The organism is Halobium salinum (assembly GCF_026586625.1).
Taxonomy (GTDB): domain Archaea; phylum Halobacteriota; class Halobacteria; order Halobacteriales; family Haloferacaceae; genus Halobium; species Halobium salinum.
The window spans coordinates 506,927-561,570 of record NZ_JAODIW010000006.1 but is presented as its reverse complement, the minus strand read 5'-3'; the positions used below and the strand labels follow the sequence as shown (position 1 = coordinate 561,570).

Below are 54,644 nucleotides of genomic sequence, written 5' to 3'. Positions count from 1 at the left end.
CGTGCCGCGAGCGACCGAAGGGAGCGAGCGGACGCGGCGAGCGGGGCGAAGCCCCCGAGCCGCGGTTTTGATCGACCTTTTGCCAGCGAGCGAGGCCGAAGGCCGAGCGAGTGCAGCAAAAGGTCGAGAGGAAGCCTTTACGGGCTCCGTCTCGTACCCTCGCCAAATGGTACTCGACGACCTCGGCTCCTCGCTCCGCGGCACGATGGACAAGCTGCGGGGGAAGTCCCGGCTGTCGAAAGAGGACGTCCAGGAGATCGTCCGCGAGATTCAGCGCTCGCTCCTCCAGGCCGACGTGGAAGTCGCGCTGGTGATGGAGCTCTCGGAGAACATCAAGGAGCGTGCACTGGAGGAGGAGCCGCCGGGGGGCACCACGGCCCGCGACCACATCCTCAAAATCGTCTACGAGGAGATGGTCGAGATCGTCGGGGAGTCGACGGAGATTCCGCTCGAACCCCAGACCATCATGCTCGCCGGCCTGCAGGGGTCGGGGAAGACGACGACCGCCGCGAAGATGGCGTGGTGGTTCTCGAAGAAGGGCCTCCGTCCGGCGGTCATCCAGACCGACACCTTCCGGCCCGGCGCGTACGACCAGGCGAAGCAGATGTGTGAGCGTGCCGAGGTCGACTTCTACGGCGACCCCGACGGCGGCGACCCGGTGCAGATCGCCCGCGAGGGGATGGAGGCCACCGAGGACGCCGACGTGCACATCGTCGACACCGCCGGTCGCCACGCCCTCGAGGCGGACCTCATCGACGAAATCGAGGAGATCGAAGCCGAAGTGAACCCGGACCTGAACCTCCTCGTGCTCGACGCGGCAATCGGACAGGGGGCGAAGGAGCAGGCCCGCGAGTTCGACTCGTCCATCGGCATCGGCGGCGTCGTCATCACGAAACTCGACGGGACCGCGAAGGGTGGCGGCGCCCTCACTGCGGTCAACGAGACCGACTCCTCCATCGCCTTCCTCGGCACCGGCGAGACCGTCCAAGACATCGAGCGCTTCGAGCCCAACGGGTTCATCTCCCGGCTGCTGGGCATGGGCGACCTCAAACAGCTCTCCGAGCGCGTCGAGCGCGCCATGATGGAGCAACAGGAGGCCGGCGAGGACGACTGGGAGCCCGAGGACATCATGAAGGGCCAGTTCACCCTGAAGGACATGAAGCGTCAGATGGACGCCATGAACCGGATGGGGCCGCTGGACCAGATTATGGACATGATTCCGGGCCTCGGCGGCGGACTGATGGACCAACTGCCGGACGACGCGATGGACGTGACCCAGGACCGGATGCGGAAGTTCGAGATTATCATGGACTCCATGACCGACATGGAGATGGAGGAGCCCCGCGCCATCGGCGCCTCGCAGATTCGGCGCATCGCCCGCGGCTCCGGCACCGACGAGGAGACGGTCAAGGAACTGCTCCAGCAGCACAAGATGATGGAGCGCACCCTGAAGCAGTTCAAGGGGATGGGCGACGGCGACATGAAGCGGATGATGAAGAAACTCGAGGGCGAGGGCGGCGGCGGGATGGGCGGGATGGGGCCGTTCGGCGACTGACCCCGCGCCCAGACACGTCCTCGTGTATCCCGGCACGTTTCGCCGCGAGCCGTACCGCTTAATCAGCCGTCGCACGTCGCTGTGGGTACGCCGTGAGCACCCGCCTCAACCCCGACTCGCTTCGCGCCCGGGTCGTGGGCCTCGACGCCCTCCTCCTCACCTCCCTCCTGTGGTTGCTCGCGAAGTTTCTCCGGTACCTGTTCCCGCCGTTGTTCGCGACGCTCCAGGAGAGCTACGGCGTCTCGAACGCGACGGTCGGCGCGGCGTTCACGGGGCTGATGCTCGCCTACGCGGCGATGCAGTTCCCCTCGGGCGCGCTGGCGGACCGGGTCGGCTCGGTCCGCGTCGTCGTCGCCGGGGCGCTCGTCGCCGCCGCCGGGGCCGCCGTCGTCGCCGTCGCCGGCCCGTTCCCGGTGCTGGTCGGCGGGATGTTGCTCGTCGGGCTCGGAACCGGCGCGCACAAGACCGTCGCCATCGGCCTGCTGTCGAAGGTGTATCCGGCCCGCACCGGTCGGGCGCTGGGCGTGCTCGACACGCTCGGCGCCTTCGGTGGGGTGGTCGCTCCGGCGGCGGTGGTCGTCGTCGGAGTCGGGGCAGGAACCGGACTCGTCGCCGCGGCCGGTCTCGGGAGCGTCCTCGGCGGGGTCGCCGCGGGCTACGACTGGCGGTCGGTGTTCCTCGTCGGCGCCGGCGCCGGCGTCCTCCTCGCCGGCCTGTTCGCGTGGCGCGTTCCGGGCCGGGTGGAGGGCGAGGACGAACGCGGTGGCACCGGAACCCTCGCCCTCGGGACGTACGCGCCGTTGTTCCGCGAGCGCCGGTTCCTCCTGTTCGTCCTCGTCACCGTGCTGTTCTCCATCGCGTACAACGGCGCGGTCGCCTTTCTCCCGCTGTACCTCACCCGGGCGGTCGGACTGTCGCCCTCGGTCGCCAACCTCGTCTACGCCGCGCTCTTTCTCGTCAGCCTCGTCCAGACCGTCACCGGCGACCTGAGCGACCGGGTGGGGAAGCTCCCGATGATCGTCGCGACGCTCTCGCTCTCGGCGGCCGGCCTCGGCGCGTCGCTCGTCGTGCGTGACCCCCTCGTCGTCGCCGCCGTCGTGGTCCTCTTCGGGGTGGGGAGCCACGGCTTCCGGCCGGTCCGTGGAGCGTACCTGACGGACGTCATCCCCGACGACGTGGCGGGCGGGACGCTCGGCATCGTCCGGACGCTTCTGATGGGTGCGGGCGCCCTCGCGCCGGCGGTCGTCGGTGTCGTCTCCGACGCGGTCGACTTCGGTGCCGCGTTCTCGCTGCTGTTCGTCGCCATCGCCGGGGCGGCCGCCGTCGCGGCGCTGCTGCTCGTTCGGCCGCGGGAACGGTCGCGACGCGGACCGTCGTCGTAACCCTCGCGCCGTCGCCCGGCTTTTTATCGTCGGCGCGCGACGGAGCCGACGATGGGAGTCAGGGAGGTGCTCGTGGACGCGTATCGGGAGGCGCTGCCCGCCCTCGGTGCGAGCCTGGTCGGGGGGCTCCTGGCCGGCGTCGTCCTCGGCGGGATGCGCGCCGAGTTGCGTGCCCTTCCGGGCCTCCTCGTGCTCGTCCCCGCCCTCCTCGCCACCCGCGGCAACGTGTACAGTAGCCTCGGCGCTCGCATCGCCACGGGGTTGCACCAGGGGCTCGTCGAACCGCGGGTCCGCGGCGGCGACGAGCGGCTCCGCGGGGCGGTTGTCGCGGCCCTGGCGAACGGCGTGCTCGCCAGCCTGTTCGCGTCGGTCGTCGCCTTCGCCGCCCTCTCGGTGCTCGGCGAGCCAGTCGCGCCGCTCCGAGCGCTCGTCGGCGTCGCGCTCGTCGCCGGCCTCCTCTCCGGAACCGCGCTGACGGTGGTCGTCGTCACCGTCGTCTTCGCCGGCTACCGCCGGGGGCGCAACCCGGACACGCTCGTCGGCCCGCTCGTCACCACCACGGGGGACGTGTTCGGAACGCTGTTTCTCCTCGTGGCGGTCCGTACCGTCCTCGCACTCGGCCTCGGCGGGGGTGGGTGAGCGGTGCCGACGGAGTGGACCGTCCGGGCCATCACCAGGGCGATGCTCCCGATTCTGCTCGCGCTGACGATGGTCGAAATCGCGAGCGGCCTCGTGCTCGGCACCTTCGAGGACGTGCTCCTGCAGTACCCCTCCCTGCTCGTGCTGGTCCCGGTGACCATCGGGACGGCGGGCAACCTCGGCAGCATCCTCGCCTCGCGGCTGTCGACGGCGTTTCACCTCGGGACGCTCTCGTTCGACCCCGGGGACGAGGAACTCGTCGGCAACGCGCTCGCGACGGTGGCGCTCGCGATGACGGTGTTCCCCGCCGTCGGCGTCGGTGCGTGGGTCCTGACGGCGGGGCTCGGCGGGACGCAGTTACCCCTCCTGACGGTGTTTCTCGTCGCGCTCGCGAGCGGCGTCTCGCTCGCCGTCCTCGCCGTCGCCGTCGCCCTCGCGGCCACCTACGGCGCCTACCGGTTCGGACTCGACCCCGACGACGTGGTCATCCCCGTCGTGACGAACCTCTGTGACGTACTCGGCGTGCTGGTACTGTTCGCGTCGGTGCGGGTGTTCGTATAGCGTCGGCACCGCTCCCGGCACGGCGTGCGGACCCGACCGCGACCGCCTCGGTTATGCCCCCGGTGGTCGAAGCGGGCGCTATGCACGACACGCTCGCCGAGGAGTTCCGCGAGCAGGGCCGAGGTGTCACCGGCGCCCTACTCGTCCTCGGCGTCTCCGCGGTGTACACCCAGGAGGTGTGGGAGTTCGCCGCTACGCTGCCGACCCGCTATCTCCTCGGGTACGCGGTCGGCGGCCTCGCGCTCGTCTACGTCGTCTCCCGCCACATCGGCTTCCGAGAGGAGCACGAGGACCACCCCCGTCCGTTCGGGCTGGGCCAGCTAACCGACTTCGTCGAAATCGTCGTCCAGAGTCTCGTCGCCAGCTACCTCGTCCTGCTCGTGTTCGGGACGCTCCGACTGTCGGACCCGCCGGTCACGATGGCCCGCATGGGGCTGTTCTACGTGGTGCCCTTCGCCTTCGGCGCCGCGCTCGCGAACACCGTCCTCAGTGAGGAGGGCGGCGGTGACGGGAGCGACAGGAGAGGGACGCACGACGGCAACGGGGACGACGAGACCGAAAGCGGTAGTGCCGAAGACGGCCGCGAGGACGCCGGTGTGAGCGGTTCGGAGACCGATTTCGGTGTCGGCGACGGCGTCGCCCTCGAAGGGGAGTCCGTCGTGCGCCAACTCGGCGTCTACGCCTTCGGAGCGTTCTTCTTCGCGTACCCCATCGCGCCGACCGAGGAGGTCGAGGTTATCGCGACCTCGATGGGGTGGAGTCGGCTGTTGCTCGTGCTCGCGATGAGCCTGCTGACCACGTATCTGGTCCTCTACCTGCTGGAGTTCCGGGGTCAGGGGAAGCGCGAGAAGGGCCACAGCCGCCGCTGGCGGGTCGGAGCGACCTGCGTCGTCTACGTCGTCTGTCTCGTCGTCTCCGCGCTCCTGCTCGCCGGGTTCGGGGCGTTCACCGAACTGCCGGTCTCCGTGCGCGTGAGTCAGACGGTGGTTCTCAGCTTCGCGGCGACGCTCGGCGCCAGCGGCGCCGAGGTGGTGCTCGGATGAGCGGCGAGCGACGGGAGGAGCGCGAGGAGGCCGGGGAGGTCGACGACGGACCCGGTGCCGCACCCACCGTCGAGACCGTCGTCCTCGTGGTCGGGGTCGCCGTCACGCTCCTGCTGTTCGGCTACGTCGGCGCACACGCGCTGGCGACGCCGGACGGCGCGAACCCGACGGCGAGTGTCGTCTCGACGGACGCGAGCGCGGACGGCGTCCGAACGACGGTCGCCCTGTCGAACCCTGGCGACATCGGGCTCTCGTCGGTGACGGTAGACGTCGACTGCGGCGAGACGACGAGACAGTTACAGTTCAGGCACGTTCCGGCGGACGGAACCCGACAGGGGACCGTGGCCTGTCCCGCCGGAAGCGACCCGTCGGTGTCGGTGAGTTCGTGGATAGCGGTGTAGGGGGTTAGAGTCGCGAGGGGCCGACCTGTGCTCGGCGGTCCGGGTTCAACGGCGGTCGTCGCGCGAAGGGTCGACGGGCTTCCCGTCTTTCGTCGGCGGGGCGACGTGGTCGACGAACTCGTCGACCGACGGGTTCCGGACGGTGACGACGACGTCGAGGTCGCCGAGTTCGTCGGGGTTGCCGACGGCGAAGTTGACGACCCCCTTGAACGCCGCCTGTTTCTTCAGGGAGAAGGAGAACGACTCCCCGTCGCTCGAACGCTCGAACTCGCGGCGGGCGGTGTCGAGAATCTCCTGTCGGTGGAGCAGGTCGGAGAAGTGGTCGAGCGAGTGGGTCTCGGCGACGAGGCGGCCGGCCTCGTGGGAGACCTCGGCGTTCGGGAAGAGGTTGCGGACGGCATCGGCGACGCGGTCGGTGACCTCGGTGTCCCGGACCGGAACGACGACCTCCACGTCGATGCTGTAGATCATCGCTCCGCCTCCGGCCGTTCTTCGGCGTCGACGCGCAGTTCGACGGAGTCCTCGCCGTCGAGCGCCTCGGGACCCTCCCGGAGGAGCCTCCGGACCCGGCGGCGGAACGCCTCCAGCGTGTCGACGTTGTCGACGACCACGTCGGCGCGCTCCATCGCGTCGCCCATCCCGAAGCCGAGTTCGCGCTCGTCGCGCGCGTCGAGGCTCTCGCCGCCCTCGTCGGCGCCCTTGTCGCGGCCGCGGCTCTCGACGCGGTCGCGTCGGACCGACGCGGGCGCCTCGATGCTGAGCAGGACGAACTCGTCGCCGAAGGCCGCCTCGAAGCGGTCGAGTTCGACTCCGGAGCGGAGGCCGTCGACGAGCACCGTGTCGTGGTCCGCCAGTCGCTCCCGGACGAGCGGGAGCGAGCGCTCGGCGATGGCGGCGGGGCCGTTCTCCTCGCGCAGCGCCGTCGCGACCTCGCCGTGGGCCTCGGCGGGGTCGAGCCCTCGGTCCCGGCACTCCTGTCGAATCACGTCGCCCATCGTGACGACCGGAATCCCCTCCTCCTCGGCGACGGCCGCGGCTTCGCCCTTCCCACTGCCGGGCAGTCCGACGGTTCCGATGACGGTCATCACGCGTCCTACTCGGGAGCCCCGGTTAAACGCTGTGACTGCCGCCGTCGGGGGCGGAGACGGCGAAGGCAACAGAGGCGTCGACGGTGGCGAAAGGTGGCCGAGCGGCCGAACTGACGGCCCCCACTCGGCGGCATCGCTATCCGCGACGCTCGCCTCTCTCCGGTATGGGAGACCGTTCGCTTCTCGTTCGTGCCCTCTGGTTCGTCCTCGTCGGGTGGTGGGCCACGCCGGCCGTCGTCAACGTCGCGTGGTTGCTCGTCGTGACGGTCGTCTTCGCGCCGGTCGGCATCAAGCTGACCAATCTCGTGCCGACCGTGCTCTCGCTGAAGGAGCCTCGTTCCCGAGCGGCGCCGGAGGCGGCTCGTGGACAGCACTCCCTGCTCGTTAGAGCCGCCTACCTCGTGCTCGTCGGCTGGTGGCTGTCGTGGCTCTGGGCGAACGTCGCCGCCTTCCTCGCGGTGACGGTCGTCGGACTACCGGTCGCCTACTGGATGTTCAACCGGCTCCCGTACGTCACGTCGCTGTACCGTTTCGACGGGTGAACACCGGGTAAGTGGGCGAGTGGCGAGCAGGCGGCGACGGCGGTCGTGAGACGGGGTGCCGCACGCTTCGGACCGGAACTGCCGGTCGACGACCGCCGGAGGCGGCCACGAACCGTCCCACGTCGTGTTCAGTACACGTCCGGTCGTGGTCGCGCCATCCGGGATGAACCCTCGGACGCGACCCGTACGGCTTTTTACCACCCCGCCGTTTGTCGTGACCGAGGGCACGTAGCTCAGTCCGGACAGAGCGTCGGACTTCTAATCCGGTGGTCGTGGGTTCGAATCCCATCGTGCCCGCTCCCTTCAGGAGTCTCACGTGTCAAGCCGATTCGCCCAATTCACGCCATCTGCCTCCCGAGTAAACTTCTATTGAGAGACACATCGAGTAGAACCGAGATAGAGTCCACCCCACCGTAGCGCTGACTCCGCCCCATCTGCCGGTTATCCTACGTCACACCACACAACTCGATAGAGATAGCTACCGCTATCCGGCATTTCGTGCACGAAAGAAGGTGCTACAACCTAACAGCGTCGGCTGGGATGTGGCTGAGGCGGGCGTTCCTCCCAAACATCGCATGCACTTACGGGAAATCAGGCAGTATCGATTACCACAACCAACTACAACAGATTCTGCAGTCAACTCATGTACGGTCTTGCATCTCCCTAAATTCCTCGTGCAGTATATTCCTGTTCCCCCTCCGGAGCAACTGCGAGAAAGCACTATCGGAGATGCCGAATTCTTCTGCGAGTTCGTTGAGAGTTACACGTCTGGGAACGTCGTAATAACCGCGTTCGAGCGCCGCTTGTAGGGCCTCTTGTTGAGGTGTTGTCGCATCTGAGCCACCACCTCGCATCAGGGGCTGCGACAAGCGGGTAACGTCGATACGAATTTCCTCCTCGCGACAACGCTTGTGGAACGCCGAGATAGCGGGTTCGGACGGAAATCGGACGTGAAAGTCCCAATTCTCAGCGTTCCCTTGGAGTGAGGTGATTGCTCCGTCCTCGGCGCGAATCGCCTCGAAGAGCCGGTCACTAACATCTCGCCAAGTAAGCTGGAAGAGTTGGGCATTTCCCTCCGTCAGTAACTCTGTTAGCTCTCCAAGCGGCGTTGAGTCTCCCACGAGCTCGTCCGCGCTTAATTCGGCCTCCGCCTCCACCCAGAGATACGGAACGAACCGACCGTTCGCCGGGACGATGGTCTCAGCCGACGCTTGGGCGTCGGGCGGCAGAGCGAGTGCGCGGCCGAGGAGAGTGGCCTCCGATGCGACTCGAAACGAAAGCATCGTTGATTTCACACATTTACCTCCCATGCAGTATCTTCCATCGAGTCGATATAAATCCGATGGCGAGTATGATGGTCTATAGTAAGATAATGTATGATTCAATGGTTCAGTGGAAGCGTTGTGCTTAAGCTGGTTAGTGGACGGATTTGGTAATAAACGGAGCTCTAGCAAAAGTCAATCTCCGGAGATATCGAAATTTTGTACTGAAAATATTGAACGCAACTCCGATAGTGTATTGAGATTGTGATATCAGCTGATTCAATAGAAGAGGCCAATCCCGAGGACAGCGGTATGTGATATCAGTCCATTAGGTAAGGGTTGAACGGGGAATTACGTCGCAATCAACCATCATACTCCATGATAAGACATTTCGGTGGTGGAGAGGAACTGGCTTAAGTGCCTTCGTAGGGCAGCCGAGACAGCTAATGATAGTGGCAAGAAAGTCTGGGTTGCCCATCGGGAGGAAGAGGGAACTGAGGTCCGCGCCCACCCGGCCCCAATCACCCCATCGCCTCTGACAAGCCTTGTTCCCGGTGAGTCTTCATAGGCAACGTGGAATCCGGGGTTTCCACTCCCCGATGTCCACGTCAGGAGAGAAGTGGTGTGTCAGCTGAGTCGCTCTCCAATCGGTCCGCGCTACGCTTCTCGGTTATCTGGAGGGAAACGCCGACACAGTTCAGCCACAGCCAGGAGCGATTCTCGGAGGAGTTAGCAGGAGCAGAAGCGACCGCTCTGAAGTGCCAGTAACTCGGGGGTGGCCTTGTCTGGCCCTCTGTGGATGGCGTTCCTCCGGATTCTTGGAGAATCACCGAAATCACTCGTCTGACAGCTGGCGTCTGTGCCGTCTAACGTGGATGGTTTCCAGGTCAATTCTAAGACCTCTCTCAGCCTCGCTGGTTCGTTGGAGTATCTCCCGCTGGGGGAAGTATCGGACCTCGAGCCGGTCGAGGGTGTTGATGCCCTGTTCGTCGCAGAAGCGGACGAAGGGGGAGAGTCTGTACTTGTAGGCTTGTACGGTGCTGTCGGTGAGTTCAGTTTTTCTGGAGTTGATGAACCAGTCTTTGGCTTCTTGCGGACTGATGGGTTCGAGCTTGGCATAGTGTTGCCCGGCGGGGGACGATGGTGGGACGATGTGGGTGGTGAGGGCGCGGTGGCGCCGTGAGGCGCTGTTCGAATCCCATCGTGCCCGCTGTCTGCAAACGACAATGAGCAGCAGCGGTGCTCGGGATTCGAAGCAGGGAACAAAGCGGCGACGGCGAGCGGAGTGACTGAGGTTCGAATCCCACCGCGCCCGTCGCACGCTTCGTCCGACAGCCGGGAGTCACCGCCGGACGCTTCATGTCCGAGGCCGGCGTACCGTCGGCCATGACCGACGAACCGGCGGGACCGTGGGTGCTCGCACTGAGCGCGCTGGCCATCGGAAGCGTCGCCCTCGCCGTCGAGCTTCGCCGACAGCTCCGGCGCGAGACGGGTGACGGCGGGCGGGCGGCGGACGGTGAGGAGACCACCGAGTAGAACGGCAACGGGTTGGCCGCGAGTGTCGGTGTGGCGGCGAACCGAGGCGCCGTCGACGGGCCAACGGACTTTTATGTTTCTGACCCGGACTAGCTGCAAGATACATGACTGGGGAGAGACATCCGGAGGCGGCGGTGCCAGTTCGGTGACCGACGTGCACGTCGTTTCGGTCCTTCCCGACGCCCTCCACGCGCGGCTGGTCGACACCCTCCCGTCGGACCGAGGGGTGGCCCTCTCGCGGGCCGACGAGACGGCGGACGTGGCCGAACTGCTCCGAGAGGACCACGCGGGAGACGGAGTGGCCCTCGTCGTCGGCGACGGCGGGGTCGGGCTCGTCGAGACGGTCGGGCGAGCGGCGCCGACGGTCCCGGTGCTCCTCTTCGGGAAGTCCGCGGACGACTCGGCGGTCGTCGCCGCTATCGAGGCGGGGGCGCTCGACTACGTCGACGCGACGACCGAGGGTGCGAATCGGCGACTCGCCGCCCGAGTCCGGCGTGTCCTCGACGGTCGGACTCCGGGGAACGACGGGAGCACGAGCGACGACGGAGCAGTGGGCGCCGGCGACGATAGCGAGCGGGCGGCACAACTCGAGGCCATCGCGGCGGCGGCCTCGGACGTCGTCGTCGGCGTCGACCGGGCAGGGGTCGTCCAGTTCGTCAACCCGGCGGTCGAAGACGTGCTCGGCTACCGACCGGCCGACCTCGTCGGCGAACCGCTGACGCGGCTGATGAGCGACGAGGTCGCCCGACGCCACGAGGCGGGGATGGCCCGCTACCTCGAGACCGGCGAGCGCCGGGTCGACTGGGAGTACGTCGAACTGCCGGGTCGCCACAGCGACGGCCACGAGGTCCCACTGGGCGTCTCCTTCGCCGAGTACGGACACCGCGGGGAGCGTTACTTCGCCGGCGTCGTCCGCGACGTGACGGCACAGCGTCGGCGAACGGACCGGTTGGCGGCGCTCAACCGGGCGATGGAGTCGATGACCGGGGCGGAGACGGCGGCGGAGGTGTGTGAACTCCTCCGAGCGGCCGCGACGGACCCGCTCGGGTGTCGGACGGCGCTCGTAGCGCTGTACGACGCCGAGATCGGCCACCTGCGTCCGGTCGGTGGGAGCCGCGAGGAATCGACGCTCGAGGACGTCCTCTCGGACGGCGGCGCCGACCACGCGTGGACGGCGTTCTCGACGGGCGAGACGCGGCGGTTCGAGAGCGCGCTCGATGGGTCACGACGACGGGTCGCGGGCGGGGAGTCCGGCGACGAGCCGGATACGCTCTCCGTGCTTCCGCTGGGGCGCCACGGGGTCCTGGTCCTCGGCGCCCACACGACGGCGGCGGTCGGTGACGAGGAGACGCATCTGACCGACATCCTCCGGGCGGCGGCGGTGTCCTCGCTCGACCGGGCGGAACGAGAGCGCTCCTTGCGCGAGCAGCGTGACGCGCTCCGTAGCCGGAACGAGCGCCTCGAACGGCTCGAACGGATCAATCGCGTCGTCCGGGCGGTCGTTCGGGGGCTCACCGAGGCGACGTCGCGCGAGGAGGTCGAACGAACCGTCTGCACCCGTCTCGTCGGAGCCGACCTGTATCGGTTCGCGTGGTTCGGCAGGGTAGACGAGGTGACCCAGCGGGTCGAACCGGTCGCCGCGGCGGGCGTCGGCCAGGACTACCTCGACGCGCTCACCGTCAGCGTCGACCCCGACGACGAGCACGGACAGGGACCGACGGGTGTGGCCGCCAGAACCCGCCGCGTCCAGGTACAGGACGACATCCGGGCCGACCCACCGTTCGAGCCGTGGCGGGAGCCCGCCCTCCGACGCGGGTATCGGTCGAGCGCCGCGGTGCCGGTCGTCTACCACGACCGGCTCTACGGCGTGTTGAACCTCTACGCGAGCGAGTCGGAGGCGTTCGACCGCACGGAACGGCAGGTGCTCGCCGAGTTGGGCGAGACCATCGGCTACGCCGTCGGAGCGCTCGAACGTAAGCAGGCGTTCGTCGGGAGGCAGTCGGTCGAACTGGAGTACGAAATCGAGGGGCGCGACGGCCCGCTCCGGACGCTCGTCGACTCCGGGGAGTTCGAGTTCGAGGCGCTCGTCCAGCGGACGGACGGACGCCTCCACCTCTACTTCACGGCCCGGGACGTGGACGTGTCGACCGTCGAGGCGGCCGCCGGGGACTCCCCCGAGGTGACGGCGCTCCGGCACATCACCACGGTCGACGACGGACGGGAACAGCTGTTCGAGTGTACGCTCGGCTACGGCTCGTTCTTCGAGTCGCTGCTCGACCGCGGCGTGGTGGTCCGCGACCTGGTCTCGACGCCCGGACACGCGCGGCTCACCCTCCGAGCCCCCGTCGACGCCGACGTGCGCGGGCTGTCCCGGTCGGTGGCGGGCGCCTACGACGGCGCGGAGCTGGTCGCCCGTCGCGAGCGCGACGACCCGGTGATGACCCGCACCGAGTTCGAGTCGGCGTTCACCGAGCGACTCACCGAGCGTCAGGCCGAGGTGCTTCGGACGGCGTACTTCAGCGGCTTCTTCGAGTGGCCGCGGCGGACGACCGGACAGGAGCTGGCCGACGCTCTCGGCGTGTCACAGCCGACCGTGAACCGCCACATCCGCGCCGGCGAACGCAAGCTCTTCGGCCTCCTGTTCGGCGACGAGGGTGGCGGGGAGTAGCCGTATCGAACGCTCTGACACGGCTGCGAGGGATGATGAGGTTCGTCGACGGCACATCGACCCGAACGCTTACCCGCCGCCGTCGTCGATTCGGAGGTATGTCAGAGACAGACGACACGGGGAGCATCCACGACGAGGAGCGGTCACAGGAGGCCCTCGCGGCGCTGTTCATCGTCGTCGGGGCGGCACTGTTCGTCTTCCCAGAACCGGTGACCTCGGCGGTCGGGGCCGCGCTCGTGCTCGTCGGCGCCGTCGTGTTCCTCGCCGATCGGTTCCTCTGAGCGGCTCTCTTCGTCGAGAGCGGCTCGACCCGGTCGTGTTTAGTTGCGCGACCCACCGAGCAGAGACGGGTAACAACCGGCCGAACAGCCGGTGTTGGGAGGGACTTCGGGAGGGGCCGCGCTCGCGGCCCCTTCCGTGAACTACCGACACAACACGTCTACCGACTCAACCCCTCTCAACTAAACATCGCCGCTCGACCCATCCCGAACGTTTAGGCGTCGCCTGCCGTACGGTCGGGGTATGGACACCCCACGCGGCGACACCGACGACCCCTTCGACACCGGTGTCGACGAGACGACGGCGGACGAGAGCGCGACCGGCGAGGACGGGAGTACGACCGACGACGGCCCCGGCGTCGCGGCGCTGCTGATTCTGGTCGGCGCCGGACTGTTCGTGTTCCCCGAACCGGTCACGTCGTGGGTCGGCGCGACGCTCGTCGTCGTCGGGGCGCTGGCGTGGCTGACGCGGTTCGCGCTCGGCTGAGCGGTCGACGCCGCTGTCGTGTCGACACCGAGTCCGACGACGGCCGGAACCGATTAGTGCCGAACTTCCGAAGCGCGGCGTATGGCACGAGAAATCGGCGGAACGACGATATCGGCGACGACGCTGTTCGTCATCGGACTGGTGCTGTTTCTCTTCCCGGAGCCGGCGACGTCGACGCTCGGGGTGTTCCTGATGGCGCTGGGCGTGTTGCTGTACTTCATGAGCTGGTAGCGGTCAGATGACCCCTCGATGGGGTTTCGGACCGTTTTGTAACGGTCAGAGAATCCACGGAAGGGACCTCACCCATCGCCGGCTGTTCGGCCGGTCGAGGCCCCTTCTGCTCGATGAGACGCTCTGTCGAGAGAGGTCCATCTCCGGAGTGCTCACGTCGAGAGCAGCGCCGCCGCTCCCCGCCGTGAGCGCGAAAGAAGTGAAACCGTGTCGAGTGTGGTCGGTGAGCGGTGCGGTGGTCGGTCGGAGCGGGTGTGAAGGTGGCCTACGGGGCCGACTTCACATTGCGCCGCCCATACCGCCCATGCCGCCCATGCCACCCATGCCGCCGCCCATGCCGCCGCCGGGGGGCATCTCGTCGTCGCCGTCGTCGTCGCCGACCTTGCCGCCCTTCAGGTCGCCCGCGGCGATGACGTCGTCGATGCGGAGGATCATGACGGCCGCCTCGGTGGCGGACTCGATGGCCTGTGTCTTGACGCGGAGGGGCTCCACGACGCCCTCCCCTTCCATGTCGATGACGTCGCCGGTGTAGGCGTCGAGACCGGCGCCGAACTCGCCGCCGTCGTGACGGGAGCGGAGGTCGACGAGGGAGTCGATGGGGTCGAGACCCGCGTTCTCGGCGAGGGTGCGCGGGATGACCTCGAGTGCGTCCGCGAACGCCTCGATGGCGAGCTGCTCGCGGCCGCCGACGGAGTCGGCAAAGTCACGCAGTTCGAGGGCGAGCTCCGTCTCGGGGGCGCCGCCGCCGGGCAGCACCTTCCCGTCGTTGAGCGTCGTGCGCACGACGCCGAGGGAGTCCTCGATGGCGCGCTCGACCTCGTCGACGACGTGCTCGGTGCCGCCGCGGAGGATGAGCGTGACGGACTTGGCCTCCTCGACGTCCTCGACGAAGATGCGCTCGTCGCCGCCGATGTCTTTCTGGGCGACGCTGCCGGCGAAGCCGAGGTCGTCGTCCTCGAGGTCGTCGAGGTTGGAGACGACGCGGGCGCCCGTCGAGCGGGCCAGCCGCTTGAGGTCGCCGCTCTTCGTGCGGCGCACGGCGAGGATACCCTCCTTCGCGAGGTAGTGCTGGGCCATGTCGTCGATGCCGTCGCCGACGAAGACGACGTCGGTGCCGACCGCCTTCAGCTGGTCGACCATCTCCTTGAGCTGCTCCTCCTCCTGGTCGAGGAACTGCTGGAGCTGGTCGGGGTCGGTGACGTTGACCTCGGCGTCGATTTCGGTCTCCTTCACCTCGAGGGCGCCGTCGAACACGGCGACGTTGGCGTCCTCGACCATGTAGGGCATGTTCTCGTCGACGCGCTCCTTGTCGACGATGACGCCCTCGACGAGCTCCGAGTTGTCAATGGAGCCGCCGACGACCTTCTCGACGCTGACGTTGTCGGTGTCGACGCCGTCGTCGTCGCGCACGGCGAGCACGGCGTCGACGACGAGCTCAGCGAGCTTGTCCTTCGCGTTCTCCGCGCCCTTGCCGGTCATCGCCGTGGCGGCGATTTTGACGAGCGTCTCGCGGTCCTCGGCGGAGACGTCGATGGCCTTCTCCTCGAGGAGCTCCTTGGCCTTCTCCGAGGCCTGTCGGTACCCCTGCGCGATGGTCGTCGCGTGGACGTCCGAGTCGATGAGCTCCTCGGCCTGGTCGAGGAGTTCGCCGGCGATGACGACGGCGGTCGTGGTGCCGTCGCCGACCTCGTCCTCCTGGGTCTCGCTGACCTCGACGATCATGTTGGCCGCCGGGTGGTCGATGTCCATCTCCTTCAGGATGGTCACGCCGTCGTTCGTGACGACGACGCCGCCCGAGGAGTCGACGAGCATCTTGTCCATCCCTTTCGGACCGAGTGTGGTCCGAACGGACTCCGCGACGGCCTTGCCGGCCGTGATGTTCATCGACTGCGCGTCACGTCCGGACGTGCGCTGGCTGTCCTCCGAGAGTACGATCATGGGCTGGTTGCCCATACGCTGTCGCTGAGCCATGAGACACGCCAGGATTGTCTGTGGTTCTATAAAAAGCCTTCGGAACGCGTTGAAGAGAATCGCCGCACGGGATGGGGGCGCCGGTCGTGAGACTGTCTCACATCGTCCGCATTCAAGTGTGGTCTCTGGGAGCGGGTCGGGGTCGGGACTACCGGACGAGGCCGAGGACGACGATTCCGAGTGCGAAGGCGAGCACCCCCGCGAGCAGTCCGACGAACCCGCCGCCACCGTAGAGCAGCGTGAGCACCCCCGCGGCTCCGAGGCCGAACGGGAGCGACCCGGCGAGGAGCGCCGCGCCGAACCGCGACGCGTCGCCGTCGCGCCAGAGGGCGATTCCGAGGGGGAGCGACCCCGCGAGCGCGGCGACGATTCCGACCCCGACGGCGAGCACGGGGAACACGAACATCCCCTGTGGCGGCGACGCGGAGACGAGGGCGACGACGGTGACACCGAGGGCGCCACAGGCGACGCCGAGAGTGGTCACCGCCGCGCCGACGGCACCCACGAAGCCGTCGCCGCGCAGGTGCGTCCGCCAGAGCGCGACGACCCCGGCGGCGAGCGTCCAGAGGCTCGACGCGCCGAGGGCGAGGAGCGCGACCCGGACGGTCGCCGACGGGTCGGGGACGAGCGCGAACGTCGCCCACACCGCGGCGAACAGTCCGACGCTCCCCGCCGTGAGGAGCGTCAGGAGGGTTCCCGGCCGGCTACCCGTCGCCGAGGACGGGTCGTCGGCGGTCGGCTGGCGGGTGAGGGGCGAAGCGTCGGTGGCGGTCACGGTGAACACGATTCTCGCGAATCCCGGGTCGATACGTTCGCTCAGGGCATAAGGAGGCGCTCCGAAGTCGGTGGGGCCGTGGTCCGCTCAGGCCTGGTTCACGTCGAACCCCTGCGTGAGTTCGTTGTGCTTCCGTTCGAGGAAGGAGTAGACGGCGCCGTGGGGCGCCCCGTCGAGGAGCATCCCGACGGCGCGGCGGACGACCTCGACCTCCTCGGGGGAGCCGATGATGCCCAGCGTCGTGCCGTAGATGACGACCTCGGCGCCCGACAGCTCCTCCATCAGCTCGCGAGTGCGCCCGTTCTCGCCGATGAGGCGGCCCTTGTGTCGCTGCAGGTCGTTCTTGTTGCGCGATGCCTCGTCGATGTCGATGAGCTCGAACATCCGCATCTCGCCGTCGAGCAGCGAGAGGGCCGACTCGGGCGAGAACCCCCGCCCGATGGCCTGGACGATGTCCGGTGCGACCATCCCGGAGACGGGGTCGCCGACGGCGTCGATGGCGACCGACCCCGTCTCGGAGTCGATGTCGAGGCGGACATCGGCCCGGTCCTCGATGGCACGCATGGTCTCGCCACCGTCACCGATGAGGACACCGATGCGGTCCTGCGGAACCTTCACGTGTTGCATTATAGGTCCGAATACCCGTCCGAGCGGTTTAAGCGATTCCCCTGTGTGCCGGTTCGGGGGGCGTGAGCGTGTCTCAGAGGTGGTTCGGTTTCGTGTCGTGGCCGGGGAAATCGGGTCTGTCGAGGCGCGTAGAGGCGTCTCGTGAGGGGACAGCGTCGCGAGAGGACGGCAATGTAAAAGGACAGCACCGACCCGCGATAGCCGGGACGCTTCGAGCCTCCAACCGTCTCCGTCGCTCCCGCACTTCGTTCACTCGCTCAGTCGCCCCTCACACGCACGGCGGCCGAGGGAGGGCCGCCTGCGTGCGCCGCCACACCGTAGATTCGCCGTCTCGGCGCGCCGGCGCCGGCCCTCGCGTCCGACGGAACCCCGCTCCTCGCAACCCCGCTCCTCGCCGAGGCGGTCGGCTAAGTACCTGTGTCAGCGAGGAGTCGACCGCGCACGACCGCTACACGTTGAATCCGACACCTCACGTTCTCCCATCCACGATGAAACGGCGTCAGATACTGGCGGGGGTCGGAGCGGTGACGGGACTGGGGGTCGCCGGAGTGGTCGGCTGGGAACTGTTCGCCCCCGAGCGGTCGACGATGGTCGCGGAGGCGGCAGGTCCGACCGGGATGGCCCTGAAACGGGGGGTGTTCGTCGGGAAGGCGAATCACCGGGTCTCGGGAACCGTGACCCTCTACGAGGACGGCGAGGGGGTCGCCCTCCGGTTCGAGGAGTACGAACAGACGCAGGGGCCGGACGTGTTCGTCTACCTGACGCCGGCGCCCGACCCGGACACGACGAGCGAGGTCGACGCCGGGGTGAAGATACTCGTCGACGGCGGGGCCGACGGGGGCGAGAGTACCAAGGAGGGGACGTTCACCCAGCGGCTTCCCGCCGGCGTCGACCCGTCCGAGTACATGGGCGTGAGTATCTGGTGCGACCGGTTCGCCGTCCCCTTCGGCGCGGCGACGCTGACTCCGGTCTGAGCCGGTGTGTCCGGTCTGAACCGGTGTGTCGCCGGCCGACGACGGAGTCGCGGCGCTACTCCGCCTCGCCGCCGTCCGCTTCCGCCCCCGTCGCCGCCTCGCCGACGCTGTCGACGTGGACGGACTCCCACTCGTGGTCCGCGTGGGCGCCCTCGCGTTCCTTCGCGCTCGGGGCGACCCGGATGAACTCGGCCTTCTCGCGGGCCTCGGCGATGGTGTGGCCCCCACAGTACGAGAGGCCGGACTGGATGCCGGCGGCGAACTCGGCGACCACGTCGGCGACGGGACCCTTGTACGGCGTCATCCCCTCGACGCCCTCGTCGGCGCGGACGTTCTCGGCCTTATCCGAGCGTTCCCGTGCGGCGGCGGTCGTCGCCATCCCGCGGGAGGCCTTGTAGCGGACGCCCTCGACCTCGAGTATCTCGCCCGGGGCCTCCTCACAGCCGGCGAACAGTCGGCCCATCATCACGGCGTCCGCGCCCGCGACGAGCGCCTTCACCGCGTCGCCGGAGGTGCGGATGCCGCCGTCCGCGACCGTCGTCACACCGTGCTCGTGGGCGGCCTCGGCACAGTCGTCGACGGCGGTGAGCTGTGGCACGCCCGCGCCGGCGACCTTCCGGGTCGTGCAGTGCGAGCCGGGGCCGATGCCGACCTTCACGCAGTCGGCGCCGGCCGCGGCGAGGTCGGCGACGCCCGCCTTCGTGGCGACGTTGCCGGCGACGAGGTCGGTGTCGGGGAAGGCGTCGCGGATGGCCGCGACGGCGTCGAGCGTGCGCTCCATGTGGCCGTGGGCGACGTCGACGACGAGGACGTCGACGCCGGCGTCGACGACGGCTTCGGCCCGGTCGAGATAATCCTCGTTGATGCCGACCGCGGCGGCGACCTGCTCGCCCGCTCCGACGACCTCGCGGACGGCCGCCGCCTGCTCCTCGACGGTCAGAAAGCGATGGAGCGTCCCGAGCCCGCCCGCCGCCGAGAGCGCCGTCGCCATCTCCGCCTCGGTGACGGTGTCCATCGCGGCGCTCAACAGTGGCGTCTCCAACTCGACGGACGGCGTCAGCCGCGTCGAGAGGTCCACGTCGCTCCGGCTGTCGACCGGCGAGCGCTGTGGCACCAGCAGCACGTCCCCGTAGGACAGGCCGGTTCTGAGGTTCTCCATACCGCCACAACGGTAGTGGATGGCGGGTGATGAACGCACCGGTTTCTACGCTCCGACCGCCCTCAGGAGAGCGGGTCGTGTCGCAGACGCCGGCGTTCGTCCTCGCGCAGTCGGTACGACGCGACCGCCTCGCGAAGCTCGTCGCGGCCGTCCGCTGGTCGGCGCTCCCGGTGGGCTTCGAGGAAGTCCGAAATCCGGTCGGCCGCGTAGGTCTTCAACTCCCCCGAGAGGAGGTCGCCGGCGCGGTACTCGCGGGCGAGGCGCTCCAGCACCGCGTCGTCCGTCTCGAAGAAGGCGTACAGAAGCTGGTAGGCCACGTCGACCTCGGGGTTCCCGCCCAGTTCCCGGTGGGCCTCCAAGTCGTCCTGTCCGCCGGAGAAGGCGTGTCGCTGTACCTTCTCGTGGACCGTCTCGCGGTCGTCGGAGAGGAGAATCCCCGGGACGTCCTCGCTCGAACTCATCTTCCCGCCACCGCCGCCGAGCCGGGGGAGGAACTTCGAGAGCAGCGCGCCGGGCTTCTCCACGTCGAAGCGCGCCTTCGCGGCGAGGTCTCGACACACCCGAACGTGCGGGTCCTGGTCGACCGCCACGGGCACCGCCGTCGGGTGGGCGCCGTGGACCAACTGGGGCAGGAGAAGGTGCGTCGCCTGCATCGCCGGGTAGAAGCCGACGCCGACGTTCGCCGGGTCGCCGTAGACCGCCTCGACCGTCGCGGGCGTCAACCCCTTCGCCAACCTGACTGCGGTCGGGTACAGCGCGTCGGCGTCGGCAGTGTCGACGACGATACGGGTCAACTCGGGGTCGAAGCCGACCGCGAGCAGGTCCCGCAGGTTGTCGCGGAGGTGCGTCGCCGTCTCGTCGAGCGTGAGGTCCTTCAGCAGGTGTTTCTCGTCGTCCGAGAGCGGGATGTAGACGCGCGCGCCGAACTCGTCCTGCAGGTGCTTCGCGAAGTAGAACTGCGAGAGGTGGCCGACGTGCATCGGTCCGGAGGGGCCGATACCGGTGACCACCGACACCTCCTCGCCGGCCGCGGCGGCGTCGAGAAAGCGGTCCACGTCGCGCCCGGCGAAGATTCGCTCCCGGCGCAGGAGCCGGTGTGGCGGGGCGGAGAACCGGGCGACCTGCTCGGGCGTGAGTCGGTCGGCGCCGAATCGGTCGAGGAGGCGGTTGTAGTCCACCTCGCCCTCGATATCGTAGGGGGTGACGGTGAAGTCGTCCGTGGGGTCCGTAGCTGCGTTCTCGGTGTGCTCGGGTGGTGCTGTCGTCGTGTCGTCGTGATTCTGCATCAGTGTCGAGTTAGCTGCGTCGCTGGCGCTCGTCGGTCGGTTCGAGGAACGGAGCGAGTGAGCGCCCGGCGCGTCGGCGTCGGGTTAGGCCGCGGCGACGACGGCGACGGGACTGTCCGCTCCGGAGGCGTGCGAGCGCCAGCGCCAGGGAGCGGACTGCATCTCTATCCTTCTGATTTTCCGGACGGCGTATGAGGGTTTCGGCGAGGGTTCGAGGGTTTCGGATGTTCGGACCGCTCGGTTCCGAGAGGTGGTTACGTCCCTCGGAAGGGGCCCCACCCATGCCGGGTGGTCGGGTATCGCCGTTCCCGTGCGAGCCCGATGCGTCAGCCACCGGCTCACGCCGGCTGTTCCGCGCCGGTCGGGTACCGGGACTCGGCGATGGCGAACGTCAGCGTGCTCAGGACGCCGAGCAGTGTGCCGACGACGAGCGCCACGGCGAGGTCGGTGAGCGAGAACGGCCAGACGCCGGCGACCGCGGCAAGGTCCAGTCCGGGGTAGAGGAAACTGGAGAGGAAGAACCCCGAGACGGCGAACAGGACGACCGCGATGGCGGCCACGTAGAACGGCGCGTTGAGGTAGCGCCACTTGAAGCGGTCCGCGAGGTACTCGTCGGTCACCTGCCCCAGACTCGACGTGACGCCGGCGGCGGCGAACCACTGGACGGCGCCGTGGACGACCGCCGCGAGGACCGCCGCAGGCGGGAGCGCCCCGTCGACCGCGTCGCCGACGGCGTCGAGCGTCTCCACGCCCTGTACGCCGCCGACCACGAGCAGCGCGGCGGCGACGATGTAGGTGATGAGCGTCACCCGGCCGGCGTAGAGGACGTTCCGCAGGTGGGTGACGGCGTCGTCGACGACGCGCTCCAGGCCCAGCCCGCGAAAGAGGGTGTACAGGCCGAGCAGGGCCGAGGTGAGTCCGAGCACCGTCGCACCGCCGACGCCGAAGATACCGGCGATGACGACGAACGGGTACACCAGGAGCAGGATGCCGAGCGGGACGAGGATGGTGCCTCTCGTCTCCGGGTCGGCGAGCACCTGCTTGATGGTGTAGTACATCGACTCCAGGTCCTGTGCCTGCCGGACGACCACCCGACGGACGCCGTCGATGGGCACCCGCGAGCGGATGACCGGGAGGACGGACTCGTCCTGTGCGCCGTCGGTGATGACGATGGCGCGGACGTTCTCGCCCGTCGACAGCGAGGCGAGCACGGTGTCGACCTCCTCGCCGACGGCGCGGTTGGCCTTCACGTCGCTGCCGTTAGTGCCGGTGACGGCCGCGACCTCGACCTCCTCGCCGCCCTCGCTGGACAGTTCGTCGTACGCGTGAACCCCCTGAAAGAGCACGTTCACGTCCGAGTCCTCGGGGTCGACGGTCGCGAGAGCGACGGCGGCCGACTCGACCTCGTCCCGACCGACGACGGGGGTGCGCCGCCCCGTCTTGCGGCCGAGGTCGTCGTCGAGGTCGACACAGAGGACCAGCAGCATCTGGCGGTGCTTGGACGGCGGGCTATATTTGCTTTCGGGAGCGGACCGGGGATGCGACCGAGGGACGGGAGCGTGGTCGGGCGGCTACGCCCCGTGTTCGAGCGCTTCGGCGAGGGCGAGCATCGCCCCGCTGCCGTCGAGTACTCTGGGATGGGCACCGACGGCGACGACGAAGTCCTCGCCGGCCCGAGCCACGTCGGTGACGTAGAGGTAGATTTCGACGGCGACCTGCCCGTCGACGAGCACCGCCTCCGCGGTGTAGCGTGTCACGGTCCGCTCCTCGCCGAGTATCGGCACCTGATACGTCCGGTCTCGACTCACGTTCCGGACGCTCTCGTAGCGGTCGTCGACCCTCGCGGCGACCTCGTCGGTCGACATCTCGCCGAGCGGGTTGAACGTCTCCCAGAGGAAGCGGACCTGCGGCGAGGAGACGACGGTGAACACGCCCGCCCGGTATCGGCCGAGGGCGCCGAGGTCGAGCGCCCGGTCGTAGGACGTGACGACGTTCGTGACCCGGACCTCGCGGGTGACCCCGGCGACGGTGTACTCGCGGGTGACGACCTCCTCGGCGCGGTCGTAGCGCTCGTAGCCGGTGTTGTCGAGGGTCGCGCTCGCGACGCCCGCCGGCGCGGCCTCGAAGGCGACGTCGCCGCCGGTGACGACCCGGCCGGAACAGCCGGCGAGGCCGGTCGCGAGCGCGAGGCCGCAGGCACCGAGGAGCGTCCGCCTGGTCGTGGGACGGGACGCGGCACGGTCGTGTGATGACATGGGTGAGAGAAGGTGGCGGAACCGGAAATACCAGTCGCCGTGGGGGTCGCGGGTCGACGCCCGGCGCAGGTGACCGGCCGTCGGCACCGACGGAACGCACGCTTTTTCCCGCTCGACGGGCAATCCGGGTGTAACGAATGATTTCGAAGGGCTGTGAACAGTGCGCCAAGGGGGGCAAGATGGTGCTGTTCGTCTACGGCTACTGCGACGAGCGGGACTGTTTCTACTGCCCGCTCGGGGAGAACCGCAAGAACGTCACCGACGTGTACGCCAACGAGCGCCTCGTCGAGGAGGACGAGGACATCATCCGCGAGGCCAAGCGCATGGACGCACTCGGCACCTCCATCACCGGGGGAGAGCCACAGGAGGCGATGGACAAGACGTGTCGGTACCTTTCGCTGCTCAAAGAGGAGTTCGGCGAGGACCACCACACCCACCTCTACACCGGCATCACCGGCGGCCGCGAGAACATGCGCCGCCTCTCGGAGGCCGGCCTCGACGAGATTCGGTTCCACCCGCCGCTCGAACTCTGGGGCGACATGCACGGCACCGAGTGGGAGGAGATTCTCTACATCGCTCGCGAGGAGGGGCTGACTCCCGCCTTCGAGATTCCGGGCATCCGGCCCGAACCCGAGTTCCTCGACTTTCTCGACGAGGGTGCCGCCGACTTCTGTAACATCAACGAGTTCGAGATGAGCGACGGCAACTACCGCCGGATGCAGGAGGAGGGGTTCGAACTCAAAGAGGGCCACATGAGCGCCGTCGAGGGCTCCCGCGACGCCATCCTCGAGACGATGGGCGACCACGACCGTGTCTACTTCTGTACGAGCGTGTTCAAGGACGCCGCCCAGCACCGCCGCCGCCTCAAACGCATGGCCCGCAACATCCGCCGGGAGTTCGACGAGATAACCGACGACGGCACCATCGTCTACGGGAAGACCTGGGTGACCGAACAGCGCCTGGACGACCTCGGCGTTCCCGAGGAGTTCTACACCGTCAAGTCGGAGCACGTCGAAATCGCCTGGTGGCTGCTGGAGGAGATGGTCGGCGACGGCGACGTGGAGGAGGGCGAAATCGTCGAGCAGTACCCGACCGTCGACGGGACCGTGGTCGAGCGCACGCCGCTGGCCTGATTTTTCGGGCTCTTTTGGGGTGTTCGAGGTTCGCTGATACCGAGCAACTGCTCTGGCGCGTGCCGCCGCGGCTCTGTCCGCGGCGCGGTCACGCGAGGGATGAGCGAGTGACCGGAGGGAACGAGCGAATCGGCTGGGGAGGGTGTGGCGCGGTGCTGTGGGTGGGACTTCGAAAGGGGCCGTGGGCTGAACGAAGCACGGCGACGCAAGCACTACAGCGACCGAACAAAGTGAGGGAGCAAAGCGCGCAGCGAGCCGCGCGAGTCAGCCTGCGGGGGCTTCCGTGAGTAGTCGCTACGGGCTTACGGCAATAGCGACTCACGAAAGCCCCACTCATGCCGGTTCCTCGGCCGAGCGCCGTCCCCTCCGCGCGACAAGAAACGAACCGCCGAAGCACGAAACCCACACCAGTTAACCACACACCCACCGACACTCCCACCCAGAGCCCATGCCCGTCGAACTCACCGAACACGACCCCAGAAACGAAAACCTCCTCGACTTCCGAAGCGACACCGTCACCACCCCGAGCGACGCGATGCGCGAGGCCGCCGCGAACGCCGAAGTCGGCGACGACGTGAAGCGCGAGGACCCGACGGTCAACGAACTCGAAGCGCGCGCGGCCGACCTCATGGGGAAGGAGGCCGGCCTCTACGTCCCCAGCGGGACGATGGGCAACCAGATCGCCGCCCGCGTCCACACCGAGCGCGGCGAGGAGGCCATCGTCGACACCGAGGGCCACGTCTACAAGTGGGAAGTCGGCGGCCTCGCACAGCTCTCCGAACTGCAGGTTCGCCCCCTCGACTACGGCCCCGAGGCGGTGCCGACGCCCGAACAGGTCCGCGAGACCGTCACCGAATCCGCGCTCCACGTCGCCGGCACCGGCCTGCTCTGTCTGGAGAACAGCCACAACAGCCGCGGCGGCGTCGCCGTCGCGCCAGAAGCAGTCGACGCCGCGGCGGAGGTCGCCCACGACCACGACGTGCCGGTCCACCTCGACGGCGCCCGCGTCTGCAACGCGGCGGTCGCACAGGACGTCGACCCGGCCCGATTGGTCGACTCCGTCGACACCGTGATGTTCTGTCTCTCGAAGGGGCTCGGCGCGCCGGTCGGGTCGATGCTCGTCGGCCCCGAGGAGTTCGTCGAGGAAGCCCGCCGCACGCGCAAACTGCTGGGTGGCGGGATGCGTCAGGCCGGGATGATTGCGGCGCCGGGGCTACTCGCCCTGGAGAACGTCGACCGCCTCGCCGAGGACCACGCGAACGCCGGGCGACTCGCCGAAGGGCTCGACGCACTGACCGGGCTCTCGGTCCCCGAACCGGACACGAACATCGTCCTCGTCGACACGGCCGGCGTCGACGTGCCAGCCGACGAGTTCGTCGCGGCCTGCGCCGAGCGCGACGTGGGCGCGTCGACGTTCGGCGCCTACACCGTCCGGTTCTGCACCCACCTCGACGTGGACGAGGCGGACGTGGAGACGGCAATCGACCGGGTCGGGCCGGTCGTCTCCGAGATGGCGTAGACCGGCCGAGGTCGGCACTCCGAGCGAGACGAAGCGAACAGCCGGCATCGGTTTCTCCCCGCCACCGCCCGCACGACGACGTGCCGGACGGCCGCTCCCGTCGCGCGGTTCGGACTACGTGACGGGACGAGGTGGTTCCGGTCTCGTACTTGAACCTCCGGGGCCGCCGCCGACTCAGCCGTTCAGCACGAGGAATCGGTAGTTCAGCAGGGCGGCGAAACAGACCCAGGCGAGGTACGGGACGAGCAACAACGCGGCCCGACGGTCGACCCTGGCGAACGCGACGATGGTGAGCGCGAGGACGACCGCGAGGGCGACGATGACGGCCAGGCCGGCGAGCAACTGCTGGGCGGCGAAGAACGTCGGCGTCCACGCGAGATTGAGCGCGAACTGGGCGACGAAGGCGACGAGCGCGGTCCGTCGTGCCGACGACGCCGGCGCCGACCAGACGAGCCACAGCGCGACCCCCGAGAGCGTGAACAGCGTCGTCCAGACGATTCCGAACGTCGCGGGCGGCGGGTAGAGCGCCGGTTTCTCCAGGCTGGCGAACCACGCCGAGTCGGGACCGGCCAGCAGGGCCGGCGCGGCGCCGACGAGGTTGACGAGGACGACGAAGCCGAGCGCCGTCAGCAGGTCGCGGACGGGCGGAGTCCGTCGGGACAGTGAGAGGTCCATGCGCGATAGACGACCGGCGAAACCGTGAGGGTTTCCCGTCGAGTCACGGGGGCCCGTCGCCCGCTCAAACCCCGGAAACCCGCCGGTCGGAGGCTTGCGGAACTGTTTTACCCCGCCGTCGGCGACAGTAGAAGCAATGAGCGACCTCGAATCGGAGTACCGTCTCGAGTACTTCGAGACGAACGACTTCGTCCGACGGGAGTGTACGTCGTGTGGGGCGCACTTCTGGACGCGCGACCACGACCGGGAGCTCTGCGGGGAGCCCCCCTGCGAGGACTACAGCTTCATCGACGACCCCGGCTTCGACGAGCCGTATACGATGGAGGAGATGCGCGAGGCGTTCCTCTCCTTCTTCGAGGAACACGGCCACGAACGCATCGACCCCTACCCCGTCGCCGCCAACCGCTGGCGCGACGACGTACTGCTGACGCAGGCGTCCATCTACGACTTCCAGCCGCTGGTCACCTCCGGCGAGACGCCGCCGCCGGCGAACCCCCTCTGTATCTCCCAGCCCTGCATCCGGATGCAGGACATCGACAACGTCGGGAAGACCGGCCGGCACACGATGGCCTTCGAGATGATGGCCCACCACGCGTTCAACGCCCGCGAGGAGGTCGGCGACGAGTACGCCTACTCCGGCGAGGTGTACTGGAAGGACGAGACCGTCGAACTCTGTGACACCCTGTTCGAGTCGATGGGCGCCGACATCTCCGAGATTACGTACATCGAGGACCCGTGGGTGGGCGGCGGCAACGCCGGCCCCGCCATCGAGGTCATCTACAAGGGCGCCGAACTCGCGACGCTCGTCTTCATGTCGATGGAACAGGACGACGACGGCGAGTACGAACTCAAAGACGGCAACCGCTACTCGCCGATGGACACGTACATCGTCGACACCGGCTACGGCCTGGAGCGGTGGACGTGGATGAGTCAGGGGACGCCGACGGTGTACGAGGCCGTCTACCCCGAGATGATCGATTTCCTCAAGGAGAACGCCGGCATCGACCTCACGGCGGACGAGGAGGAACTCGTCCACCGCGCCGCCAAACTGGCCGGCCACATGGACATCGACGAGGCCGAGGACATGCTCACGGCGAGAGGGGAGATAGCCGAGCGCCTCGACGTCGACCGCGACGAACTCGAAGCCCTCGTGACGCCGCTCGAGGACATCTACGCCATCGCCGACCACTGCCGCGCGCTGGCGTACATGTTCGGCGACGGCATCGTCCCCTCGAACGTCGGCACCGGCTACCTCGCCCGGATGGTGCTGCGCCGGACGAAACGCCTCGTCGACGGCGTCGGCGTCGACGCCCCGCTCGACGAGCTCGTCGACATGCAAGCTCGAAGACTGGGCTACGAGAACCGCGACGGCATCCGCGACATCGTCCGCACCGAGGAGGCGAAGTACCGCGAGACGCTCGAACGGGGTTCCCGCCGCGTCAGTCAGCTCGCCGAGGAGTACGCCGAGCGCGGCGATTCCATCCCGGTCTCCGAACTCCTCGAGCTGTACGACTCCCACGGCATCCAGCCGGACATGGTCCGGGAGATCGCCGCGGACGCCGGCGCGTCGGTGGAGATTCCCGACGACTTCTACGGGCAGGTCGCCGCCCGCCACGACACCGACACCGCAGCGCGGAAGGCCCAGGAGGAGCGCCACGACGAGCGCCTCGCGGACCTCCCCGCCACGGAGCGCCTCTACTACGAGGACCAGGAGCGCACGGAGTTCGAGGCGGTCGTCCTCGACGTGTTCGAGCGCGAGGACGGCTACGACGTCGTGCTCGACCAGACGATGTTCTACCCCGAGGGCGGCGGCCAGCCCGCCGACCACGGCGTCATCATCGCCGACGACGTGACCGCCGAGGTGACCGACGTCCAACTCCACGACGACGTCATCCTCCATCGAACCGACGAGGACCCCGGGAAGGGCGAGTTCGTCCGCGGCCAGCTGGACGCCGAGCGCCGCCGTTCCCTGATGCGTCACCACACCGCCACCCACCTCGTCGGCTTCGCCGCCCGCGAGGTGCTCGGCGACCACGTCCGGCAGGCCGGCGCCCAGAAGGGCGTCGACAGCTCCCGCTTCGACGTGACCCACTACGAGCGCATCACGCGCGAGGAGGTCAAGGAGATAGAGCGCGTCGCCAACGAACTCGTGATGGACAACATCGCGGTCAAGCAGGAGTGGCCAGACCGCCACGAGGCCGAGGAGAAACACGGCTTCGACCTCTACCAGGGAGGGATTCCGCCGGGCGAGAAGATACGGCTCATCCAGGTCGCCGAGGACGTGCAGGCCTGCGGTGGCACGCACGTCCGCCGGACGGGGGACATCGGCGCGGTCAAGATACTCACCACCGAACCGGTGCAGGACGGCGTCGAGCGCATCGTGTTCGCCGCCGGCGACGCCGCGGTTCGCGCCACCCAGCGCACGGAGGACGCCCTCTACGAGGCCGCCGAGACGCTCGACGTGAGCCCGCAGGAGGTGCCCGACACGGCCGCCCGCTTCTTCCGCGAGTGGAAGGAGCGCGGCAAGACCGTCGACCGCCTGAAGAGCGAACTCGCCGAGGTGCGCGCCAAAGCCGGCGCCGACGAGATAGAGGTCGAGGGAACCGCCGTCGTCGTCCAGCGCCTCGACGCCGACTCCGACGAACTCCGCGCCACCGCAAACGCCCTCGTCACGGAGGGAAAGGTCGCCGTCCTCGGCTCCACGGCCGGCGGGAGCGCCCAGTTCGTCGTCGGCGTCCCCGACGACGTGCCCATCAACGCCGGCGAGGTCGTCAGCGAACTCGCCGCGAAGGTCGGCGGCGGCGGCGGCGGTCCGCCGGACTTCGCACAGGGCGGCGGTCCCGACACGGACGCGCTCGACGAGGCGCTGGAGGAGGCGCCGGACGTGCTGCGAGAAGTGTTGAAGGCCTGAAGCGCCAGCACACGGCGGACCGACGGGCGGTCCGCCTCGTGCCGGCGCGGAAGTGTTGAAGGCCTGAGTCGGTCGCGTCGCGAGCGCCTCTGGCGCGAGTACACGCCACCGCGGAAGTGAAGACCTGAAACGGCCAGCCACGACGGGTCGTCGTGGTGATTCGTCGACACCATCGACCGTTCCGGTCCTGTCACCGCCCCGTAAACGCTCGTTTTGTGTCAGCACCGCCTACCTGGACTGGGTGAGAGAGATGGTACACCTACTCGTTCGACACCGTGTGGAGGACTTCGAGGCGTGGAAGGCCGTGTTCGACGACCACATGGGGATGCGAAAGCGGTTCACCGAGCAGAGCCACCGACTGTTCCGGTCGGTCGGCGACCCGAACGAACTCACGCTCCTGTTCGAGTTCGACGACGCCGACCGCGCCCGGGAGTTCGTCGAGTCCGAGGACCTCCGGCTGAAGATGAAGGAGGCCGGCGTCGAGGGGCGTCCGGAGTTCAGTTTCCTCGACCACGAGGAGACGCTAGAGACGAGGCGGTCGCCCGAGGCCGTCTGAACCACTTCGGGCCGTCTATCGACCACCGCCGGCCGGAATCCACCGCAGAGCCCGTTTTCCACCAGCCGAGAACCGTTCTCAGTTCCGGAGAACCACACCCCCTTTATATGCTCGTGTCGGCCGAAGGATAGGATGTAAGGTGAACTACGATGACCACGAACACCACCACCCGTCAGGCGACCTGGTTCGGACGCACCGTCGACTTCGACTACGCTGACTCGGTCGCGGCCTACACCGTCGTGCTCCTCCGACTCGTCACCGGCTACTGGTTCCTCCACGCCGGCTACACGAAGTTCGGAAGCTTCGACGCGTCGGGCTGGCTCGTGAACGCCACGGCCGCCTCGCCCATCCACGGCTTCCTCGCCTGGGCGGGTCAGACCCCCTGGATGCTGGAGTTCACGAACTTCGCCATCCCGACCGGCGAGTTCCTCATCGGTCTGGGACTCATCGTCGGCGCCCTGGTCCGCCTCGCGGCGTTCTTCGGCGGCGTCCTGATGGTGTTCTTCTACCTGGGGAACGCCGACTGGGCGCACGGCTACGTCAACGGCGACCTCTTCGGTCTGCTCATGTTCGTGGTCGTCGGGGTGTTCGCCGCGGGCCGTATCTTCGGCCTCGACGCGATGCTCGAAGCGACCGAGTTCGTCCGGCAGCGCCCCGCGCTCCGGTACCTCCTCGGCTGAGCCGGTCCGACCCGGCTCGCTCTCACGTATCGCCCCCTTTTGTGACGTTTCTCGAACTCCGACACCGACGGCGACGCCCGGACGAACGGCGACGACCGAGCGACTGCCACCGGACGAGGCCATCGCGACGCGCCGGGAGCGTCGAAGAGCGCGCCTCACGATACCGCCCTCGAAGCCGGGGAAGTCGGAACGCTGAATCGGCTCGCCCCGAGACGTCGAGGTATGCCCACCGCGCGACACGGCGACGTATCGCTCTTCTACGACCGCGAGGGCGACGGCGACCCGGTCGTCTTCGTCGGGGACACCGGCTACGGGGCCTGGCAGTGGGGGTGGCAACACGGTGCCGTCGCCGGCCCCTACGAGAGCCTCGTGACCGAGTTACGGGGAACCGGCCGCTCCGACGCCCCGCCCGGCCCCTACTCGGTTCCGGACCTCGCCGGCGACCTCGACGCGATTCTCGCCGACGCCGGCGTCGGTGGCGCTCACGTCGTCGGCGCCGGACTGGGTGGGATGGTCGCACTGGAGGCGGCCCGGTCGTCCTCGCCCTCCGCCTCGCGAATCCGAAGCCTCGTCCTCGTCGGGAGCGCCGCCACCGGCGACGGCATCGACCTCGGGAGCCTCTACGCCGACCCGAGCGACGAGGACGGCCTTCGGGGGTCGCTCGACCCCGCGCTGTCGGCGACGTTCTTCCGAGAGCAAGCCGGCGCGGTGGAACGGATTCTCGCGTGGCGCGCCGCGGAGGACGCAGAGCGGGCCGCGTGGGAGGCTCAGGCCGCCGCCGTCGACGCCTTCGACGCCTCGGACTGGCTGGTCGAGGTGACCCAGCCGACCCTGGTCCTCCACGGCACCGCCGACGCCGTCTGGCCGGCCGAGCGCGGCCGGGAACTGGCGGAAGACCTGCCCCGCGGGGAGTTCGTCGGCGTCGAGGGCGCCGGCCACCTCGCGCACGTCGAGCACTCCCGGGTCGTCAACGACCACCTGCTCGGCTTCCTGGACCGAGTCACGGACGACGACGGGTAGTCTCCGAGCCCGCACCGCCACGGTCCTGTCGGCCCGCGGGCGCGAAGCCAAGTAGGTCGGGCGCGTCTCTATGGCATGAGTCGCGAGTCGCATCGCCGGGTCGCCGTGCGTCGGGCGCTCCCGGCGCTCTCGCTCGCCGTCCTCCTCGTCCTCGCCGGCTGTCTGAGCACCGTCGACCCCGACGACGTACTGTCGGGTCGCGACAAGGTGGTCGCACCGTGTCTCCTGCAGTTCCCGGTTCCGAGCCTCGGACCGGAGGGCCGAGCCAACCCGGCGGGCGAGGCGGACCCGCTCGGCTGGGAGGCCGGGGTTTGGCACGACGACGAAATCGCCCTCGACACGACGGACGGACTCACCTGCACCGAGTTGGAGCGGCTCGTCGCCCGCACGATGGCCCGCGTCGAACTCGTCCGCGAACTGGAGTTCACGGAGACGCCGCGCGTCGAGGTCGTCTCCCGGGAGGCGTTCGTCGCCGACCTCCCGAGTGGCTCCCCACACCGCGACTACGTCGCGCTCCAGAACGTGAAGTACGAGGCCCTCTTCCTGGTCGACGAGGCGACCGACGCCACGCAGGTCCAGCGGGAGAACCGCGGGACGAGCGTGGCGGCGTACTACTCCGCCGCGACCGAGACGGTCGTGATGGTCGTCCCCGAGGTGCCCCACCCCGTGTTCAGCGAGGGGGTGCTCGCCCACGAGTTCGTCCACGCCCTGCAGGACCAGCGCTTCGACGCGCTCGACTACGACCCCCGCGGCGAGGACGCGGGTAACGCATACCGGGGGTTAGTCGAGGGCGACGCCAACTACGTCGAGTACCTGTACGAGCGGCGGTGTGCCGCGGAGTGGGGTGACTGCCTGCTCCCCGACCGCGAGGAGCGGTCGAGCGGGAACCGGACGCTGGCGAACCGCGGCGTCTTCACCATCACGTACCAGCCCTACAGCGACGGCCCGGTGTTCGTCCGCGAGGCGCGCGAGGCGGGCGACTGGGCGGCCGTGAACGACCTCTACCGGGCGCCGCCGGAGAGCACCGAGCAGATAATCCACCCGGAGAAGTACCCCGAGGACCGGCCCATCCCGGTACGCGTGGACGACGAGAGCACGGACGCCTGGAGCCCGATTCGACTCCTCGGCGAGCCCAACACGGAGACCCTGGGCGAACTCGGGCTGTTTGCGATGTTCCTCTGGCCCGCCTACGAGACGGACGGCGAAGTCGAGTTCGTCCCGCTCGAAGCCTACCGGAACCTCACCGAGTCGGGCGACCTGACCGAGTGGGACCCGTTCGACCACACCAGTCCGTACTCGGACGGCTGGGGCGGCGACCGGCTGGTCGCCTATCGGAACGGGGACGGAGAGACGGGCTACGTCTGGGCGCTCGCGTTCGACACCGACGAGGACGCCGCCGCGTTCGTCGACGGGTACGAGCGCCTACTCGTCCACCACGGGGCGACGGAGGGCGACCGCCCCGGAACGTGGGTCGTCCCCGAGGACCGACCGTTCGCCGACGCCTTCGCCGTCGAGCGCGACGGGTCGCGGGTGACGGTCGTCAACGCCCCCGACGTGGCCGCGCTCGGGGAGATTCGACCGGGCGTCGGAGGGTGACCGAGCGGTACGAACTGTGTTCAGACGCTCCCGCGGAACTCGCCGTGTTTGACCCCCAGCCCGAACGCGAGCAGGCCGAAGACGAGCATCGACGGGGCGACCATCATCAGCGTGACGGCGAGCGGCATCACGCCGCTCACGACGAGGCCGACGACGCCGACGACCACGACCGCCAGCAGCGCGCCGAGCGCGACGGGAAGCGTGAATTCCATACGGTCGGGAGGTAGGGCTCCGACGACATAACGGCCACGTCTACGGCGAGGAACGAGCCACGGTCGGACTACCGTCGGGCGCCGCCCCGACGCCGGAACTGGTCCTCCGTCAGCGTCAGCGCCACCAGCGCGAACAGTTTCACCGGAATCAGGACGGGAAGCGGGCTGCCGACGAGCGCAATCACACCGATACCGACGACGACCGGCCAGAACCGGCCGAGGTAGCCGAGGACGCCGCCGGCGGCCTGCAGGAGCCCGACGCCGAGGATGGGGAGCGCCGCGACCGCGACGGTCGCCGGCGGGACGCCCGCGAACCCGCCGAGCAGGGAGAAGCCGAGCAGGCCCGCCCCGAGCAGGACGTTCGCGAGGCCGGTGAGGACGAACAGGGCGCCGCCAACCTTCCGGACGCGTGGAGAGAACCGCCACGTCGTGCCGGTCGTCCCGGTCGGCGCGGTCCCCGTCGCCTCCGCAGTCGTCGACGGTTCGGTGACTCTCGGCAGTTCGCCGGTTCCCGGCGGTTCGTCGGGTTTCGACGACTCGGTGGTTCCCGACGGTTCGTCGGCCGTGCGTTCGGCGTCGTCCGTCGACGTGTTCGTCCCGTCGTGAGTGGTCGACTGCACGTTCGGCGGCGACCCGTCGGCCGGTGGCGTCACCTCCCGCGTCGTCTCGGTTGCGGTCGGTTCCTCGCGTTCACCGTCCGCCCGCGGTTCGGACGGTCCTCCCTTTGTTTCGGACACGGAAACACCCGTGATACGTTGGTCGGCTGTGACGATAAGCGCTCGCGCGGCGGGGCGGTCGTCGGCGTCGCCGGCGGCTCGGACGCCGCGCCGAGACTCCGTCCGTACGCAAGCCACTTCAGCCCGGGCGGAGAACCAACGCCCAATGAGTCGACCGCGACTTGCGCTACTCGACGCCTCACACGGGGACTCGAACACTCGCCGGAACTTCCGGCGGGAGCTCGACGCCGACCTCGTGGAGTTCGCCGCGAGCGAGGGGGAGCTCCCGCCGACGGGCGGGTACGACGAGTACGACGGCGTCGTCGTCACCGGCTCCCGGGCGTCGGTGTACTGGGACGAGCCGTGGATTCGGCCGCTGGTCGAGTGGGTCGACGGCGCCGCCGAGTCGGGCCTCCCCGTGCTCGGCGTCTGTTTCGGCCACCAGGTCGTCGCGGAGGCGCTCGGCGGGCACGTCGAGGCGATGGAGGAGTTCGAAATCGGCTACCGCGAGGTTCGCCGCGTCGGCGGCGCCGTGGAAGGGAGCGACGCAGACGGGGGCGTCCAACCCGACGACGACGGCGCCCGACCCGGCGACGGCGACGACCCCCTGTTCGCCGGCATCGACGACCGCTTCACGGTGTTCACCACGCACGGCGACAGCGTCGTCGACCTCCCGCCGGGTGCGCAGGTTCTCGCGGAAAACGAGTACGGCGTCCACGGGTTCCGGGTGGGCCACGCCTTCGGCGTTCAGTTCCACCCCGAGTACGACCCCGAGACCGCTCGTGCGGTGACCCGCGGGAAGGAAGAGCGCCTCGGCACCGAGCGCGTCGAGTCGGTACTCGCGGGCGTCACCGACGAGAACTACGCGGCGGCCTGCGAGGCGAAGCGGCTGTTCGAGAACTTCGTCGACTACGTGGAGCGGGTCCGGACCGACGCGGGCCCCGACACCGACGCCGGCGTGACCGCCTGAACGGCGAGGCCGGACGGTCGGGGACGGTCATGTGGCAGTCGCTCCGGATGTGAGGACGCGACGAGACGGACCGTGTGGCCCCGGAACCCCGGGACCCACTCGTCCGTGCCGGAATGCCAGCGGTCCGCGTATGAGTGCGAACCGCATCGGAGCGTTCGGCGGGGGACGATTTACCCGTTGTCCCTGGTCTACCAAGGGAGAAGAGTCGACCGACGCCGCGTCCGTCACATGGTATACCAGGCCAATCTCCTTTATCGTCCTCGCGACGTATCCACGTCCGGTAACGACTAATGAGCGTCATCGCGGAACTCGAAATTCACCCGAGGGGGTTCGAACTGGGCCGGATGTTGGAGCTGGACGGTTCGAAGACCATCGAACTGGAGACGATGGTCCCCGTCGGGGGGAAGACCGTTCCGTTCTTCTGGGTGTTCGACGAGGAGTCCGAGCCCTTTCAGCGACAGGTGCGTCGACACGACTCGGTCAACAATCTCGCCGTCGTCGACGAGTACGAGGACCGCCGCCTGTTCGCGCTGGAGTGGGACCCCGGCGAGGACCGATTCTTCGATGGGCTCGCCGCCGTCGAGGCACAGATTCTCACCGCGAGCGGACGAGCCCAGTCGTGGGTGTTCAAGCTCCGGTTTCCCTCCCACGACCGGCTCTCCTCGTTCCAGAGCTACTGTACGGACTCCGGAATCGACTTCGAGGTCCGTCGGGTGTACGGCGCCGAGGGGGAGCAGACGCGACCGGCGTTCGGGCTGACGGAGCCCCAGCGCGAGGCGTTGACGCTCGCACTCGACCGCGGGTACTACGCCATCCCGCGGGACTGCACGACGGTGGACCTCGCCTCGGAACTCGGCATCTCGGACCAGGCGGTGACCGAGCGACTCCGGCGCGCGATTCGGCATCTGGCGGAGGAGGCCGTGGTCCCAGTCCAGGACCGACCTGCCTGAGCCGCTCCGGTACCTTCTCTCACCTTCGGCATCCGCGACCCCGCCCGAACGAATCGCTTTTCACCCGACCGCTCCGAGAACCATCATGCTCGATTACGTGAGTCTCGAGGCCGACCTCGACGAGGAGGAGCGGATGATTCGTGACACTGCCCGCGAGTTCGTCGAGGAGCGCATCAAACCCGACATCGGCGAGCACTACGAGGCCGGCACGTTCCCCGAGGAGCTCATCCCCGAGATGGGCGAGCTGGGCTTCTACGCGCCGAACCTGGAGGGTGAGGAGTACGACCTCCTCGGCGTGAGCGAGACGGCGTACGGCCTGCTGATGCAGGAACTGGAGGCCGGTGACGCCGGCATCCGGTCGATGGCGAGCGTCCAGGGCGCGCTGGTGATGTACCCCATCCACGCGTTCGGGAGCGACGACCAGAAGGCGGAGTGGCTCCCCCGGCTCGCCCGCGGTGAGGCCGTGGGCTGCTTCGGGCTCACGGAGCCGGAACACGGCTCGAACCCGTCGGCGATGGAGACCCGTGCCGAGCGCGACGGCGACGAGTACGTGCTCAACGGGTCGAAGACGTGGATTACCAACTCCCCCATCGCCGACGTGGCGGTCGTCTGGGGACGGGACACCTCCGCCGAGGACAACCCCGTGCGCGGCTTCCTCGTCGAGACCGACCGGGACGGCGTGTCGACCAACAAAATCGACGACAAACTGTCGATGCGCGCCTCCGTCACCGGCGAAATCGGCCTCTCGAACGTGACGGTACCCGAGGAGAACGTCCTCCCCGGCGTCGAGGGGATGAAGGGGCCGCTCTCCTGTCTCACGCAGGCGCGGTTCGGCATCGCCTGGGGTGCCGTCGGCGCCGCCCGCGACTGCTTCGAGACCGCCCGCCAGTACGCGACCGACCGCGAGCAGTTCGGCGGCCCCATCGCCCGCTTCCAGATTCAACAGCAGAAGCTCGCCGAGATGGCGACGCAGATTACGACCGCCCAACTGCTCGCCTACCGCCTCGCCGAGCTGAAGGAGCGCGGCGACCTCCGCCCGCAGCACGTGTCGATGGCCAAGCGTAACAACGTCCGGATGGCCCGCGACCAGGCCCGAATCGCCCGAGAGATGCTCGGTGGCAACGGCATCACCACCGACTACTCGCCGATGCGCCACATGTCGAACCTCGAGACGGTGTACACCTACGAGGGAACCCACGACATCCACACGCTCGTGCTCGGGCAGGACCTCACGGGGATTGCAGCGTTCGAGGGGTAGGTCGAGAATCCCTGCAATCCCCGTGAGCAACCGGGATTGCAGCGTTCGAGGGGTAGGTCGAGCGTACCTGCAATCCCAGTCAGTAGTCGGGATTGCGGCGTTCGCGGGGTTAGGTCGAGAGCTCACCGTACCGCACCTCGCGGCGGCGTCGGCCACACGTCCGACACGCGTGTGACGTGTGGCAACAAGTCACAAGAGTTTATATGGGTGCGGTCGTAGCGTGACCACGAAGTGGTGACCGAATGAGTGAATCTACGTCGGACCGTCAGGTGGTGCTCGACCTCTCGCGCGAGGAGGCGTGGGTCGCCCACGTCGCGCTCACCCGCGAGATCGACCGACAGCTCGACGAGGGCGAGAAGCCCGTCCGGGAACGGGCGCTCCTCTCGGCGCTCGAACGCGACGAGCCGGTCGACCCCGGTGCCCTCAGAACACTCCGTGACGCCGTCGTCGCCTATCTGGACGACGCTCCGGACCGGGACGTGGTGACGGGGCGGGCGGTGCTCGGGACCATCGACGCCGCGCTCGCCTGAACCCGCCTCGACCGTCCTCCGCACCCGCTCAGTCGCGGCGTCGAACGTCGTCGCGACTGACCAGCTTTCCCCAGACGGCGCGCCGGTCGGCGCCCCACCGGTACAGACGCTCTCTGAACCGCTCGTACCCCGGGAGCTGTCGCGCCAGCCCGAACAGCGGCTTCGTCGACGGGAACGCCCAGGCGAGAGCGAGTTCGATAGCTTTCCCGCAGGAGTGGACCTCGCCGTCGACGAGAAGGTGCGCACAGTCCTCCCAGTTCTCGGGGAGTCGCTCGCGCTGGTCGTCGGTGAGCTCGTCGAAGCCCACGAGGTCGAACGTTCCGTGTCGGCCGGCGAAGTCCGCACACCACGTACAGAACCCGCAGTCGTCGTCGTAGACGAGCGTGGGGACGCCGGTGCGCGAAGCGGGCGACGACGGCGCTGATTCCGATTCCGACCCCGGCCGTGGGTCCGACTGGCGGTCGGTCATCAGTCGAACCGCCCCGTCTCGGTGCCGCACTCCTCACAGACCGCGACGACGGCGTCCTGCTGGTCGGTCAGCGCGATGGACTGCTCGGTCCCCTCCCCGCAGGTCGGGCACTCGCGGATGACGACGCTCCCGCCGGTCTCCTGCGGGGCGCCGATGGCGAGGGCGTGGACCCGTTCCTCGCCGCGGTTGACGCCGCGCTGGAACTCGCCGGGGGCGAAGCTGACGAGTTCGCCCGGCCCGACCTCGACCTCGCCGGCCTCCGTCTCGAAGGTGACCGTCCCCTGGGTGACGTAGAACGCCTCCTCCTGCTCCGCGTGGGCGTGGAAACCGTACGCGAAGCTCTCCTCGGGGTCGAGTTCGTAGTAGTTGAGCGCCACGTCCGTCAGCCCGAGCGCGTCGGTGAGGGGGCGGACGACCGACGCCGGGCCCATCCGGGACTCCATCTCGTCGAGGACCTGTCTTCGCATGGCGGAGGGTGGGCCGGGTCGCGAAAAGCGCTGTCGGCTTCGTGTCGGCGCCGCGTGACCACGGCGGGGGCCTCACCCCTACACCTCGTCGAGCCAGTAGTCGACGGTGTCCTCGCGGCGGTAGTACCCCTCCACGGTCCGCGGTTCGTCGCTTCCCGGTGGAGAGCCGGCGAAGATACCGATCTTCCCCGAGTCCGGGTAGACGGAGACGTCCGGCTCGCGCATGGTCGACAGCAGCAGGTAGCGCAGGGGCACCTCGCCGTCGTTGACGACGCAGTGAGCGCCCGACTCGCCGGCCGAGAGCGCCGCGTAGTCGCCCGCTCGGAGCCGATGCTCGCCGTCGTCGGCCCGGAGGAACCCCTCACCCGTGAGGACGTACAACGCCTCCTCGTTGCCGGTGTGGTAGTGGTAGGGCCAGGACTTCCCGCCCGCCGGAAGTTCGTAGAGGCTGCAGCCGAGGTCGTCGCCGCCGGCGGCCGCGGCGAGTCGCTTGCGACGGAAGCGGGTCTCGCCGCGGTCGGTGTCGCTCCAGTCGAGGTTGGACTCGTTGACGGGGCCCATGACTGGTGTAGAGGCTATCGGGTGATAACTCCGGGCGTCGACGCGCCGGTGACTCGAGCGACCGCCCCATCGGTGACCGGAAGGCGGGGACGGAGCCACAGAAGGTTTCGAAAGTTCGGGACGTGTACAGAAGAAAGTTATCGGTTGAAGAAAGACTGTCGACGATGACCCTGAAATCGACACTCGGCGGTGCCGCAGCTACCTGCTGTTCGCCGTCGCCCTCTTCGGTGTTGTGTGGGGCGGCTGGCTGATTCTCGCCAACCTCCTCTGGGGCGTGACGCTCGTCCGAGTCACGGAGATGTTGTCGGCGTTCGGACTCGTCGTTATCGCCACCCCGTTCGGGTACTTTTTCCGGAGGGCCGCCGCCGGGCAGGTGCTCCCGACCAGCTTCGACACCAATATCGCCGACCGACGGAGTCGCTGAACGGCCCCTCGACCGTCCGTCATCGGCGAGTCAACAGCGACGCGACGAACCCGGCGCCGGCGGCGACCGTGCCGAGCCCGGCGGCGCCGACACCTATCGGGAGCGTGAGCGCGCCGACGCCGACGTAACACTGGCTGAGGCCGCCGTTCGGGGTGTAGTGGACCTGGAGCGTCCCGGGGTCGAACCACAGCAGTCGGTAGGCGCCGCTCGGGTCGATAGACTCGACGCCACTGCAGGAGCCGCCGCTCGCCGGGAGACTCAGGACGACGACGAGCACGCCGACGGCGGTCAGCGCGAGGGCGACGTATCGCACCGGAACGCTCTCGCTCATCGGGCACTGGTTGTACGTGGAGCGATACCCTTCTTTCGGCCGTTCGTCGGGAAGCAAGGACGTGTCGGTGCGGGCCGGAACCGCCGCCGCCAGATGAACTATAGGCCCAGCGTCCGTAGAATTGCGCGCACATGACCTCTCAGGAAGTCACCGACCTGCTGAAGCGCGCCTACCAGGACGAACTCGAGACCGTGATGAACTACATGACGAACTCCATCGTCCTCGACGGGCTCAGCGCCGAGGAGGTCAAGGAGTCTCTCCAGGCGGACGTACAGGAGGAGCTCGGCCACGCCGAGCAGATCGGCCAGCGCCTGAAACAGCTCGACGAGACGCCGCCCGGCTCCGCGGAGTTCGAGGCGAACCAGCACTCCCTCCAGCCGCCGGAGGACTCCACGAACGTCCTCGAGGTCATCGAGGGCGTGCTCGACGCGGAGGAGGACGCCATCCAGACCTACCGCGACCTCATCGAGAAGGCGGAGGAGAACAACGACCCCGTCACCGAAGACCTCGCCGTGACACTGTTGGCCGACGAGGAGGCCCACCGGACCGAGTTCCGCGGCTTCCGCAAGGAGTTCAAGAAGGACTGAGTCGGCGTCGAGGCGGTCCCCGAGGGCCGCCGTGACGCCGCTTCCGTCGACCCGCCCGCCGGGCGACGAGACGTCCTCGCCGACCCCGCGAACTTCTCCTGAAGCCGTAACGCCTTCCCTCCGCCGCGAGGGATGTGGACTGTGACCATACCGAACGTATCGTTGCCGAGCGGCGACGAGATGCCGATGGTCGGCGTCGGAACCTGGGACCTGGAAGGCGAGACCGTCCGCGAGTCGGTTCGCGCCGCGCTCGACGCCGGGTACACCCACGTCGACACCGCCGAGGGGTACATGAACGAAGCCGAAATCGGCGAGACGCTCGCCGAGTACGACCGCGACGACCTCTTTCTCACCTCGAAGGTGCTCCCGAAGAACCTCGGCTACGAGTCCGTCTTGCGGGCCTGTCGGGACTCCCTCGACAGGCTCGATACCGACTACCTCGACCTCTACCTGATTCACTGGCCGAACCCGGCCATCTCGCTCCGGGAGACCATGGACGCGATGGCACGGTTGCACGAGGAGGGGCTGGTACGGAACGTCGGCGTCTCGAACTTCAGCGCGTACCAGCTGAGCGCCGCGAACCACGTCTCCGACGTCCCTGTCGCCGTCAACCAGATCGAGTTCCACCCGTGGCTCCAGCGGCCGGACCTCGTCGACTACTGTCGCGAGTCGGAGACGGTCGTCGAGGCCGCCGCCCCGCTCGCCAGGACCGAAATCTTCGGGGACGAGACGGTGCAGGAACTCGCCGAGAAGCACGGCCGCTCGCCCGCGCAGGTCGTCCTCCGCTGGGCGGTCGAGCGCGACGTGGTGGTCGTCCCGAAGTCGTCGTCGCCGGCGCACGTCCGGGAGAACGCCGACCTGTTCGACTGGGAACTCGACGAGGCGGACCGCGAACGCCTCGACGACGCCGACCGCGACGCTCCCGTGTACGACCACCCCGCCCGCGACTGGTCGAGCGACGTGTACGGCATCTCGCAGTAGCGTCCGGAAGCTGCCACACGGCGCCACGTCGGTCGTACCGGCCCCACCGCTTAGCCGAACGGGGGACGAACCGTCCCGTGATGGCTCAGCCACGACCCATCGCGCACGTCGGCGTGACCGTTCCGGACATCGACGCGGCCCTCGAGTGGTACGAGGACGTGCTGGACTTCGAACGGCTACTCGGCCCGATGCCCGTCGACTCCGACGACGACTCGCAGATGGCGCGGCTCTGTCGGGACGTACTCGGCGAGTTCGACACGGTACGTATCGCGCACACGGCGAGCGGCAACGGCGCCGGCGTCGAGTTCTTCGAGTTCGAGGAGACCGTCGAGCACGACCCCGACCCGCACGAGGCGGGCTTCTTCCACCTCTGCGTGGTCGACCCCGACATCGAGGCGCTCGCGGCCGAAATCGAAGACGCCGGCGGCGAACACCACACCGACGTCTGGCGACTCTTCCCGGACCAGGAGTATCGGATGACCTACTGCAAGGACCCGTGGGGGAACCTCGTCGAGATATACACCCACGGGTACGAGCAGACGTACAGCAACCAGGAGTGAGACGACCCAGGAGTGAGGCGACCCGAGCGTCGTCCCCGGACGAACCAGTCGACGGGCCGGGGCGGAAGTGACGGTAGGAGGTTCAGTCGGCCGTGGACGGTCGTGACTCCGTCCCCCCGGCGCCCGCACCGACACCCGCTTTCGCGTCGAGCGCTTCGACGAGCAGTTCGGTGATGTCGACGATTTCGAGGTCGTCCTCGTAGCCGCCGGTCTTGCGGCCGTCCTCGTACATCGTCATGCACATCGGGCAGGCGACGACGAACTTCTCGACCTGCGGCCCCGAGTCGGTGTCCTCCAAGGCCTCCCGCAGGCGTTCCTCGCTCGGTTTGGGCTCCTCCTCGAACTCCATCCAGAGGCCGCCGCCGCCGCCGCCACAACAGAACGAGTCCTCGCGGTTGCGGGGCATCTCGTCCAGCGTGACCCCCGTCGCGCGGATAATCTCGCGGGGCGCGTCGTACACGTCGTTGTACCGGCCGAGGTGACACGGGTCGTGGTAGGTGACGGTGTAGTCGAGTTCGGTGCCGTCGAGGCCGAGGCGCCCCGACTCGACGAGTTCCTCGACGACCTGCGTGTAGTGATAGACGGGAATCTCGCCGTCCTCGTTCCAGTGGCCGTCGTACTCGAACGGCATCACGGGGTCGTCGGCGAACTCGCCGAAGTCGACCTCCGGATACTCGTTTTTCATCGTGTTGAACGAGTGCGGGTCGGTGCAGACGATCTTCTCGAAGTCGCAGTCCTCGAAGGACTCGACGTGGTGGCCGGCGAGTTCGAGGAAGAGGAACTCCTCGCCCACGCGGCGGATGTCGTTGCCGTCGTACTTCTCGTCCTCGTAGAGGATGCCGACGGAGACGCCCGACTCCTCGAAGATGCGGGCCAGCGCGCGGGCGACCTTCTTGTTGCGGTCGTCGTAGGAGGGGTAGTCGCCGACGTACCAGAGGAACTCCACGTCCTCCTCGCGGGCGTCCGCGACCTCGAAGTCGAGGTCGTCGGCCCAGTCGGCGCGCTTGCGCGGCGAGTCACCGAACGTGTTCCCCTTCTGCATGAGGTTGCCGAACACGTCCTGCATCTGCGGACGGACGGCCCCCTCGTCGGTGAGCTGACGGTTCATCTTCGTGAAGGAGTTGAGGTGCTCGATGTCGACTGGACAGGCGTCCATGCAGGCCATGCAGGCCATGCAGGACTCCATCGTCTCCGCGGCGATGACGGAGTCACCGCCGTCGGCGATAATCGGCTTCTCTTCGGTGTTGCCGGCGTCGAGGTTCTCCCGGTACGATTTGAGGTCGAGGATGACGTCCCGCGGGTCGAGCGGCCGACCCGAGGCTTTGGCGGGACAGACCGCCGAACAGCGGCCGCACTTCGTGCAGGCGTCCTGGTCGAGCTGTTCCTTCCAGGTGAAGTCGTCGATTGACTCGGCGTTCACGTGGTCGAGGTCGGCGGGGACGCTCGGGAGGCGCTTGCCGGCCTGCTCGTCGTGGGTGACGACGTTGGCGAACGAGGAGATCATGTGGAACGGCTTGGCGTAGGGGACGAGCGCGACGAAGCCGAGGGCGAGGATGGCGTGGGACCACCAGCCCCACCAGTAGAGCGACTCCGCGAGTTCGGGGCCGACGCCGAGGGTGGCGAGGACGAGCCCGACGAAGTAGCCGACGAAGCTCACCGTCTCGTGGTCGGGGAAGCCGGCCTCAAGGATGCGCAGCCCTTCGATGACGTAGCCGCCGACGCCGAGGGCGAACAGCGTCCAGACGAACGCGTCGTCCTCCAGTGAGGTGTGCCGACCGTGCAGGCGCCAGTTGCGGGCGGCGTACCGGCGGTACAGCGCCATGCCGATACCGACGACGAACAGGAAGCCGAGGGCGTCCATCACCAGTGAGTACGAGAGGTAGAAGTCGCCGACGAAGAAGGACTCGCCGGTGAGAGGTCGGTAGAGGTCGATGTCGATGCCCAGAATCGTAGTCCCGATGAGCAGGGTCAGAAAGCCCCACATGATGAACGCGTGCATCACGCCGCCGTAGCGGTCCCGGTCGAACAGTTTCGCGTTCGAGAGCACCGTCGTCGCCGACGACGAGACGCGGGCGGGGAGCTCGTCGAGGCGGGGGATGGGCTCCTCGGCGGCCCGGGTGTAGCGGGCGAAGCGGGCGTACACGCCGTAGAGGAAGAGCACCACCGACATGGCCGCGAGCCCGTAGAAGAGCCCCTTCCCCACCGGCGAGATGGTCCAGAACACCTCGCGCGTCTGCAGGACTGTCATACAAAATCACCGGGGTGAGCGGGGGTTAAATCTTGCCACCTTCTCGTCGCCGTCCGCGACTCTTCTCGCTCCGTCCCTCGCCGATGCCCTCAGACCAGCGCCCAGACGACGAGCAGGAGTCCCACGGTCCCGGCCGGCGCGTCTGCCCGGGAGAACCGCAGGTCTGGGAGCGTCGGGTTCCACGCGAAACAGCGCGCCCGAAGCGCCACCGAGAGGCGGTCGGCCCGGCCGAACGCGCGGTTCAGCCCCGCCGTCGCGACGATTCGCATCCGCTCGTGGACCGGCCGCTCCTCGCCCAGCCGCGCCCGCATGGCATCCCGGCTGGCGAACAGGTCCCGCTTGAGGACGGGGAGAAAGCGGAAGACGAGCGAGAGGCCGACGCCGAGCAGTCGCCCGGGTTTCCCGGGGACGAGCCGCTGAATCGCCGCACGGGAGTCCCGGACCGGGGTCGAGCGGACGTACGCTCCGCTGACGAGAAAGACGAGCAGGACCCGGTAGCTCGCCAACAGGGGGTCGACCGCGTCCCCGAGGACGACCCACGGCACTCCCCAGGTGAGCGCCTCCAACAGCGGCCCGGCGAGGAGGAAGGGGAGGAAGTAGCGGTAGCTCCACAGCGTCCGCCGGACCGACCCGCCGGCGAGGGCGAGACAGCCGAGCGCGACGACCGTCAGGACGGCGAGTCCGGGGACGGTCGTGTGTGCGAACGCCGCGAGCACGAACGCGACCTGGACGAACAGCTTCGTCCGCGGGTCGAGTCGGTGGGCGAGCGAGTCGCCCGGGACGTAGCTCAGCACGGGTCCGAGTCGGGCGTGGCGGTGGCCACGTCCGTCACGTCCCTCTCCACCCGGTCGGGCACGCGCACGTCCAGCGCCGCCAACGCCTCGACCGCCTCGCCGGGCGGCGCGTCGACGGCGACCCGCCCGTCCGCGAGCGCGACGACGCGGTCCGCGAGGGGGAACACGTCACGCAGGTCGTGGGTGACGACGACGACGCCGGTCCCGTCGCGGTGGAGCGCCCGGAGCCGACCGAGCACGGAGCGCCGAGCCGGTTCGTCGAGCCCGGTGAACGGCTCGTCGAGGACGAGGTGGGCCGGCTCCATGGCGAGCGCGCCCGCGATGGCGACGCGCTCCTGCTCCCCGCCGGAGAGGGCGTCGAGGCGCTCGTCCTCGCGGCCGCCCATGTTGACTGCGTCGAGTGCGGCCTCGACCCGGCGGTCGATGTCGCTCCGGGAGAGCCCGAGGTTCTCTGGGCCGAACGCCACGTCGGCGCCGACGGTGGCCGCCACGAACGCGTCGCGGGGGTCCTGGAACACCATCCCCACGCGGGTGCGGGCGGCGACGGGGTCCTCGGAGACGGGGACGCCGTCGACGCGGACCTCGCCTTCGTCTGGCGAGAGCAGGCCGTTGAACTGCCGGACGAGCGTGGTCTTGCCGGAGCCGTTCGCGCCGGCGACGACGACGAACTCGCCGTCCGCGAGCGCGAGGTCGACGCCGTCGAGGGCGGTCGCCTCCGCCTCCCCGGCGCCGTAGCGGTAGACGAGCCCGGTCGTCTCGATGGTCATTCGTTCTCCGACTACCGCGCCGCGACCGCCTCGGAGCGGACGATGCCGACGGCGGCGGCGATTTTCAGCGCCTCGACCGGAACGAACGCGACCGCTGCGCCGACGACGGCCGTGACGATGCCCACGTCGCCGACGTACCAGAACCCGAGGATGCCGAGCGTGTAGATGACGACGGTCCCGGCGACCATCGCCGCGACGAGTCGACCGACCGAGACGAGTCGAGGGTCGGCGAGGTCGCCGACGCCGTGGACGCCGAGGCCGACGACGGCCGCGGCGAACGGGTACGAGACGAGGTAGCCGCCGGTCTGACTGACGAGCGCGCCGAAGCCCGCGCTCCCGCCGGAGAAGACGGGGAGTCCGAGCGCGCCCGCGAGCAGGTACAGCACCATCGCGAAGCCGCCCCAGATGGGGCCGAGGAAGATTCCGGCGAGGAACACGCCGAGCACCTGCAGGGTGACCGGGATGCCGGGCGACAGCGGGTTCGGGAACGAGACGTACGCGAACGCGCCCATCAAGGCGGCGAACAGCGCCGCGCGGGCGAGATTGCGCGTCACCTCGTCGCCGACGAGTTCGACCGAGTCGGTGGAAGTTGCCATACACCGACTGCCTCGTAAACCCTCTTCAACGGTTTGGTTGACGCGCGCCGGAACGGCGCCGGAGGACGGACGACGCCGGCGGGTACCGGCGAGCGGTGGGACCGACGGACGCACACCCCCACCAACTTTTAGTAGCGTGGCGGTTTCTAAGGGGCACTCATGGACGAGAAGACCGAGGAGCTACGCGACATCTTCATCGACACCACCGGTGGTGACACGGTGACGGAGCGACAGGAGGAGTCCCGGGGGTCGCTCGCAGACGAGCGGGACCCGAGCGAGCGCGTCGAAGAGCTCGTCGCCCTCATGCGCGAGGAGTACGCGTTCGTCTCGGGTCTCGACGACGCGGCGCTCGTCGAAGTGGTCCGCCGCTACCACGACGGCGAGGACGACGACGCCATCGCCGCCGCCATGGACCTCGACGCGGCGACCGTGTTCGACGCGCGGATGGACCTCCACCTCGTCCGCGAGACGGACCGCGACGCCCCGTTCGAGCTCTCGCGGCTCCGGACCATGGTCGTCGAAGACGTCCCCGAGGAGGAGCGGGCCGCGGCGCTCTCGGTCTCCGAAGCGGAGCTCGCTCACTACACCGCCGTCGTCCACGCCGACCGCCGGTCGACCCGCGCCAACGACCGCTTCCGAGACGAGTTCGCGGAGCTACTCACCGACTCGGACCTCTCCGACTCCTACGCCAAGGGCGCCCACGAGGACGGCCTTCGGGAGGCCGCCGAGGACATCGAGACCGACGTTTCCTTCTAATCGACCTTTTTTCACCGGGGCCTCGGTGGCCCTCGGCCACCTCGACCCCGGCCAAAAAATCTCGACCATCGCCAGAACGCGACGCGTTCTGGCTATCCAGCCAGAAACCTCCGGTTTCTGGCGACAAAAAAGGCCACTCGCTCGACCTTCGGCCTCGCTCGCGGCGTGAAGCGGACCGGCTCCAGCACCGCCCCGCCTCAGCACCGCCACCGCATCGCCATCGCCCCGCCACCGCCGACACACCGGCAATCACTACCGCCACCCCGTGGCGAACGTTCAAATATGAGGACGGAACCACCGTCGCCGTGCCGACGTTCAGCGACCTCTCGCGGGCGGCGTACTGCCCCCGACAACTGTACTACGCGCGCCGCGACGAGGACCGGGGACCGCCGGCGGAGGTGGCCGAGACGAAGTCGCTCGCGTTCCGGTACCCCGAACTTCTCGACGCCGACGACCCGACCCTCCGGGAACTGCCGGTCGAACGCTCCCCCGAGGAGTACCGACGGGCGCTGGCGCGGGTGGCGGCGCGCGACTACTGGGAGGGCCTCGTCGACCCCGAGGCACGGGAGGTGCTGCTCGACGGGAAGGACTGCCGGGGAATCGCGAGCAAGGTGTTGGTTGAGGGGTCGGACGCGGACGAGACGGCAGGAGGGCCGTTCCCGACGCTCGTCTCACCGGGGGCACCGCCGGAGCAGGGTGTCTGGGAACCGCAGACGGTGAAGGCCGTCGCCGCGGCGAAGGCGCTCGCGTGGGAGCGTCGGGAGCGCGTCGACCGCGCGCTCGTCGAGTACCCGGCTCACGCCGTCGTCCGCGAGGTGCGCCTGACGACCCGGCGGAAGGCCGCCTACCGACGGACGCTGCGGGCGGTCCGCTCCCTCGACGGGCCACCGTCTCGGCTGCGAAACAGCGCGAAATGTGAGACCTGCGAGTACGTCACGGAGTGTGGGGTGAAGACGCGGTCGTTGCGGTCGCTGCTGGGGCTCTGACACTCAGTTCGACGCCAGCCACTCTCGAATCTCGTCGCCGAGGGCGCCGCGCCGATGGATGACGCCGGCGCCCGGGTCGACGACCGTGCTCTCGGTGCCGGGGGTGACCCCGCCGTCGACGACGGCCGCGACCCGCTCTCGGAGCGACGGGTCGAGGTCGGCCGGGTCGGTGACGCTCGGCGCGCCACTGAGGTTGGCGCTGGTGGCGGTCACGGGTGTCGGTGCGGCCTCGCGCAGCAGGGCGAGCGCGACCGGGTGGTCCGGGACCCGGACGCCGACGCGGTCGCGACCGGCGGTGAGGGCGTCCGGGACCGAATCGCCGCGCTCGACGACGACGGTGACGGGGCCGGGGAGGAACGCGCGCATGAACCGTTCCTCGCGCTCCGTGGGGCGGACGTACTCGAGGGCGGCGTCGACGCTGGGCGCCGCGAGCGACAGCGGTTTGTCACGGTCACGCCCCTTGATTTCGAAGACGCGTTCGACCGCCGCCGTCGAGAGCGCGTCCGCACCGAGACCGTACACCGTCTCCGTCGGATAGACGACCGCCTCCCCCTCGTGGACGGCCGACGCGGCCGACACGACGGCGTCCCGAAGGGTGGAGTCGAGAGCGTCGTCTGCGGGCATGGTCGACTCTCGGGTAGGGGCGGAGAAAAGCGTGACGCCGGGGTGTTTCGACGTCACACGGTCGCCGCCGTCGGGCGGCCGGCGAACGACACGCCCGGGCCGGGACGCCGCGTCGCGGACTCAGACCAGCGCGTCGATGGCGTCCTGGACCTCGTCGTAGTCGGGGAAGTCGGGCCACTCGCTCGCGACCCACGCGTACTCCACGGTGCGGTCGCCGTCGAGCAGGAAGACGGCGGGCCGAGCTTCCTCGACCCCGGCCATCCCGTCGAGCGGGTTCTCGACGCCGTACTCGCGGGCGACGCCGTTCTGCGGGTCCGAAAAGAGGCGGTAGTCCATCGCTCGCTCCTCGATGAGCGTCTTGTGCTCGTAGGGGGTCGAAACCGAACAGCCGACGACCGTGAGTCGGTCGCCCCACGCCCGGTCGCGCATCTCGTTCCACATGTACGTCGCCGGGAACGCGCCGTCCATCGGGTAGAAGACGAGCAGGACCGGCCCCTGGTCGGTGAGCGACGAGAGCGAGACGTCCTCCCAGTACTCCGCGTTGACGAGCGGGCGGGTGAAGTCGGGCGCGGTCTCGCCCGCCTCCGGGTAGTCGGCCTCGGGGAGGTCGACGACCTCGAAGTCGACCATCAGGCGGCACCCCCGTCGGTCGACGCGCGGTCCTCCCCGTAGGTCTTCTCCAGATACTCGACGATGTTCGCGGACTCGGACATCGTCATGCCCGTGTCGTCGTCGACGATGGCGGGGACGGTTCGCTTCCCGCTGATGCGCTTGACGACGTTTCGGTCGGCGTGCATCGGTTCGACGAACCGGGAGCGGTAGTCGAGGTCGTACTCCTGCAGCTTGCGGACGACCCGTTCACAGAACGGGCAGGCCTGCAGGCGATACAGCGTGATGGCGGGCCCGTCGTCTGACATACCCCGACGTTCGAGCGTTTCGGGCCTAAGCCCTTCGCTCCCGGCGACGCCGCCCGGGGGAGAGGACAACGCTTAATTCCGGGCCGGCTCAATCTCGGGTGTTACATGGGTTTGTCGTCGCCAGAGTCACCCATCCTCGCCTCCGTTCCCGCCCAGTCGAATCTGGGGCCGATTCCGATCAACGACCTCACCGTCACGATCGCCGGCTCGATCGCCATCGCCGTTCTCATCGGCGTCTCGGCGTTCTTCTCCTCCTCGGAGATCGCGATGTTCTCGCTCGCGAAACACCGGGTGGAGGCGCTGGTCGAGGACGGAGTTCCCGGGTCGCTGTACGTTCAAGAACTGAAGGAGGACCCCCACAAGCTGCTCGTTACCATCCTCGTCGGCAACAACATCGCCAACATCGCGATGTCCTCGCTGGCGACCGCAGTCGTCGGCATCTACTTCGACCCGGGGACCGCCGTCCTGGTCTCGACGTTCGGCATCACGACGCTCGTCCTGCTGTTCGGCGAGTCCGCGCCGAAGTCGTACGCCGTCGAGAACACCGAGTCGTGGGCGCTGCGAATCGCGAAGCCGCTGCAGTACAGCGAGATGGTCCTCTACCCGCTCATCGTCGTCTTCGACTACCTCACCCGGCTCATCAACCGCGTGACGGGCGGCCGGGCGGCCATCGAGACCTCCTACGTCACCCGCGACGAGATTCAGGACATGATTCAGACCGGGGAGCGCGAGGGGGTCATCGAGGAGGAGGAACGGGAGATGCTCGACCGCATCTTCCGGTTCAACCGGACCATCGCCAAGGAGGTGATGACCCCCCGCCTCGACATGACCGCCGTCTCGAAGGACGCCACCGTCGAGGAGGCCATCGAGGAGTGTGTCCGCTCCGACCACGAGCGCATCCCGGTGTACGACGGCAACCTCGACAACATCATCGGCATCGTCAACGTGCGCAACCTCGTCCGCGCGAAGGAGTACGGCGAGGGCCAGCCGGTGCTGAGCGAGCTCGTTCAGCCTACCCTCCACGTCCCCGAGTCGAAGAACGTCGACGAACTCCTCACCGAAATTCAGGAGGACCGTCTCCAGATGGTCATCGTCATCGACGAGTTCGGCACCACGGAGGGGCTCATCACGCTGGAGGACATGGTCGAGGAGATCGTCGGCGACATCCTCGAGGGTGACGAAGAGGAGCCCTTCGAAGTCGTCGACGACCGCACCGTCCTCGTGCGCGGCGAGGTGAACATCGACGAGGTGAACGAGGAGCTCGAACTCACGCTCCCGGAAGGCGAGGAGTTCGAGACGCTCGCCGGCTTCATCTTCAATCGCGCCGGCCGCCTCGTCGAGGAGGGTGAGGAGATCGAGTACGAGGGCGTCACCATCCGCATCGAACAGGTCGACAACACGCGCATCATGAAGGCGCGCATCACCATCCCCGAGACGCCGACGGCGGCCGAGCTCGACGAAGAGGAACCGGCCGAGGTCCAGAACGAGTGACGCTGCCGTAGGACCGCCGTCCCTCGGCTACCGAGCCGTCTCGGCCCCCCGGTTGCTCGGTCCCGAAACTGCCCGCGTCGCTCCCCCTGGGACACCGCATCCCGCGGCGCACCGTTCGGCGGGCGAAACGCTTATTCCTGGACGAATGTCAGTTTAGACAGAGTATCGGCGCCGGCCGGTGCGGGACCCTACCATGATCTCACCACTCACCGTCCTCGTGTTCGGGGCCGCTGTAGTGGGGAGCGCACTGACGGCCGTCGCGCTACGAGTCCGTCGAGTCCCGGGGACCCGCTGGTTCGCCCTGCTGATGGCCGGGGTCACGCTGTGGGCGGGAGCCGTCGGGATGCAGTTGGTCGCCGACACCACCGTCGCGACCCGGTTCTGGTACACGGTGAAGTACCTCGGGGTCGGCCTCACGGTCACCTCGTGGTTCGCGTTCGCGCTGTCGTACGCCGGCGTGAGCGAACGTCTCCCGACGTGGTCGGTCGCCGCGCTGGTCGTCGAACCCGTCGCCCTCCTCGTGCTCGCGGCGACCAACGCCCGGCACGAGCGGCTGTGGTCCGCGACCAGCGTCGTGACGGTCGACGGGTTCTCCGTGGTGGAGTCGACGTACGGCCCTCTGTTCTGGGTTCATGCGGTGTACTCGTACGTCCTGTTGGGTGGGGGAACCCTCGTCCTCCTCTGGACGTTCTACCGGCGAGACCTCTACCGGAGGCAGGTCGCGGCGCTGCTCGTCGGACTGGCCCTGCCGTGGGTGGCGAACGTTCTCCACCTCGTCGACGCGTCGCCGACGGCCCCGGTCGACCCCACGCCCATCGCCTTCGTCGGAACTGGCCTCTCCTTTGCGGTCGCCGTGGGTCGGCTTCGGTTTCTCGATACGATGCCGGTCGTCCGGGAGCTCGCCCGCGACGCCGCGCTCGAAGGGATGACGGCGGGCGCGATAATCCTCGACAGTCACGGATACGTCGTCGACGCCAACGCCGCCGCGGTGGGGCTGCTCGGTCGCTCGCGGGAGTCACTACTCGGAGAACCGTTCGATTCGGTACTCCCGGAAGTCGGTATCGACGTCGGCGCCGGCGCCGATGCCGGTGCCGGTGCCAGCCCCGACGCCGGTGCCTACGACCGTGTCGGCGAAGGGACACGCATCGGCGAGGGAACCCGGAGCGTGCGCGGTGACGGCGGTGTCGACACGTCGGCGGTCGGCGGCAGGGTCGTGAACGTCGACGTCGGCGGGCGGCGGCGACACCTCCGGGTCGAGTCCTCCCCCGTCAACGCCTACGGTGGTCGAGCCATCGGTCGGCTCGTGACCCTCCGCGACGTCACGGAGCAGTTGATTCGCGAACAGCGCCTCGAGGTGCAGAACCGGGTGCTCAGACACACCGTCCGCAACGACATGAACGTCGTCCTGGGCCACCTCGACCGGCTCGCGACCGACCTCGACGACCCCGCGCACCGTCGGGCCGCCGAGGTCAGCCGGGAGAAGGGTGCTCACGTCGTCGACCAGAGCGAGAAGGCGCGGAACGTCGAACGGCTCCTGACGAGTTCGCGGGTCCGCGACCTCGACCTCGACGACCTGGTCGGAGCCGCGGTTGCCGACTGCCGTGTCACCCACCCGGACGCGTCGGTGACGACTGCCGTTCCCCCAGGGACGTACGTCCGCGCCGACGAGTCGCTCCCGGAGGCGCTTCGCGAGCTGGTGGAGAACGCGCTCAGTCACGGCGAGGGACCCGTCGCGGTCGCCGCCACCGTGGACGACGACACCGACGTCGTCACCGTGGAGGTGCGCGACGAGGGGCCGGGAATCCCGCCCCACGAGCGAACCGTTCTGACGGCGGGCCGAGAGACGGCGCTCGAGCACTCGAACGGCCTCGGCCTCTGGCTCGTGAAGTGGGCGGTGAGTCGCTCCGGTGGCTCCCTCGACATCCGGGACGCCGGGTCGCGAGGGTGCGTCGTGTCGTTGTCGGTGCCGCGGGCGTGAGCGCCCCGAACGAGCGGTGACTCACCTCCTCGGCGGTGGCTGCCGACGTTCAGAGCACCGCGTCCACCGCGGTGAACACGCCGTAGCCGAGGCCGAGCGCCAGCGCGAGCGAGCCGACCCACGCCGCGACGGTGTACAGCATCTTCTCCCGGCTGACCCCGGCGCCGCCGGCGGCGTAGCCGCTGCCGACGATGGCCGAGACGATTATCTCGTTGAACGAGACCGGGACGCCGAGGGCGACGGCCGTCTGGGCGATGGCGAACGAGGGGATGAGCGCGGCGATGGAGCGGCGAGGGCCCAGCGAGGAGTAGTCCTGTGCGAGCGCCTTGATCATCCGCGGGGCGCCGGTCCACGACCCGGCGAGCAGGCCGAGGCCGCCGCCGACGAGCAGCGCGAGGATGGGCACCGTCACCTCGTCGAGCAGGGGGACGAGCGGGCCGATGGCGAGGCCGACCTGGCTTCCGCCGGCGGAGAAGGCGACCAGCGCGCCGAGCGCGAGCAGGAAGTGGCGCTGGCCGCGGGCCTGGTCGGCCGCGATGTCCCGCCAGAGCGCCAGCGTGACGAGTCCGGCCACTGCGAGCGTCACGAGGAGGACGCCGAGGTCGAGCCCGCCGGCGCCGCCGAGTCGGGGGAGAACGAGCGCGTCGGCGCCGGCGGCCGCGATGGAGGCCGGCTCGCCGTCCACCCGAAGGAGGGAGAACTCGACGTTGGCGACGATGGCGCCGACGAGTCCCGCGAGGAAGGGGACGGCGAGGGACTCGGGGACGCGCTCGTCTCTGAGGAATCGGGCCGTCGCGTAGGCGACGCCGCCGCCGAAGAACGGGGTGAGCACCCACAGTGCGGCGATTTGCTGGTACTTCGCCCACGCCGGTTCCCCCCCGAGTGCGAGGCCGACGCCGACGACGGCGCCGGTGACGGTGAACGCCGTCGCGATGGGGTAGCCGGCGAAGACGCCGACGGCGACCAGCCCGCCGGCGGTGAGCAGGCCGACGACCGCCGCGGTCGTCGTCAGCGTCTGACCGACGATGAGTTGTGTCCCGACCGCCTCGGTGACCCCCTGCCCTTGGAGGACGGCGCCGGCGAACCCGAGGATGCCGACGAAGAAGCCCGCTCGCATCACGGAGATGGCGTTGGCGCCGACGGCGGGCGCGAACGGCGTCGACCCCGAGGAGCCGGCGCCGATGGCCCACGCCATGAACAGGCTGGCGACGGCGGCGACGACGAGCGCCGCGACCGTGGTTACGGCGACCATCGGGGCTCCTCCCGGCTGGCGGCGCTCCCGTACTGGACGACGGACTTCACCACGGGGTCACCGCTCAGCGACCCCCGCGACCCTGGTCGTACCCCTCGCGGAGGCCGAGCAGCGTCCGGCGGGCCATCAGGTACAGGAAGAAGACCAGCCCCAGTATCACGACCAGGAGCCCGACGAACACGGGGTCGAGCCCGAGGAGGAAATCGACGATGCCGCCCTGTGCGGCCAGCGTCCCGAACATACCCGCCCTTCCGTCGGGGGTCCCAAAGCCGTTTCGCCCCGGCGACGGGAAGAGTCCCGAAACCGCCGTTCGCCGCGCGGGAGAAAACTGATACTCCCGGAGTCGAGACGGGAGACGATGGCCGACCTACTGCCCTCCAGCTCGGACGTCTCCGGCCCGGAGACGGAC

59 protein-coding genes and 1 tRNA gene are annotated in these 54,644 nt (G+C 68.8%); 34 read left to right on the top strand and 26 right to left on the bottom strand.

Going from position 1 to position 54,644, the window contains the following annotated elements; genetic code table 11:
* Positions 1 to 166: 166 nt before the first annotated feature.
* From N5095_RS06185 to N5095_RS06160, 6 genes are all read left to right on the top strand, one after another.
* A complete protein-coding gene (locus N5095_RS06185) occupies positions 167 to 1,555 on the top strand; it encodes a signal recognition particle protein Srp54 (RefSeq protein WP_267621875.1) in 1,389 nt (462 codons plus the stop codon).
* A 92-nt stretch (positions 1,556 to 1,647) separates the two neighbouring features.
* Positions 1,648 to 2,937, top strand: coding sequence for an MFS transporter (locus tag N5095_RS06180; protein ID WP_267621874.1), 1,290 nt, complete (start codon positions 1,648 to 1,650; stop codon positions 2,935 to 2,937).
* A 51-nt stretch (positions 2,938 to 2,988) separates the two neighbouring features.
* Positions 2,989 to 3,576 (top strand): magnesium transporter, encoded by a 588-nt coding sequence (locus tag N5095_RS06175; protein WP_267621873.1) that lies wholly within the window; start codon positions 2,989 to 2,991, stop codon positions 3,574 to 3,576.
* Between the two features lie 3 nt (positions 3,577 to 3,579).
* Positions 3,580 to 4,137: a magnesium transporter gene (locus tag N5095_RS06170; protein WP_267621872.1), complete on the top strand. Its 558-nt coding sequence runs from the start codon at positions 3,580 to 3,582 to the stop codon at positions 4,135 to 4,137.
* An 80-nt stretch (positions 4,138 to 4,217) separates the two neighbouring features.
* Positions 4,218 to 5,180 carry a DUF2391 family protein gene (locus N5095_RS06165; protein WP_267621871.1) on the top strand — a complete coding sequence of 321 codons (963 nt, stop codon included), beginning with the start codon at positions 4,218 to 4,220 and terminating at the stop codon, positions 5,178 to 5,180.
* Entirely contained in the window at positions 5,177 to 5,581 is a 405-nt protein-coding gene (locus tag N5095_RS06160) for a hypothetical protein (protein ID WP_267621870.1), read from the top strand. The genes N5095_RS06165 and N5095_RS06160 overlap by 4 nt, the downstream gene beginning before the upstream one ends.
* A gap of 45 nt (positions 5,582 to 5,626) precedes the next feature.
* Here N5095_RS06160 and N5095_RS06155 read toward each other — a convergent pair whose 3' ends face one another.
* Both N5095_RS06155 and N5095_RS06150 read right to left on the bottom strand, forming a co-directional pair.
* Complete coding sequence (locus tag N5095_RS06155) at positions 5,627 to 6,052, bottom strand: RNA-binding domain-containing protein (RefSeq protein WP_267621869.1); 426 nt, start codon at positions 6,050 to 6,052, stop codon at positions 5,627 to 5,629.
* A complete protein-coding gene (locus tag N5095_RS06150) occupies positions 6,049 to 6,666 on the bottom strand; it encodes an AAA family ATPase (protein ID WP_267621868.1) in 618 nt (205 codons plus the stop codon). Before N5095_RS06150 ends, N5095_RS06155 begins: the two co-directional genes overlap by 4 nt.
* A gap of 167 nt (positions 6,667 to 6,833) precedes the next feature.
* On the opposite strand from N5095_RS06150, the gene N5095_RS06145 reads away from it, so the two are divergent.
* Positions 6,834 to 7,211 (top strand): YccF domain-containing protein, encoded by a 378-nt coding sequence (locus N5095_RS06145; protein ID WP_267621867.1) that lies wholly within the window; start codon positions 6,834 to 6,836, stop codon positions 7,209 to 7,211.
* A gap of 222 nt (positions 7,212 to 7,433) precedes the next feature.
* Positions 7,434 to 7,508, top strand: a tRNA-Arg gene (locus N5095_RS06140).
* 344 nt (positions 7,509 to 7,852) lie between these two features.
* Here N5095_RS06140 and N5095_RS06135 read toward each other — a convergent pair.
* On the bottom strand, positions 7,853 to 8,506 hold the full coding sequence (locus tag N5095_RS06135) for a helix-turn-helix domain-containing protein (RefSeq protein WP_267621866.1): 654 nt from the start codon (positions 8,504 to 8,506) through the stop codon (positions 7,853 to 7,855).
* Positions 8,507 to 9,395: 889 nt separating this feature from the next.
* Between N5095_RS06135 and N5095_RS06130 the strand changes: the two genes are divergently transcribed.
* The 6 genes from N5095_RS06130 to N5095_RS06105 all read left to right on the top strand — a co-directional run bounded on the left by N5095_RS06130 (position 9,396) and on the right by N5095_RS06105 (position 13,673).
* The gene (locus tag N5095_RS06130; protein ID WP_267621865.1) at positions 9,396 to 9,656 is read left to right on the top strand and encodes a hypothetical protein; all 261 of its coding nucleotides are present in this window, start codon (positions 9,396 to 9,398) and stop codon (positions 9,654 to 9,656) included.
* Between the two features lie 203 nt (positions 9,657 to 9,859).
* Positions 9,860 to 10,009, top strand: coding sequence for a hypothetical protein (locus N5095_RS06125; RefSeq protein ID WP_267621864.1), 150 nt, complete (start codon positions 9,860 to 9,862; stop codon positions 10,007 to 10,009).
* Between the two features lie 145 nt (positions 10,010 to 10,154).
* Complete coding sequence (locus N5095_RS06120; RefSeq protein WP_267621863.1) at positions 10,155 to 12,677, top strand: bacterio-opsin activator domain-containing protein; 2,523 nt, start codon at positions 10,155 to 10,157, stop codon at positions 12,675 to 12,677.
* Between the two features lie 98 nt (positions 12,678 to 12,775).
* Positions 12,776 to 12,958: a hypothetical protein gene (locus tag N5095_RS06115; RefSeq protein WP_267621862.1), complete on the top strand. Its 183-nt coding sequence runs from the start codon at positions 12,776 to 12,778 to the stop codon at positions 12,956 to 12,958.
* A 241-nt stretch (positions 12,959 to 13,199) separates the two neighbouring features.
* The gene (locus N5095_RS06110; protein ID WP_267621861.1) at positions 13,200 to 13,442 is read left to right on the top strand and encodes a hypothetical protein; all 243 of its coding nucleotides are present in this window, start codon (positions 13,200 to 13,202) and stop codon (positions 13,440 to 13,442) included.
* Positions 13,443 to 13,523: 81 nt separating this feature from the next.
* A complete protein-coding gene (locus N5095_RS06105; protein WP_267621860.1) occupies positions 13,524 to 13,673 on the top strand; it encodes a hypothetical protein in 150 nt (49 codons plus the stop codon).
* Positions 13,674 to 13,952: 279 nt separating this feature from the next.
* On the opposite strand, the gene thsA is transcribed toward N5095_RS06105, so the two are convergent.
* From thsA to N5095_RS06090, 3 genes are all read right to left on the bottom strand, one after another.
* Positions 13,953 to 15,611 (bottom strand): thermosome subunit alpha, encoded by a 1,659-nt coding sequence (gene thsA / locus N5095_RS06100; protein ID WP_267623008.1) that lies wholly within the window; start codon positions 15,609 to 15,611, stop codon positions 13,953 to 13,955.
* Positions 15,612 to 15,792: 181 nt separating this feature from the next.
* Complete coding sequence (locus N5095_RS06095) at positions 15,793 to 16,419, bottom strand: hypothetical protein (RefSeq protein WP_267621859.1); 627 nt, start codon at positions 16,417 to 16,419, stop codon at positions 15,793 to 15,795.
* Between the two features lie 87 nt (positions 16,420 to 16,506).
* Complete coding sequence (locus N5095_RS06090) at positions 16,507 to 17,046, bottom strand: KH domain-containing protein (protein ID WP_267621858.1); 540 nt, start codon at positions 17,044 to 17,046, stop codon at positions 16,507 to 16,509.
* Positions 17,047 to 17,534: 488 nt separating this feature from the next.
* On the opposite strand from N5095_RS06090, the gene N5095_RS06085 reads away from it, so the two are divergent.
* The gene (locus N5095_RS06085; protein ID WP_267621857.1) at positions 17,535 to 18,020 is read left to right on the top strand and encodes a DM13 domain-containing protein; all 486 of its coding nucleotides are present in this window, start codon (positions 17,535 to 17,537) and stop codon (positions 18,018 to 18,020) included.
* A 55-nt stretch (positions 18,021 to 18,075) separates the two neighbouring features.
* Here the strand turns inward: N5095_RS06085 and N5095_RS06080 are convergent, their stop codons facing one another.
* From N5095_RS06080 to N5095_RS06065, 4 genes are all read right to left on the bottom strand, one after another.
* Positions 18,076 to 19,179: a guanosine monophosphate reductase gene (locus tag N5095_RS06080; RefSeq protein WP_267621856.1), complete on the bottom strand. Its 1,104-nt coding sequence runs from the start codon at positions 19,177 to 19,179 to the stop codon at positions 18,076 to 18,078.
* A gap of 62 nt (positions 19,180 to 19,241) precedes the next feature.
* Positions 19,242 to 20,465, bottom strand: coding sequence for a tryptophan--tRNA ligase (locus N5095_RS06075; RefSeq protein WP_267621855.1), 1,224 nt, complete (start codon positions 20,463 to 20,465; stop codon positions 19,242 to 19,244).
* 338 nt (positions 20,466 to 20,803) lie between these two features.
* Positions 20,804 to 21,952: a DUF373 family protein gene (locus tag N5095_RS06070; RefSeq protein WP_267621854.1), complete on the bottom strand. Its 1,149-nt coding sequence runs from the start codon at positions 21,950 to 21,952 to the stop codon at positions 20,804 to 20,806.
* Positions 21,953 to 22,036: 84 nt separating this feature from the next.
* A complete protein-coding gene (locus N5095_RS06065) occupies positions 22,037 to 22,720 on the bottom strand; it encodes a DUF6517 family protein (RefSeq protein WP_267621853.1) in 684 nt (227 codons plus the stop codon).
* 137 nt (positions 22,721 to 22,857) lie between these two features.
* Here N5095_RS06065 and N5095_RS06060 point away from each other — a divergent pair, with 137 nt between their 5' ends.
* Positions 22,858 to 23,853, top strand: coding sequence for a radical SAM protein (locus N5095_RS06060; RefSeq protein WP_267621852.1), 996 nt, complete (start codon positions 22,858 to 22,860; stop codon positions 23,851 to 23,853).
* A 448-nt stretch (positions 23,854 to 24,301) separates the two neighbouring features.
* The gene (locus tag N5095_RS06055) at positions 24,302 to 25,372 is read left to right on the top strand and encodes a threonine aldolase family protein (RefSeq protein ID WP_267621851.1); all 1,071 of its coding nucleotides are present in this window, start codon (positions 24,302 to 24,304) and stop codon (positions 25,370 to 25,372) included.
* Between the two features lie 174 nt (positions 25,373 to 25,546).
* On the opposite strand, the gene N5095_RS06050 is transcribed toward N5095_RS06055, so the two are convergent.
* Positions 25,547 to 26,047 (bottom strand): TspO/MBR family protein, encoded by a 501-nt coding sequence (locus tag N5095_RS06050; protein ID WP_267621850.1) that lies wholly within the window; start codon positions 26,045 to 26,047, stop codon positions 25,547 to 25,549.
* Positions 26,048 to 26,183: 136 nt separating this feature from the next.
* On the opposite strand from N5095_RS06050, the gene alaS reads away from it, so the two are divergent.
* From alaS to N5095_RS06025, 5 genes are all read left to right on the top strand, one after another.
* Entirely contained in the window at positions 26,184 to 28,958 is a 2,775-nt protein-coding gene (alaS, locus tag N5095_RS06045; RefSeq protein WP_267621849.1) for an alanine--tRNA ligase, read from the top strand.
* Positions 28,959 to 29,235: 277 nt separating this feature from the next.
* Positions 29,236 to 29,514, top strand: a complete 279-nt coding sequence (locus N5095_RS06040) for a hypothetical protein (RefSeq protein ID WP_267621848.1) — start codon at positions 29,236 to 29,238, stop codon at positions 29,512 to 29,514.
* A 149-nt stretch (positions 29,515 to 29,663) separates the two neighbouring features.
* Complete coding sequence (locus N5095_RS06035) at positions 29,664 to 30,194, top strand: DoxX family protein (RefSeq protein WP_267621847.1); 531 nt, start codon at positions 29,664 to 29,666, stop codon at positions 30,192 to 30,194.
* Between the two features lie 222 nt (positions 30,195 to 30,416).
* Positions 30,417 to 31,214 carry an alpha/beta fold hydrolase gene (locus N5095_RS06030; protein ID WP_267621846.1) on the top strand — a complete coding sequence of 266 codons (798 nt, stop codon included), beginning with the start codon at positions 30,417 to 30,419 and terminating at the stop codon, positions 31,212 to 31,214.
* 75 nt (positions 31,215 to 31,289) lie between these two features.
* Positions 31,290 to 32,810: an Hvo_1808 family surface protein gene (locus tag N5095_RS06025; protein ID WP_267621845.1), complete on the top strand. Its 1,521-nt coding sequence runs from the start codon at positions 31,290 to 31,292 to the stop codon at positions 32,808 to 32,810.
* Between the two features lie 20 nt (positions 32,811 to 32,830).
* On the opposite strand, the gene N5095_RS06020 is transcribed toward N5095_RS06025, so the two are convergent.
* Positions 32,831 to 33,022, bottom strand: a complete 192-nt coding sequence (locus tag N5095_RS06020; protein ID WP_267621844.1) for a DUF7333 family protein — start codon at positions 33,020 to 33,022, stop codon at positions 32,831 to 32,833.
* Between the two features lie 68 nt (positions 33,023 to 33,090).
* Positions 33,091 to 33,759, bottom strand: a complete 669-nt coding sequence (locus N5095_RS06015; protein WP_267621843.1) for a hypothetical protein — start codon at positions 33,757 to 33,759, stop codon at positions 33,091 to 33,093.
* A gap of 145 nt (positions 33,760 to 33,904) precedes the next feature.
* Between N5095_RS06015 and N5095_RS06010 the strand changes: the two genes are divergently transcribed.
* The 4 genes from N5095_RS06010 (at position 33,905) to N5095_RS05995 (ending at position 37,446) form a co-directional block, all read left to right on the top strand.
* Positions 33,905 to 34,708 carry a type 1 glutamine amidotransferase gene (locus N5095_RS06010; protein WP_267621842.1) on the top strand — a complete coding sequence of 268 codons (804 nt, stop codon included), beginning with the start codon at positions 33,905 to 33,907 and terminating at the stop codon, positions 34,706 to 34,708.
* A 290-nt stretch (positions 34,709 to 34,998) separates the two neighbouring features.
* Positions 34,999 to 35,658 (top strand): helix-turn-helix domain-containing protein, encoded by a 660-nt coding sequence (locus N5095_RS06005; protein WP_267621840.1) that lies wholly within the window; start codon positions 34,999 to 35,001, stop codon positions 35,656 to 35,658.
* Between the two features lie 85 nt (positions 35,659 to 35,743).
* Positions 35,744 to 36,916, top strand: coding sequence for an acyl-CoA dehydrogenase family protein (locus N5095_RS06000; RefSeq protein WP_267621839.1), 1,173 nt, complete (start codon positions 35,744 to 35,746; stop codon positions 36,914 to 36,916).
* Between the two features lie 242 nt (positions 36,917 to 37,158).
* Positions 37,159 to 37,446, top strand: coding sequence for a DUF7853 family protein (locus tag N5095_RS05995; RefSeq protein WP_267621838.1), 288 nt, complete (start codon positions 37,159 to 37,161; stop codon positions 37,444 to 37,446).
* A 28-nt stretch (positions 37,447 to 37,474) separates the two neighbouring features.
* On the opposite strand, the gene N5095_RS05990 is transcribed toward N5095_RS05995, so the two are convergent.
* From N5095_RS05990 to N5095_RS05980, 3 genes are all read right to left on the bottom strand, one after another.
* Complete coding sequence (locus N5095_RS05990; RefSeq protein WP_267621837.1) at positions 37,475 to 37,915, bottom strand: thiol-disulfide oxidoreductase DCC family protein; 441 nt, start codon at positions 37,913 to 37,915, stop codon at positions 37,475 to 37,477.
* Positions 37,915 to 38,382: a cupin domain-containing protein gene (locus tag N5095_RS05985; protein ID WP_267621836.1), complete on the bottom strand. Its 468-nt coding sequence runs from the start codon at positions 38,380 to 38,382 to the stop codon at positions 37,915 to 37,917. Before N5095_RS05985 ends, N5095_RS05990 begins: the two co-directional genes overlap by 1 nt.
* A 78-nt stretch (positions 38,383 to 38,460) precedes the next feature.
* Positions 38,461 to 38,943, bottom strand: a complete 483-nt coding sequence (locus N5095_RS05980; protein ID WP_267621835.1) for a cupin domain-containing protein — start codon at positions 38,941 to 38,943, stop codon at positions 38,461 to 38,463.
* A gap of 232 nt (positions 38,944 to 39,175) precedes the next feature.
* On the opposite strand from N5095_RS05980, the gene N5095_RS05975 reads away from it, so the two are divergent.
* Positions 39,176 to 39,367 carry a hypothetical protein gene (locus N5095_RS05975; RefSeq protein ID WP_267621834.1) on the top strand — a complete coding sequence of 64 codons (192 nt, stop codon included), beginning with the start codon at positions 39,176 to 39,178 and terminating at the stop codon, positions 39,365 to 39,367.
* 19 nt (positions 39,368 to 39,386) lie between these two features.
* On the opposite strand, the gene N5095_RS05970 is transcribed toward N5095_RS05975, so the two are convergent.
* Positions 39,387 to 39,698 (bottom strand): hypothetical protein, encoded by a 312-nt coding sequence (locus N5095_RS05970; protein WP_267621833.1) that lies wholly within the window; start codon positions 39,696 to 39,698, stop codon positions 39,387 to 39,389.
* Between the two features lie 131 nt (positions 39,699 to 39,829).
* Between N5095_RS05970 and N5095_RS05965 the strand changes: the two genes are divergently transcribed.
* From N5095_RS05965 to N5095_RS05955, 3 genes are all read left to right on the top strand, one after another.
* Positions 39,830 to 40,285: a ferritin-like domain-containing protein gene (locus N5095_RS05965; protein WP_267621831.1), complete on the top strand. Its 456-nt coding sequence runs from the start codon at positions 39,830 to 39,832 to the stop codon at positions 40,283 to 40,285.
* 180 nt (positions 40,286 to 40,465) lie between these two features.
* A complete protein-coding gene (locus N5095_RS05960) occupies positions 40,466 to 41,266 on the top strand; it encodes an aldo/keto reductase (protein WP_303651592.1) in 801 nt (266 codons plus the stop codon).
* Between the two features lie 80 nt (positions 41,267 to 41,346).
* Positions 41,347 to 41,826, top strand: coding sequence for a VOC family protein (locus N5095_RS05955; RefSeq protein WP_267621828.1), 480 nt, complete (start codon positions 41,347 to 41,349; stop codon positions 41,824 to 41,826).
* A gap of 82 nt (positions 41,827 to 41,908) precedes the next feature.
* On the opposite strand, the gene N5095_RS05950 is transcribed toward N5095_RS05955, so the two are convergent.
* The 4 genes from N5095_RS05950 to N5095_RS05935 all read right to left on the bottom strand — a co-directional run bounded on the left by N5095_RS05950 (position 41,909) and on the right by N5095_RS05935 (position 46,231).
* Positions 41,909 to 44,074, bottom strand: coding sequence for a heterodisulfide reductase-related iron-sulfur binding cluster (locus tag N5095_RS05950; protein ID WP_267621827.1), 2,166 nt, complete (start codon positions 44,072 to 44,074; stop codon positions 41,909 to 41,911).
* An 89-nt stretch (positions 44,075 to 44,163) separates the two neighbouring features.
* On the bottom strand, positions 44,164 to 44,868 hold the full coding sequence (locus tag N5095_RS05945) for an energy-coupling factor transporter transmembrane component T family protein (protein ID WP_267621826.1): 705 nt from the start codon (positions 44,866 to 44,868) through the stop codon (positions 44,164 to 44,166).
* Complete coding sequence (locus N5095_RS05940) at positions 44,862 to 45,635, bottom strand: energy-coupling factor ABC transporter ATP-binding protein (protein ID WP_267621825.1); 774 nt, start codon at positions 45,633 to 45,635, stop codon at positions 44,862 to 44,864. Before N5095_RS05940 ends, N5095_RS05945 begins: the two co-directional genes overlap by 7 nt.
* A gap of 11 nt (positions 45,636 to 45,646) precedes the next feature.
* Positions 45,647 to 46,231: a biotin transporter BioY gene (locus N5095_RS05935; protein WP_267621824.1), complete on the bottom strand. Its 585-nt coding sequence runs from the start codon at positions 46,229 to 46,231 to the stop codon at positions 45,647 to 45,649.
* A 159-nt stretch (positions 46,232 to 46,390) separates the two neighbouring features.
* On the opposite strand from N5095_RS05935, the gene N5095_RS05930 reads away from it, so the two are divergent.
* The gene (locus tag N5095_RS05930) at positions 46,391 to 46,987 is read left to right on the top strand and encodes a conditioned medium-induced protein 4 (RefSeq protein ID WP_267621822.1); all 597 of its coding nucleotides are present in this window, start codon (positions 46,391 to 46,393) and stop codon (positions 46,985 to 46,987) included.
* A 305-nt stretch (positions 46,988 to 47,292) separates the two neighbouring features.
* The gene (locus N5095_RS05925; RefSeq protein ID WP_267621821.1) at positions 47,293 to 47,973 is read left to right on the top strand and encodes a CRISPR-associated protein Cas4; all 681 of its coding nucleotides are present in this window, start codon (positions 47,293 to 47,295) and stop codon (positions 47,971 to 47,973) included.
* Positions 47,974 to 47,976: 3 nt separating this feature from the next.
* Here the strand turns inward: N5095_RS05925 and N5095_RS05920 are convergent, their stop codons facing one another.
* The 3 genes from N5095_RS05920 to N5095_RS05910 all read right to left on the bottom strand — a co-directional run bounded on the left by N5095_RS05920 (position 47,977) and on the right by N5095_RS05910 (position 49,514).
* Entirely contained in the window at positions 47,977 to 48,597 is a 621-nt protein-coding gene (locus tag N5095_RS05920; RefSeq protein ID WP_267621820.1) for an L-threonylcarbamoyladenylate synthase, read from the bottom strand.
* Between the two features lie 120 nt (positions 48,598 to 48,717).
* The gene (locus N5095_RS05915) at positions 48,718 to 49,227 is read right to left on the bottom strand and encodes a redoxin domain-containing protein (RefSeq protein WP_267621819.1); all 510 of its coding nucleotides are present in this window, start codon (positions 49,225 to 49,227) and stop codon (positions 48,718 to 48,720) included.
* A complete protein-coding gene (locus tag N5095_RS05910; protein ID WP_267621818.1) occupies positions 49,227 to 49,514 on the bottom strand; it encodes a glutaredoxin family protein in 288 nt (95 codons plus the stop codon). Before N5095_RS05910 ends, N5095_RS05915 begins: the two co-directional genes overlap by 1 nt.
* 105 nt (positions 49,515 to 49,619) lie before the next feature.
* Here N5095_RS05910 and N5095_RS05905 point away from each other — a divergent pair, with 105 nt between their 5' ends.
* Both N5095_RS05905 and N5095_RS05900 read left to right on the top strand, forming a co-directional pair.
* Positions 49,620 to 51,005: a hemolysin family protein gene (locus N5095_RS05905; RefSeq protein WP_267621817.1), complete on the top strand. Its 1,386-nt coding sequence runs from the start codon at positions 49,620 to 49,622 to the stop codon at positions 51,003 to 51,005.
* A 193-nt stretch (positions 51,006 to 51,198) separates the two neighbouring features.
* Positions 51,199 to 52,983, top strand: coding sequence for a histidine kinase N-terminal 7TM domain-containing protein (locus N5095_RS05900; RefSeq protein WP_267621816.1), 1,785 nt, complete (start codon positions 51,199 to 51,201; stop codon positions 52,981 to 52,983).
* A 49-nt stretch (positions 52,984 to 53,032) separates the two neighbouring features.
* Here N5095_RS05900 and N5095_RS05895 read toward each other — a convergent pair whose 3' ends face one another.
* A complete protein-coding gene (locus tag N5095_RS05895; protein ID WP_267621815.1) occupies positions 53,033 to 54,235 on the bottom strand; it encodes an inorganic phosphate transporter in 1,203 nt (400 codons plus the stop codon).
* Positions 54,236 to 54,299: 64 nt separating this feature from the next.
* A complete protein-coding gene (locus N5095_RS05890; protein ID WP_267621814.1) occupies positions 54,300 to 54,476 on the bottom strand; it encodes a DUF7859 family protein in 177 nt (58 codons plus the stop codon).
* Between the last annotated feature and the right edge of the window lie 168 nt (positions 54,477 to 54,644).

Bases quoted from the DNA above. Each gene is read 5' to 3' on its own strand.
- N5095_RS06090 (WP_267621858.1), bottom strand. From the start codon at position 17,046: ATGCAACACGTGAAGGTTCCGCAGGACCGCATCGGTGTCCTCATCGGT.
- N5095_RS05935 (WP_267621824.1), bottom strand. From the start codon at position 46,231: ATGGCAACTTCCACCGACTCGGTCGAACTCGTCGGCGACGAGGTGACG.
- N5095_RS06150 (WP_267621868.1), bottom strand. From the start codon at position 6,666: ATGACCGTCATCGGAACCGTCGGACTGCCCGGCAGTGGGAAGGGCGAA.
- N5095_RS06005 (WP_267621840.1), top strand. From the start codon at position 34,999: ATGAGCGTCATCGCGGAACTCGAAATTCACCCGAGGGGGTTCGAACTG.
- N5095_RS06010 (WP_267621842.1), top strand. From the start codon at position 33,905: ATGAGTCGACCGCGACTTGCGCTACTCGACGCCTCACACGGGGACTCG.
- N5095_RS05915 (WP_267621819.1), bottom strand. From the start codon at position 49,227: ATGGTCGACTTCGAGGTCGTCGACCTCCCCGAGGCCGACTACCCGGAG.
- thsA (WP_267623008.1), bottom strand. From the start codon at position 15,611: ATGATCGTACTCTCGGAGGACAGCCAGCGCACGTCCGGACGTGACGCG.
- N5095_RS06025 (WP_267621845.1), top strand. From the start codon at position 31,290: ATGAGTCGCGAGTCGCATCGCCGGGTCGCCGTGCGTCGGGCGCTCCCG.
- N5095_RS06000 (WP_267621839.1), top strand. From the start codon at position 35,744: ATGCTCGATTACGTGAGTCTCGAGGCCGACCTCGACGAGGAGGAGCGG.
- N5095_RS05960 (WP_303651592.1), top strand. From the start codon at position 40,466: ATGCCGATGGTCGGCGTCGGAACCTGGGACCTGGAAGGCGAGACCGTC.
- N5095_RS06070 (WP_267621854.1), bottom strand. From the start codon at position 21,952: ATGCTGCTGGTCCTCTGTGTCGACCTCGACGACGACCTCGGCCGCAAG.
- N5095_RS06115 (WP_267621862.1), top strand. From the start codon at position 12,776: ATGTCAGAGACAGACGACACGGGGAGCATCCACGACGAGGAGCGGTCA.
- N5095_RS05990 (WP_267621837.1), bottom strand. From the start codon at position 37,915: ATGACCGACCGCCAGTCGGACCCACGGCCGGGGTCGGAATCGGAATCA.
- N5095_RS05910 (WP_267621818.1), bottom strand. From the start codon at position 49,514: ATGTCAGACGACGGGCCCGCCATCACGCTGTATCGCCTGCAGGCCTGC.
- N5095_RS05930 (WP_267621822.1), top strand. From the start codon at position 46,391: ATGGACGAGAAGACCGAGGAGCTACGCGACATCTTCATCGACACCACC.
- N5095_RS06110 (WP_267621861.1), top strand. From the start codon at position 13,200: ATGGACACCCCACGCGGCGACACCGACGACCCCTTCGACACCGGTGTC.
- N5095_RS06160 (WP_267621870.1), top strand. From the start codon at position 5,177: ATGAGCGGCGAGCGACGGGAGGAGCGCGAGGAGGCCGGGGAGGTCGAC.
- N5095_RS05970 (WP_267621833.1), bottom strand. From the start codon at position 39,698: ATGAGCGAGAGCGTTCCGGTGCGATACGTCGCCCTCGCGCTGACCGCC.
- N5095_RS06075 (WP_267621855.1), bottom strand. From the start codon at position 20,465: ATGCAGAATCACGACGACACGACGACAGCACCACCCGAGCACACCGAG.
- N5095_RS06185 (WP_267621875.1), top strand. From the start codon at position 167: ATGGTACTCGACGACCTCGGCTCCTCGCTCCGCGGCACGATGGACAAG.
- N5095_RS06080 (WP_267621856.1), bottom strand. From the start codon at position 19,179: ATGGAGAACCTCAGAACCGGCCTGTCCTACGGGGACGTGCTGCTGGTG.
- N5095_RS05950 (WP_267621827.1), bottom strand. From the start codon at position 44,074: ATGACAGTCCTGCAGACGCGCGAGGTGTTCTGGACCATCTCGCCGGTG.
- N5095_RS05900 (WP_267621816.1), top strand. From the start codon at position 51,199: ATGATCTCACCACTCACCGTCCTCGTGTTCGGGGCCGCTGTAGTGGGG.
- N5095_RS06105 (WP_267621860.1), top strand. From the start codon at position 13,524: ATGGCACGAGAAATCGGCGGAACGACGATATCGGCGACGACGCTGTTC.
- N5095_RS06060 (WP_267621852.1), top strand. From the start codon at position 22,858: ATGATTTCGAAGGGCTGTGAACAGTGCGCCAAGGGGGGCAAGATGGTG.
- N5095_RS05985 (WP_267621836.1), bottom strand. From the start codon at position 38,382: ATGCGAAGACAGGTCCTCGACGAGATGGAGTCCCGGATGGGCCCGGCG.
- alaS (WP_267621849.1), top strand. From the start codon at position 26,184: ATGAGCGACCTCGAATCGGAGTACCGTCTCGAGTACTTCGAGACGAAC.
- N5095_RS06055 (WP_267621851.1), top strand. From the start codon at position 24,302: ATGCCCGTCGAACTCACCGAACACGACCCCAGAAACGAAAACCTCCTC.
- N5095_RS06065 (WP_267621853.1), bottom strand. From the start codon at position 22,720: ATGTCATCACACGACCGTGCCGCGTCCCGTCCCACGACCAGGCGGACG.
- N5095_RS05895 (WP_267621815.1), bottom strand. From the start codon at position 54,235: ATGGTCGCCGTAACCACGGTCGCGGCGCTCGTCGTCGCCGCCGTCGCC.
- N5095_RS05940 (WP_267621825.1), bottom strand. From the start codon at position 45,635: ATGACCATCGAGACGACCGGGCTCGTCTACCGCTACGGCGCCGGGGAG.
- N5095_RS05980 (WP_267621835.1), bottom strand. From the start codon at position 38,943: ATGGGCCCCGTCAACGAGTCCAACCTCGACTGGAGCGACACCGACCGC.
- N5095_RS06125 (WP_267621864.1), top strand. From the start codon at position 9,860: ATGACCGACGAACCGGCGGGACCGTGGGTGCTCGCACTGAGCGCGCTG.
- N5095_RS06155 (WP_267621869.1), bottom strand. From the start codon at position 6,052: ATGATCTACAGCATCGACGTGGAGGTCGTCGTTCCGGTCCGGGACACC.
- N5095_RS05955 (WP_267621828.1), top strand. From the start codon at position 41,347: ATGGCTCAGCCACGACCCATCGCGCACGTCGGCGTGACCGTTCCGGAC.
- N5095_RS06145 (WP_267621867.1), top strand. From the start codon at position 6,834: ATGGGAGACCGTTCGCTTCTCGTTCGTGCCCTCTGGTTCGTCCTCGTC.
- N5095_RS06020 (WP_267621844.1), bottom strand. From the start codon at position 33,022: ATGGAATTCACGCTTCCCGTCGCGCTCGGCGCGCTGCTGGCGGTCGTG.
- N5095_RS05905 (WP_267621817.1), top strand. From the start codon at position 49,620: ATGGGTTTGTCGTCGCCAGAGTCACCCATCCTCGCCTCCGTTCCCGCC.
- N5095_RS06030 (WP_267621846.1), top strand. From the start codon at position 30,417: ATGCCCACCGCGCGACACGGCGACGTATCGCTCTTCTACGACCGCGAG.
- N5095_RS05965 (WP_267621831.1), top strand. From the start codon at position 39,830: ATGACCTCTCAGGAAGTCACCGACCTGCTGAAGCGCGCCTACCAGGAC.
- N5095_RS06165 (WP_267621871.1), top strand. From the start codon at position 4,218: ATGCACGACACGCTCGCCGAGGAGTTCCGCGAGCAGGGCCGAGGTGTC.
- N5095_RS06085 (WP_267621857.1), top strand. From the start codon at position 17,535: ATGAAACGGCGTCAGATACTGGCGGGGGTCGGAGCGGTGACGGGACTG.
- N5095_RS06175 (WP_267621873.1), top strand. From the start codon at position 2,989: ATGGGAGTCAGGGAGGTGCTCGTGGACGCGTATCGGGAGGCGCTGCCC.
- N5095_RS05920 (WP_267621820.1), bottom strand. From the start codon at position 48,597: ATGCCCGCAGACGACGCTCTCGACTCCACCCTTCGGGACGCCGTCGTG.
- N5095_RS06050 (WP_267621850.1), bottom strand. From the start codon at position 26,047: ATGGACCTCTCACTGTCCCGACGGACTCCGCCCGTCCGCGACCTGCTG.
- N5095_RS06035 (WP_267621847.1), top strand. From the start codon at position 29,664: ATGACCACGAACACCACCACCCGTCAGGCGACCTGGTTCGGACGCACC.
- N5095_RS05995 (WP_267621838.1), top strand. From the start codon at position 37,159: ATGAGTGAATCTACGTCGGACCGTCAGGTGGTGCTCGACCTCTCGCGC.
- N5095_RS05890 (WP_267621814.1), bottom strand. From the start codon at position 54,476: ATGTTCGGGACGCTGGCCGCACAGGGCGGCATCGTCGATTTCCTCCTC.